This window comes from Actinoplanes sandaracinus (assembly GCF_030009775.1).
Classification (GTDB): Bacteria; Actinomycetota; Actinomycetes; order Mycobacteriales; family Micromonosporaceae; genus Actinoplanes; species Actinoplanes sandaracinus.
The window spans coordinates 236,061-293,731 of record NZ_JASCTH010000006.1; the positions used below are offsets into that span (position 1 = coordinate 236,061).

Sequence of the window (57,671 nt, forward strand, 5' to 3'; positions counted from 1 at the left end):
AGCGACCACCCTCACCTGGGGCAGGCCGGAGACGGCGAGTGGGTCGCTGGGCAGGACCGCGACCGGGATGCCGGGGCGCAGACCGAGAGTGATCAGCGGACGTGGGTCGTCGAAGTGCATCACCGTGTCGGTGGTGCTGAGCAGCGGCACGCGGCGGGCCGAGGTCCAGCCAAGGACGGCCGGCAGCGCCAGCCAGTAGGTGTAGGACTTCCAGGCGAGCGCGGCGGCCGCGTGCGGCTGGGCGCTCCAGCGGCGGTGCGCGGCGTCGAGGAGCGTGTCCAGGTGCACGTCGGCCAGGCGGGCCGTGGGGGTCCAGCCGGCCAGATCGGGAACCACCAGGTCAGGGGCCAGGCCGGGAACCTCGGTGCTGGTGCCGAACATGGTCCGCAGGGTCGCGGTGAGCGGAGCCAGGGGCCGCGGGCGGACCTGCGTGAGCTCCATGGTGATGCTGGTCACGGGCGGCCTGCCCGCGGCACTCGTCGCTGAGTCACCGCATTCTCCTTGCGGATGAACTTGCTGAAGTCATCGTCAGAGCGAGCCGGCTCTTGTGGAGCGGGAAGGGTTCGCAGGGACCCACCGTACTCGGTTAAGGGTAGCCTAACCACACTGGGCAAGGGGATGTTTCGGGCGAATGCCCTGCGTGATGATTACTTTACGTAGCGTGGCCACGCTGCCGGATTAGTCAAGGTATCTGTCGGCAAATCGCTACTAACTCAAACGGACACGGAGCGGCAGCGACACTGAACGTGCCGTCGCGAAGGGGACATCCGTGATGACCACCTCGCCCATTGAGAGGGCCGCAGATCAGTTCGTGACGGCCCTTGCGCAATGGCGGATCGAGCGCGGGATGACCAAGAAGCAATTGGCCGCGCGCATGGGTTTCGATCCCTCCTACGTCAGTCACGTCGAGGGCCGGCGGCACAAACCCACCGAGGACTTCGCACGGCGGGCCGAGGCCGTGCTGGGCGCCGGCGGCGCCATCTGGCAGCGTTTCCAGGAGTACGACGAACTCCGTCACGCCCGCAACTCGACCCTCCACCGTGACCCGCCCGTGCCGGTCCAGTGGCTGCCACCAGGCACCGGGTTGATCGTCGAGCGCGAGGTCGCCGAGCTCGCCTACACCGACGGCGCCTACCGCTGCCGGGTCCAGCGCTGGCTCTACAACGCCGGCGTCGAGCCGGTCACCCGCTACCTCGCCAAGATCTCCGTGGACCGGTACCCGCACGACCCGCCCGGCTCCAACCGCCATCACCGGGAGAACCCGCTCACCTTCGAGGAGATGGACGTGCGGGCGTTCGCCGGCGAGGGCAAGGCCGCCGAGCCCATGCAGTGGCGGGTCAAGCTCGACCGGGACGCGTCCAAGGAGATCTGGCTGATGTTCGCCAACGAGCGCGGCCAGTTCCCGCTCTACCCGGGCGAACGGACCACCATCGAGTACGCGTACACGGTCGGCGAGGAGAAGTGGGGCCAATGGTTCCAGCGCGCCGTCCGCCTGCCGACCCGGTCGCTGACCGTCCGGCTGAAACTCCCGGAGAGCTTCGAACCCCAGGTCTGGGGTGTGGAGGCGTCCCTCGCCGCCGAGGTGCCCGTCCGAACCCCGTTGGAACGCCGCACCGAGGGAGGTCGCGCCATCTTCGAGTGGTCTACCGACGCGCCCCTGCTCAACGCCCGGTACCGCCTGGAATGGCGGTACCGTGGGGCCGGCGCCCCGGTCTACGAGGAGACCGGGCCACCCGAGCCGACCCTGCCGAGGGCGTCGCACCGGATGCGTGGCATCGGCATCATCCAGCGCGGGTCCGACCTGCTCCGGCAGCGTGCCCGTCACTTCCAGCTGCCCCGCGAGGGAGGCGCCGCTCGCAACGCGGTCACCCGGCTGCTCACCTCGCTCAGCCGCCTGGAGGACCTGCACGAGTTCAGCAAGGGCGTGGGGCTCGCCGCGTCCCAGATCGGGATGCCGATCGCCGCCGCCGTCGTCCGCCCGCCGGAACTCGACGTCGACCCGGTGGTGCTGCTCAACCCGCGCGTCGTCGGTGAGTCCGCCGACTGCGACGAGCAGTACGAGGGGTGTCTGTCGTTCTTCGACTACCGGGGTCTGGTACCGCGGCCGTTGCGGATCGACGTGGAACACGCGCGGTTCGACGGGACCCGGGTGGTCACCACGTTCGAACGGGCGCTGGCCCGGCTGATCAGCCACGAGATCGACCATCTGGAAGGCCGGCTCTATGTGGACCGTATGGATCCCCACGCCAAGCTGGTGCCGGTCGCCCAGTACCACCAGACCGGCCGGCCCTGGGATTACTGACCTCGGTTCTGTCAGTCGGTAAAGCTGTCGTACTTTATCCGGACACTTGGCACCTGTAGCTCAGCGAGGCGCTTCAGGGTGGCCTTCACCATCCGGCCCGACCCGGAGACGAAGAAGTCGTGCTCCTTCCACGGGCCGTACTTCGCCACCACGTCCGAGATGTTGCCCTGCTCGCCGACGAAGGTCGGGTCCTCGCTGCACGCGGTCACCACCGACAGCCAGGGATAACGAGCCGCCAGCCGGTTCACGTCGGCCAGGTCGTACAGGTCGTCGCGGTTCCGCGCGCCCAGGAAGACGTGCACCCACCGGGTCCGGTTGTACCGGGTGAGCTCCTCCAGCAACGACTTGATCGGGGCGAGCCCGGTGCCGCCGGCCACGAAGACGGCGTCCCGGGTCGATCTTCGATCCAGTGTCATCGAGCCCATCGGCGCCGCCAGCTTGACCATGTCGCCGACCTGGAGACGCCGGACCAGCGCGCTCGACACCCACCCCGCGCCCACCGCCCGCACATGGAAGTCCAGCGTGTTGTCGCGCCGAGGCGCGTTCGCCGGGGAGTAGGTGCGCCACAGGCGCGGCTGATAACGCGGGCACTCGATGCTCAGGTACTGCCCGGCCCGGTAGTCCAGCGGCTGCAGCGGCAGCACCGTGAACACCGCGATGTCCCGCGACCGGCGCTCGTGCGCGATCACCTCGCCGTACCAGTACGGCGGATTCGGGTCAGCGTCCGCCCCGGCCAGCATCTTCGACGCGATCACCGCGTACGCGTCCGCCCATGCCTGGTCGTACTCGACACCCCATTCCTCGCCCGCGAACGCCCGCATCGCCTCGATCAACGCGCCGCCCACCACCTCGTAGTGGTCCGGTTCCACGTGGAACTTGCGGTGGTCCCGGCCCAGCGCCCGCAGGTAGTCGTCGAACTTCTCCGGATCCTCCAGCGTCTGCACCGCCTGCACGATCGCCCCGAGCAGGCGCGCCCGCTGCACATCCATCTGGACCGGGAACAGATCACGCAGATCCGGGTACGACAGGAAGATGCGCGCGTAGAAATAGCCGGCAACCTTGTCCTGATGTTCCTCGACGAGGCTCCAGCTCTCCTTGAGCAAGCGTGCGAGGTCTCCCATGCCATTCAGGGTGGTCAGCACAGTCGGGAACACGACGCACGAGCAGTGCGACTCGACACCCTCGCCGAAGGCGCACTTGGCGAATTAGGTGTGTTTGGGCGTCACCTAAAGTGGGCCGGTGACTCTCGAAGAGCAGCAGCAGTCAACCCGCCCGGCCTACCTCGCCGAGATCGCCGTCGTCCTGCTGCTGTCACTCGGGCAGTCCGCCGTTTACTCGATCGTGTCGCTGACGGCCAAACTCACCGCCGGGCCCTCTCTCGCCCAGCAGACGACCACTCTGAACCCGACCGTCTCGCCGCGGCCCTACCTCGACCTCACCTATCAGCTGCTCGGCATCTTCTTCGCGCTGATCCCGGTCGTCCTGGCCCTCTTCCTCCTGTGGCGGGACCACATCCGCCCACGCGATCTCGGCATCGACTTTCGCCGTCCCATCCGCGACCTCGGGTGGGGAGCCGGCCTCGCGGCCGGCATCGGACTTCCAGGGCTCCTTCTCGTGTACGCCGCACTGCAGCTCGGCATCAACGCGCAGATCCAGCCGTCCGGGCTCCAGTCCCACTGGTGGGCCGTGCCCGTACTGATCCTCGCCGCCGTCCAGAACGCCGTCCTCGAAGAGGTCATCGTCGTCGGATACCTGATGACCCGGCTCCGCTCCCTCGCATACTCGCCGGTCTGGATCATCGCCGCGTCCGCCGTACTCCGCGGCTCCTACCACCTCTACCAGGGCTTCGGCGGCTTCATCGGCAACGCGATCATGGGCGTCGTCTTCGCGCTGTTCTACCTGCGGACAAAGCGGGTGATGCCGCTCATCGTCGCGCACAGCCTGCTCGACATCGTCGCCTTCGTCGGTTACGAACTGCTGCCCGACTCCTGGCTCACCTGGCTCGAATACTCCGCGTAGAACCGGCGCGCTCGCACCGCGACCATCTCGGTCGTCACCCGGGCGCCCAGAAACGCGGTCAGCAGGCCCACACCCGGGAAACTCCGGCTGACCAGGCTCAACGCCACCCACGCCCCGGCCGGGCCCGGGCCCGGACTCGCCAGCTTCAACAGGTCGCCGGCACGCCGCGGATCCGCCGGGTCCAGGCCGTGAATCGCGGCGAGGTGCAACACCAGCTCCGCATGCGTGATCACGGTCGCTGTCGCCAGAGCGATCGAGGCGTACGGGCCGGCCAGCGCCCCGAACCCACCACGCACCCCCGCCGCGCGGACGAACCGCCGCACCGCGAGCCTGGCCAGCGCCTCGTCGGAAGCGGTCGGGTAGGTGGCGCGGGCGTCATCGGCCCAGGCCCGAGCCCGCGGGCCCAACGTCTGGACAGCCGCCTCGGCCAGGATTTCGGGCGAGTTGGCCGGGTTGGCCAGCAGCCGCTCCGTGAGTGACGGTGCGGGCGTCGCGATCTTCATTCTGGTCACGTGGGCTGCCGGGGCCTCTGGGGTTTCCGTGGCATCCGCGGCTTCCGGTACAGCTGCGGCTGGTGCCGCGAGCCGCTCCGCCGGCCCCGGCCGGCCCGCCTGTGCCGTCGGTCGTTCCGCGGGCGTTGCCTGTGCCGTCGGTCGTTCCGCGGGCGTCGCCTGTTCGGTCGGGACGGGCTGTTCCGCGGACGTGGGCCGTTCCGGTGGCGCCGGCTTCTCCGCCGGTGCCACCAGTACCGGGATCGTCAGAACCTCAGCGGGCGGCGGTGTGGCCGCAGGCTCGGTCGGCTCCGGAATGGCCTTCTTGGCGGGGGAGCGCTTGGCCGCGGCCTTCTTCGCTGGGGCGGCCTGCTTCGCGGGTGCCGTCTTCTTCGCTGGAGCGGCGGCCTTCTTCGCCGGGGTGCGCTTGGAGGGTCCGGACCCAGTGGGGGCGGTTTGCTGCCCGGAGCTGGTTGGGTCGATTTGCCGCGCGGCGGCCTTCTTGGCCGGGGTGCGCTCGGAGGGTGCGGATGCAGTGGGGGCGGTTTGCTGCCCGGAGCTGGTTGGGTCGGTTGGTTGCGCGGCGGCCTTCTTGGCCGGGGTGCGCTTGGAAGGTGCGGAACCAGTAGGGGCTGCTTGCTGCTCTGACGCGGAGGCGGCGGTTCGCTGTCCCGACGCCGGGGAAGCGGTTCGCTGCCCTGACGTGGATGGGGTGGTTCGCTGCTCCGAGTCGATGGGGGCGGGCTGCCGCGCAGGACCGGCGGGGGTGGTCTGTTGCCCGGAACCGGTGGGGACGGTTGGTGCCCGCTCAGGTGCGGCGTTCGCCGGAGGCGAGCTCGCAGGAGCCGGCTCCTGCGAGCGCATCGGCTGGGCTGGCACCGTGCTCGCGGGTGCGGTGCCAGCCGGCTCCGCCGGACGTGGCGCCGACCTGCGCGAACCCCGGCGCGGTGCTGTAGGCGGCTGATCTGAAGAGTGACCTTCCGCACCCTCACCGGAGCGAGGGGGCTGGAAGGTGACCGCAGGCGGTGTGCCACGCCGAGGAGGAGCCGCGGCTTCCTGCTCGGCGGAGGGCTTCTGCTCAGGCGTGCTGAAGGGGCTACGCGGATCCCGAGCCCGCGGAGCCTCCCGGCGCGTGTTCTCCTCCATCGCAGGCAGCCTAGTCGCTACCGCGACGTTTCGCCTGTTCGCGCCCGCTCGCGAAGATCCCTGGCGTGCCGGATGGCTACCTCTTTGTGCGGCGCTCCGAGGGTCCGGTATTGTGATGCCTCGGTGGCCTTCGGGGCACCGGGGAGACTTCGCCTAGTCCGGTCTATGGCGCCGCACTGCTAATGCGGTTGGGGTTTTACCGCCCCTCCCGGGTTCGAATCCCGGAGTCTCCGCGCGAAAGTCGGTGTTGTAGGCTGACTGAGCACGAAGCAAGCGCCCGTAGCTCAATGGATAGAGCATCTGACTACGGATCAGAAGGTTAGGGGTTCGAGTCCCTTCGGGCGCACCAGATCATAAGAGGCCTGGCCAGCGGAAACGCGGGTCGGGCCTTTTACTTTGACCGACCCTTTTGGACGATGGGTGTCACGTGGGTGTCGCTCGGGTGCGGCCACCGTGGGTGACGGAGCTGGCGAATTCTGACCCCTGAGCTGCCGTTCTGTGATGTCTTGCGATCCGGCCGCCGCGGGAGCACCTGTTTTGTTCGGCGGGCGATTCCGGCGTGCCTTGTTCTTGATCTTCTTGCGGGTCCGGCGCGCTGCGGCGAGTACCAGCTTGGCGGTCGCGTCGGCGCAGTGCTGCTGGGTCGCGGGCAGGACACTGGTGTAGGTGTCGGCGGTGACCAGGATGCTGGAGTGCCCGAGCAGATCCTGCAGCGTCTTGAGATCGGCGCCGGCCTCGTGCGCCAGAGACGCCGCGCCGTGCCGGAGGTCGTGCAGCCGAACCGGCGGAAGCCCGGACCGGTCGGCGAGCTTCCGGAACCGCGTGGTGGCGTAATTGGGATTGATCGGCAGGCCGTCCGGCCGGGTGAAGACGTAGCCCGAGTCGAACCAGGGTTTGCCCGCCGCTATCCGCCGGGCGCGCTGGTCGCGTTGGTGCTGGCGATGCTGCCGCAGCACCTTGACCGTGTGCCGGTCCAGCGCGACCGGACGCTGGCCGGCGGCCGTCTTCGGGTCGCCTTCGACGATCCGGTAGCCGGCGGTCGTGCGGTTGCGTTCGACGAACAGCACCTGCTGATCGAGGCCGACGGCTTCCCATCGCAGCCCGCAGAGCTCGCCGCGACGCAGCCCCCGCAGCCCGGCCAGCCACCACAGCGCGAACAGCGGATCATCGACGACACTGTCGAGGAACGTGCTCAGATGCCGAGCGGTCCAGAGTGCGACGGCGGGACGCTCGCCGGTCTGCTCCCACTGCTCGACGCGACCCTCCGTCCAGATCTTGGCGTACGGCCGCTGGTAGCCCCTGATCTCGATATGCCGGGTCGGGTTCGACTCGATCAAGCCCTCCCGGACGGCGAGGTTGAGCGCGGCCCGCAGCGTGTTGCGCACATGCTGCATCGCCGACGGGGATTGCGGCAGACCCTTCCGGTTCGGGACCTTGGCGATCTTCGTGAAGGCCGCCCGGAGCAGCGGCCCGTCCAGATCGGCCAGCCGGTACTTGCCGAGGTGCGGGATCAGGACCAGTTCCACGTCACGGGTGTAGTGCAGCCGGGTGGTCGGCCGAATCCGCAAGCGGGAGTCCAGCCAGTGCCGCAACCACCGCTCCACCGTCCACCCGTCGGCCGTGCGATCGGCAGCCGTGGCATCCAACCATGCATCCCGGGCACGCCGGGCAGCCGCCTGCGAGGGAAACCCGCCCCGGCGGACCCGTTCGGACCAGCCGAGGAAGTTGGTGGTGGAGCAGTGGAAGTACCACGTCCCGTGCCCGCGATCCTCCAGCCGCGGGCAGAACTTCTCCAACCGCCGGCCGTCCTGGCCACGACATCCACACCGCTTGAAGATCACACCTGGATCCGACATCGCACACCGCCCCTCGCCAGTCTTTCCTTCACCATGGGCGTCGCAGCGTGACATTGCAGCCACTCGTAGAGGTGACGATGGCTTGGTGGCCCAGCCGAGTTACAGAGGTCAGTCCGGCACGGACAGCTACCGGTACCGGAGTCCGCGCCGGAACCCGTCGTACTCGGGGCTGTCTCAGCGGTCCTCCACGATGAAGCAGGCGCGTTCGTAGAGTTCGTCGAACGTGATGATTTCGACGTCTTGGATAGATCGCCTGTATTGCTCGAAAGAAGCGATCCTTTCCGGGTTCGTCGAGCCGCGCTCGGAGAATTCGCTCAGGCGTCCGATCACCAGGACCTGTCGGGGGCGGATGGTGGAGATCTCGATGTCGGTCGGGGTGCCGTTGTCCTCGTAGAACCTGTGAAGCTCGCCGGTGACCAGGCGTAGGGCCTTGTGGGCGGTTTTTTGTACCTGCGCTACCGCGCCGACGACGTCCTTGGAGACCTGGTAGACGTCCGGTGGCCGGTACGGCGTACCGGCCAGCAAGGGCGTCAGGTGGGTCTTGATTTCGCATAGCAGGAGGCTGCTGATGAAACCCTTGGAGCGCATGACGGCGTCACTGCGCTTCCCCGCCCCGGTGAAGATGTTGGCACCAGCCGTGATGCGCTCCAGCTTGCCGTCGTTGAGCGGTTCGCACGCCACGAGGTTGAGTCCGTAACCGAAGATCCAGGGGTTCTCCTCGAAGAGCCTCTGCCAGACCGCCTCAGGCCCAGTGGCTAGTTGGCGTTCCTGCTCAAAGTATTCCGAATCAGTCAGGAGCTGTCGGAATCGATCGAGTTGCGCCTTGCGGTTGCTGAGCAGCCTGATGTCCTTCTCCGTGAGGGCGCCGCCGACCGCAGTCCTGACAGCTTCGAGGAGCATCGTGCGGTCTTGGCCGGCCAGGAGTCGAGCCAATTCGGCTTCGTCGCCGACGACCAACCGCGAGCCGCTATCCGGAAGGTCTGGTCCCACGCAGCTCTGGAGGAAGCTGATGACCTTCCAGAAGTTGTCGTGGACATCCCCGGTGTCGACGAGTGCCTTGACGATCTGAGGAACCTCAGTGCCAGGAATCGCTTCCATGGCCGCCATCCTCACAAATTTGGTCTTGTCCTTCTTCCACAGTTTGATCCGCGGCGAAAGGACCCCGTCCTTATTGATGAGGGTGACGTGAAGAAGGGTTGCCACCTGAGGACGGTCGTCGAGGCGGAACTCCGTGATGAGCCGGCCTCTGCGTGTGTCGTAGAAGTATGGAAGACCTTCACCGCGGATCTCGAGATCCGAGAAGTCCTGCGCGGTGACGTCGAACTCCTTGGCAGGGTTGCCGAGACCGAAGCGTTGCAGGATAGGGATACCGGCCTCCGCCGCCTGGTCCCTCCAGTCCGGTGAGACGGCTGGCAGCGGCTCAATGTCGCCCTCGATGGCAAGGGACTGGACGTCCTTACGCTCGAAACGAATGAGTACGGCTTCCAGCCGCTGCCAGATCGCTTCGGTAACCGCCTCCGTGTATGAGGGAAGGAGGACAGAAGGGACGGTTAGGACTGCCTCGTACGTGGCGTCGGTCCATCTGTCACCGGGTATGGGGTTGTAGAAGCCGCCGTCGCGACGCACCGTCAGTACAGCCGCGCGGAGGAGATCGCGGGCGAGTTTCTTGTCGTCGCGTTCGAGGAGGCTGTAGGTCTGTCCGAGGACGAGGTCAAGTTTGCCAACGTCTTGATCATCGAGCGGTACCGATACCATCGGGCCGGTCGACGGCGCAAAGGCCGGCGAGTAGATCGGCCGCCCCGACGTGAACTCGAAGGGGCGGAGCGCCCAGCCATCTGGCCCAAGGAGGCGATTCAGTTCGCCGACGCGGCGTGATGATTGATCGAGGTCAGGCTGTACCTCGGGATGCACGAACCGCGTCAGGAAGCCGAGAAGTATCTCGTCAGGGCCGTCGAGAAGGTTGAACCGGGGGTATTCGAAGACCCAGTGGTCGGGCCAGTCGTGAGGGTTGTTGATCCGGTGCTGGGTGATGTCTTCCCGTGCCGTCGTGAACCGGGGGTCCGTGGATGCCAGCGTGTCTAGGTCGTACAGCGGTCCTAGAAAGTCGATCTCGTCGAGCCTTCCCCACCAGGGACCGCCCTCACCGCAGACATAGTCGACGATGTCGCGTCGCGTTAGCGTCGTGATTCTCTGCTCGCTCCGAGGCTTCGAGGAAGCGGCAAACTCCATCATGTACCCAAGGATGGACGTTCTTCGGCTCAACCGGAACCTGTGGGCGGTCGGTAGGGCGTCGGAAGTCGCTCTTGATCGAGTCCTCGATGATCGTTTCGCGACAACGGTGGTGGGGTCACCAGGGCTCGGGTTTGGCTTCAGGCGGGCGTGGCGGTCGAAGGCCCATCGGTTTGCCGTGCCACCGGGCCCTGATGCCGGTCAGGTCGAACGAGTCGAAGATCAGTTTGCTGCGCGCCGGCGCTGCGCCTTCTCGGCGCGGCAGGGGAGGGTCAGTTTTCTTGCCGCGCGCCGCTCGGATGCCCTCGGCAGGTGGTCCAAGGCAATAATCATCCGGGTGGTTGTCTGTCGTGGTGGTAGTCGTTTCGGTAGTCGTGTCTCGTGAGACACGGAGGGATCTGGAGGGTTACGGAGGGTGGTATGACCAGATGGAGTGGCTTCGGGAGTCCACCAGATACCCGGGAAACTCTCTTCAAGATCACCTACGGATCAGAAGGTTAGGGGTTCGAGTCCCTTCGGGCGCACAAACGATCAAGGCCGTGACCTGCGGAAACAAGGTCACGGCCTTTTTGTTTCCCATTTCCGGTCCCAAAAATCCACCCTGTGGGAGCGTGATGATCGGATGGTGATCGCGTGTCGCTAGCGTGTCGCGTCCACAGTGGATTCCATGGTCGAGCTGGACCTTCGCCAAGCAAACCGTAGCCCGATCCGCAGCCCGCCCCGGTTACTGTGCGTGATGCGACGCCTGGGGTGTTGTCGTCCCGGTCGGGTAAATCTTCGGCTATGCGCGCCTGGCGGCTGGGGTGGCTTGCGGGAGGTCCCGGCGCCGGACGTGTTTCTGGCCGGGGAGGTGCCGCACGAGGTGGTGTTCCCGCGGGTGGCGGTGATCGTGCATCACGGGGGTGCCGGTACGACGGCGGCGGCGGTTCGGGCGGGCCGTCCGCAGGTGGTGTGCCCGTTCGTGGGGGATCAGCCGTTCTGGGGCCGGCGCATGCACCAGTTGGCGGTGGCGCCGGAGCCGATCGATCAACGGCGGCTGACTGCGCCACGGCTGGCGGCCGCGATCCGCGAGGCGATCGACGATGCGGCCATGACCGGTGGTGCTCGCCGGCTGGGCGATCGGGTCCGGGCGGAGAATGGGGTCGCTGCGGCGGTCGACGTGTTGGAGCAGGTCGCCGCCGGCCGCCGATGACCGCGCCGGGGCATCGGCGGTGAGGTGAATCGCTGCCGGGTCCTGCCGTGCAGGGTAGGTTGCCGGGTAAGTGTGCCGGGAAGCCTGGTCGGCGATGTCTTCGTCGTGCCCTGCTGAAGGAGTCCCGTGACCGCCACACCACCGACCCGTCACCTGTTCGGCCGGGGTAGCTGGCCGGAGGTCAGCCGGATCGGCGACATTCTGCGTACCGAGACCGTGGGTGGTGCGCTGTTGCTCGGTGCCGCGGTGCTGGCGCTGGTGTGGGCGAACTCGCCGTGGTCGGGCGGCTATCAGGATCTGGTCGCGTGGAAGGTCGGGCCGCATGCGCTGCATCTGGATCTGACTCTCGCCCAATGGGCGGGCGACGGGCTGTTGGCGATCTTCTTCTTCGTCGCCGGTCTGGAGCTGAAACGGGAGTTCGTGGCCGGTGATCTGCGGGATCCGCGGCGGGCGGTGATGCCGGTCGCCGCCGCGGTCGGGGGGATGGCGGCACCTGCTCTGATCTATGTGGCGATCAACGCGAGCACCGAGGGTGGGGCGTTGTCCGGGTGGGCGGTGCCGACCGCCACGGACATCGCGTTCGCTTTGGCGGTGCTCGCGGTGATCTCCACCCATCTCCCGGTGGCGTTGCGGACGTTCCTGCTGACTCTTGCGGTGGTCGATGACCTCCTCGCCATTTTGATCATCGCGGTGTTCTACACCAGCTCGCTGTCCCTGCTGCCGTTGGCCGCCGCGCTGGTGCCGTTGGGGTTGTTCGCGGTGCTGGTGCAGCGGCGGGTCCGTTCGTGGTGGCTGTTGCTGCCGTTGGCCGCGGCGACATGGGCGCTGGTGCACGCCTCCGGCGTGCACGCCACGGTGGCCGGCGTGCTGCTCGGGTTCGTGGTCCCGGTGATCCGCCGCAGCGGCGGGGACGGTCCGGGGCTGGCGGAGCATTTCGAGCATCGGTGGCGGCCGTTGTCGGCCGGGTTCGCGGTGCCGGTCTTCGCGTTCTTCGCCGCTGGGGTGTCGGTCTCCGGCGCCGGTGGTCTCGGGGAGACGTTGCGGGACCCGGTGACGATCGGCATCGTCGCCGGTCTGGTGGTCGGCAAATGTGTCGGGGGGCTCGGGTCGACGTGGCTGGTGCAGCGGTTCACCCGCGCCACCCTCGGCGACGGCGTGAGCTGGTGGGATGTGCTCGGTCTGGCGCTGCTGGCCGGGATCGGGTTCACCGTGTCGCTGCTGATCGGCGAGCTCGCGTTCGGGGTGGGCAGTGCGAAGGACCAGCATGCCCGGATCGGGATTCCGGCCGGGTCGGTGATCTCGGCGTTGCTCGCGACGGTGGTGCTGCGGGCCCGTAACCGCCACTACCGACAGCTGCGCGCGGCAGATGAACGCGACACCGACGCCGACGGCATCCCCGACTTCTGGGACGACGACACCGCACGACGCTGACCGGTGCCGTGCCTTCCCGGCGGATGCGGGATGGGCGAACGGTGAGCGGAAGGTGTGCGGGAAGTCTGGTCGGCGGTCATATCCACGCAACCGCGAAGGGCTTCCCATGACCAGCGATCTTGCGCCGCGCACTGCCGGCCTGACCAAACGGTACGGGCGCCTCACCGCCCTCGACGATCTCACCCTCGACGTGCCCGCCGGTGAGGTGTTCGGGTTCCTCGGCCCGAACGGCGCCGGCAAGTCCACCACCATCCGCCTGCTGCTCGGCCTCGCCCGCCCCACCGCCGGGCACGCCTGGGTGTTCGGCGTCGACGCAGGAACCCGACTCGGTTTGTCCTGGTTACCGGGTTGCTCGCGGCCGCAGTGGGCGCGTACTTCGATATTCCGGCGCATCGGTGGGGAGTGGTGGGGATCCTACGCTTCCCAATGCCGCTGGTGATCTGTGCGGTCTGGACGCTGTACACCCGGTGGGAGTGGCTGGCCCGGCCCAGGATGGCGGGCTATGGCGGTATAGCCGTCGTCGTGTTCTTCGCGTTACATGTAGGGGTTTTCGCCATTGCGGGCTTCGCCGGTATGGCGTTGCGAGATGCGGGCATACCGGTTCCCTTCGCCATTGCTGGACTGATCTATGCCGTGCTGATGATTTCGACCGTGAGCTTCGCCGGTCGTCGTCTTGCGGCCCGCTACGCCGATCGGTTGAGTCGGGAGCCTCGATGACCCCCGACTCAGAAGAACTGAATCCGATTATTAACACCACTACTCGGCTCGCCATCATGGCCGTACTGGCTGCGGTTGAGGAGATGGAATTTGCCCTCGCTCGAGATGCGGCCGGCATGCATCGACACCAAGACCGTCGAACTGCAGAACTCGATCAACGACAAGCTGGCGTACGTGCCGCCGCCGGCCCAGGGAAAGGTACGTCAGGGCTGGGACGACTTCTGCGCGTTCATGCGCCGTATCTGGGACAACCTGGCGACGATCTTGTCGAACATGGGCTCGCTGTCGGCGTTGTCGACGACCGCGCAAGCCTGGAGTGACCGGGTCGGTGTCCCGGTCAGCGGGCAGGTCCAGGCCGCCGACGCCGGGCTGCTCACCGTCGACGACAACTGGGACGGCGACGCCGCCGACGCGTACCGGCAGATGCTGCCGTTGCAGAAGGCCGCGCTGGAGAAGGTCAAGATAACACTCACCGACGGGCTGGCGACGGCACTGGGCCAGGTACACCTCGGCATTCTCGTGTTCTGGTCCGGGCTGGCTACGGCGCTGGTCTCGCTGGCGGTCGGCATCTTCGGCGCGCTCGCGTCCAGCGCCACGATCTTCGGCGTACCGGCGGCGCCGTTCATCGCGGCCGGTGCGGCGGTGACGGCCTCGATAGCGTTGATCGCCGGCTGCGAGACCCTGAAGGCATGCTGCACATCGGCCAACACCACGCTGCGGCAGAAGTTCGACGACACGAGCTTCTTCCGGGGCCACTGGCCGCCGGCAGGCACAGCATGACCGCCGCGCCGACCGAACGCAGCGGCAACACGCTGCTCGCCGTCGTGGGTATCGTGGCCGCGTTCGCCGATGGGGTGGTCGCCTGGCTCGGCGCCACGGCATGGCAGTCGTACCGCGACGGTGGCCTGACCATCGAACAGGCCGCGCCGTTCCTCGTCATGGCAGTGTCCGCCGCAGTCGGCGCACTCCTTGCGGTTCTCGCGATGATCGCCCTGCTGCGCCGTGGCCGTGGCTTGGCGCGGGGCACGCTCAACCTGACCTGGCTACGGCTGGGTGCGGTCTTCGTAGCGCTAATGATCATCGCGCTCACTGTCGGTGTTTCCGCGGTCGGGACGGTTGGCATGGCATTGGCCGTCGGTGACGCGTTCGCGGGCTTCGTCGTCACCGGTGTGGCCACACGCCGGACCCGCGATGGATGAACCGATCGCCGTCGCGGGAGGACCTGTGCTGCTCGGCGGAGGTTGTGTTCGTCACGGTCGGCATGGTGGCTCAACGCCGCCGTGACCACCGGGAGCAGGAATGATGGTGCGAGTGGGCCCTACCGGCATGGGCAGACCTTCACCAGTAGACCCTCGATCGCCCGCGGCCGACGGGTTCCCGGCGAGGCGAGCTTCTCTGTGTCCAGGATCGTGCAGGCCGACGGGTCACGGTGGCAGACTGCGCGGGAACCAACGCCGACACGAGCTCCACCCCGAGTTGGCCATAACGACTGTCCGCCCCGTCGTGGTCGAGTGGAGTGGCCTACGAGAAGAGTCGCCCGATGCCGTCACCGATGATCCGGGCGGCATCGTCTGCCATGAAGGCGGAGATGGGTCCGTCCGCCACCTCGACCAGAAGGTAGCGCAATGCCCGCAACTGGATCTCCATGCCTGCTTGGTCGACTGGCGAGGCGGTGGCGGCCTGTTCGGCGAGGGCTACATGCTCGCGAAGCTCAGCTTCCTCCGAGCTGTTCAACCCAAGCATGTCTGTCGCGTCGCGCAGTGCCCGGCAGAGGCTCAGCACGTCACCGGCTGTCCCGGCGATGGGGGAAGGCGCCATTAGTTCAGCAAACCGGACCTCGGCACATGATGCAAACGGATCCGCCCGACCGGTCGAGGTAGGCATGGCCGGTATGACCGGGCCCATCTCGACCGGGGAGGGGTGCGGGCGACGACGAGATCGACCCGTGAGCTCTCGCAGGTATGGTCCGGCGCGGCGGCTGTCGCGTCCGGATGGCGCGCTGGCGGGCTTCGCCGGGAACGGAGAGTTACTCCTCCGACGAGGTAAATTACGGTCAGTTCCGTTGACCATCCCACCCGACGCTCTGCTGGCTGGCGACCAGTTGCAGTCAGGTCTCACTGGGAGCTCGATCCTCTGATGAGCTGGTAGGAATCCAGCTAACTGCCTTGCTGAACAGGCTTCTGGGCGGGTGCACGATGATGGGGCCCGACGGCGTCTACAGGGTGATCTGTAGATCGAGCCGGCGGGTCTATGTACGTGGGCGGGAACCGCCGGCTATCGTTCACTCATGCCTAGCCCGTACCGTGTTGTCGATCTTTTCGCCGGGTGCGGTGGCATCACCGAGGGTTTTCGTCTCACTGGACGGTATGTGAACGTCGCCGCTGTCGAGCTAGAAGTCGACGCCGCGTCGACGTACGCCGAGAACTTCGGTGAGGACCACATCTACCAGGGCAGCATCGTGGATTGGCTGAGAGACGGGACGGACGTGCCGGAGGCGGACGTCGTCGTTGGCGGGCCACCGTGTCAGGGCTTCTCGAACCTCGGCGCCAGACTTGAGGACGATCCGCGGAACGAACTGTGGCGTGAGTACGTGCGGGTGCTGGCTCTGATCCGCCCGAAGGCGTTTCTGATCGAAAACGTGCCCGGATTTTTGCAGAGCCGCCAGTTCACCGATCTGGAAGCCGAGACCGAAGAGGGCGGATCGCTAGCCGACTATGTCCTGGAGAAGGACGTGCTCGTCGCGGCTGACTTCGGGTCAGCTCAGGTCAGGCGTCGCGCCATTGTCATCGGAACGCGTCGTGATCTCCTCAAGGCGATCGAAATCCCGAGCGGGTCGGTGGCTCCCGAGAACAGGAAGACCGTCCGTCAGGCCCTTCGCCACGTACGCAGACATGTCCCGGAAGACCGCCGGGACCTGCCGAAGAGGGCGGCTCGGCATTTCGGGACGACTCTTCCCGGGCCGTTCAAGGGCCGAGACCTGCATGTCACGCGCTTCTACGAGGATCGTTCGCTGGAGCGCTTCGCCGCGATCCCTCCGGGCGGCAACCGCTTCGACCTTCCGGAACACCTGAAGGCACCGTGCTGGATCAAGCACACGTCCGGGTCTGGGGACGTCATGGGAAGGTTGTGGTGGGACCGGCCATCAGTGACCATCCGCACTGAATTCCACAAGCCTGAGAAAGGCCGCTACCTGCATCCCACCGAAGACCGCGCCATCACTCACCTCGAGGCGGCTCGACTGCAGGGATTCGGGCCGCACTTCAAGTGGTGTGGAACGAAAGATCAGATTGCTCGCCAAATCGGCAACGCCGTCCCGGTCGAGCTTGCCCAGGCGCTGGGCAAGCACATCGCCGAAGCACTCGACGACCGCGCCTGACCACCCCATATTGTCGTAGGGCTCGGATAGGGTTACCGACCGTGGACGAGGCACTCTTCGAGATGTTCCTGGACGTGGCGTATCGACGCAGCCGCGACGTCGCCGTCGAAACCTTCCGCAAGCACCATCCCGACGTGGTGGACGCGGTGGTCGCCGAATTCGACCGGAGAACCGCCAAAGTCAAGAATGGGTATCCCCCGAAGATCCTCGCGGCCCCAGGCAAGCGCGACGGCGGCTGGTATGCAGGCCCGCAACCGAACGACGTCTTCTGGCCGCCGTTCAAAAAATTCCTGCTCGACGAGAAGAACTGGCCGGAGGACCGCGTCGACGTGCTGGACGAGGTGTCGTCGAAGATCATCGGTTTCGCCGACGACCCCGCCGAGTTGAAGTTCCAGACCAAGGGCCTCGTCGTCGGTCATGTCCAGAGCGGGAAGACCACCAACTTCACCGCCGTGGTCGGCAAGGCTGCCGACGTCACCTACCGCGTCGTCATCATCCTTTCCGGTATCCACAACGGGCTGCGGATGCAGACTCAACAGCGGCTCAAGGAGCAGCTCTTCGACCTGAACGCGGGCGGTTGGATCGAAATGACCGACGTCGAGCGCGACTTCCGGAGGCCGACGCAAAGCGCGGTCTCACTGTTGCAGCCCAACGGCCAGAAAGTGGCCGTGTTCGTGGTCAAGAAGTGGCACACCGTGCTGGCGAAGCTGATCCTGTGGCTGAAGACTGCCCGTCCGACGCTGGCAAACATCCCCGCTCTGATCATCGATGACGAGGCCGACCAAGCCAGCGTGGATACGAAGCAGATCAATCCCAAGATCCGTGAACTCCTCGCGCTGTTCCCGCGAGCGACGTACCTGGGTTACACGGCGACGCCGTTCGCGAACGTGCTCATCGATCCGAACGCCGACGACCTCTATCCGGAGTCGTTCATCGTCAGCCTGCCGAAGCCGGACGGCTACTTCGGAGCGGAGACGATCTTCGGGCGTGACGCCGTCGAAGGAGAAGCGCGGGGAGCGGATCTAGACGGTCACGACATGGTCCGCATCATCGGTGATGATGAGGTGCCATCGTTGCGGCCGGCCAGTCGGGCTGCGACCGCAGGGTTCACACCGGACCTGACCGACTCGCTTCGTGAAGCCGTTCAATACTTCTGGCTGGCCACCGCGGTTCGTCGTTCCCGCGGCGATGCAGGCCACTCCACCATGCTCGTGCATACGAGCATGACGACTGCAATCCACGAGGCTTTCCGCCCGGTTCTCCAAGCCTTCCGAAAGCGAGTTCTGGACGGGCTCGAAGCCCAGGATCCAGTAGTGCTGGAGTCGGTGCGGTCGCAATGGCAGGACGAAGCCGGTCGTGTGAGGCTGGGCGAGTACCCGCCGATCGACTTCGACGCCTTGCAGCCCTTTTTGCAGCAGGTCGTGCATGACACCAAGATCGTGCTGGATAACTGCCGCAGCAAGGACCGGCTGGACTACACGGGCGCCCCCGTAACGGCGATCGCCGTCGGGGGAAACACCCTCTCCCGGGGCCTGACGCTTGAAGGACTAGTCACCAGCTTCTTCGTCCGCTCTGCATCGACCTACGACACCCTGCTGCAGATGGGCCGATGGTTCGGTTTCCGATCCGGTTACGAGGACCTTCCGCGGATCTGGATGACTGAACGGCTGCGATCGTGGTTCCGGCACCTAGCCGCCGTGGAACATGAGATCCGGCTGGACATCGAACGTTACGAGGAACAGGATCTCAGTCCCCGCGACGTCGGCGTGCGGATTCGGACTCACCCGGTTCTCAACGTGACGGCGAAGATGGGCGCCCACAGAATCGCCTACGCCTCCTATGGAGGACGCCGCGTCCAGACCAGGTACTTCCCTGAAGACGATAAGACCTGGCTGGAGAAGAACCTCGTCGCAGGACAGAAGCTGGTGGAGGCGGCTGTCGGCGACGGTGTCATCGTAGAAGATGCCGACGGTGTGCTGTTGCTGCGTGAGGTCGACGTCGCGCACGTCATCGAATTCCTGGCGAAGTATCAGGTCCATGGGGACTCAGCCGACCTCAGAACTGACCTGATCACCAAGTACATCCGCAAGGAGAACAAGCAGAGCGACTCATCACTACTGACCTGGACCGTCGCAGTAGTCGGTTCTCCCCCGGAGGGGGCAGACGACGATCACAGGATCACATTCACTGACGGGTTCACCGTCGGAACGGTCAACCGATCGAAGCTCAAGGAAAGCGGCGGATCGAAAGCCGACATCAAGACGCTGATGAGCAAGGAGCACCGCGTCATCGACCTTGACATCGCACCGGCGGCCGCCAGGCGGATGCCCGAGGCCGACCTGATCGACAGCCGCGATCGGGACCCGGGCCATCGTCGACAAGGGCTGTTGCTGCTGTATCCGATCGCCAAGGACTCGCCGCCTGATCCGGGCAACGAACTAACCCGCGCGCCGTTACAGGCCGCCGCTCACGTACTGGGCATGGCTCTGGTTTTTCCCGGTACCGCCGACGACTGGGTACCGAACGTCAGCTATATCCAGGTCGATCTCCGGGATCAGGCCATCGACGCAACCGACATGGAGGAGGAGCGTGCCGCACTGTCCGAGGACGATTCGTGACGGACGGCATGCAGGCGACCGTGCGTACGGGCTGGCGTCTCGCGGCCTCGCGGCGAGCCGAGGGTGCGGTGGCCACTCTCGATCTGCCGGTGTCCACCTACGTGGGGCCGGCCGCACTCGGCCTCGACGGCCGTGGCGATCACCATCTGCTGCTGCCGGTTGACGACGATCACGCTGTAGTCGAGGACGGCAGGTCGGCGCACGTACGCGTCGACACCCGTCTGCTTGTGGTCGACGGCCGCCGTCGCCGCTTCGTCGACGTCGTATGTCACCGTCCCGATCTCTTCGAAGTTTTCGACGAGATGGTCGTGGCGCTCCTTCAGGGCATCGGCGAGACACCAAGCGGGGTGGGCGAGGTAGTCGAACGGGTGCTTCAGCAATGGCGGGAACTGCTGCGCCCCAGCGCCGGCATCCTCGGCGAGCGTGAGCTGCGGGGACTGATCGGGGAGCTCCTCGTCCTGGAACTACTCGCCGACGCAGGCCTGGTAGGCGCCGTCGAACGGGTCTGGACCGGTCCGGACAGAGCACCGCACGACTTCACTCTTGGCCGGCGCCGAAGGGTTGAGGTCAAAACCGTCGGCGTACGCGGTTCCATGGTGAAAATCCACGGTCTCGACCAGCTGCACCCGAGTCGCGACCGTGACCTCGTCCTGGCTCTGGTGCGACTCGAGCCTGCAGCGGACGGCCGTTCGCTGCCGGATGTCGTCGATACGCTGCAGACCTTGGTAGGAGACAGGGTGGGTCTGCGTCGTCAGCTCGCCAAGGCCGGGTATGCGGAGACGGACGCCGACCGGTACCGCGACCGCAGATACGTCCAGTCGAACCTGTACGCCTGGTCCGTGGGAGTCGACTTCCCCCGACTGGACGTCGACTCGTTCAAGACCGTGGTCCCGGACGAGGTGGCTGGCGTCGAGTATGAGCTCGACCTCGCAGGTCTGACGCCGTACGCGGCGACGGACCGAGCCGCCGGGCAGCTGATCTGTACGGGATCGGTACAGTGACGACGCGCTGGTGGTCACAGCGGTTCCCCCCGGAGGGCTCTGCAGCTTCGGAAGGAATCCGCAGACAACTCGGGACCCCGCGTCTGGATCCGCTCGCCGTTCTGGTGCGTGAGGCCGCCCAGAACAGCTCCGACGCGCGTAGCGGTGATCATCCGGTCGACTTCAGCATCTTCCTTCGACGTCTCGACCCCGACGCCCGCAGGCGCTGGAGTGACGCCCTTCTACCCGAGCCTGCCGACGGAGGCTCGCTGGGGCTGGCCGCGTGTCTGGCCGACGAGTCGTCGGTCATGTTGACAGTGTCCGACCGCAACACGACCGGGCTGGGCGGGCCGCTGCGAGCGGATGAAGTCGGCGACGATCCGGACTTCGTCAACCTCGTCCGCAACATCGGTGAACCCCGCGACAAGGAGTTCGGCGGGGGAACCTACGGATTCGGCAAGGGCATCCTATTCACCACCAGCACGGCGGGCGTCATCCTCGTCCGCTCACGCTGTCTGTGGCAGGGCCGAATCCAGACCCGTCTCATCGGCGTCGCCCTCGGCCACAGCTTTCAAGCCGAGGGCGTCCCGTACACCGGACGCCACTGGTGGGGGACCACAGGCGGTGACGGCGTCGTCGACCCCCTTCTCGATGACGAAGCGGACCAAGCAGCTCATGTACTCGGCCTTCCTCCCTTCGAAGGACCAGAGTTCCGTGGGACCGACATAGTCATTCTCGGCGCTAACCTCGGCCGACGTCTCGGCGAAGCAGACGAGGAGCACCCTCGTAGCGTCGAGGAAGCAGCCGAGTACATAGCCTCGGCGATGTTATGGAACCTTTGGCCGCTGCTGTCCGCGGCCGACGGCGCTCGACCGGCAATGACATGCCGTGTCGTCACGGACACCCGAACCCTGGAGATTCCCGACCCGGTCACGGTGCCACGGCTTTGGCCCTTCGTGACCGCTTTAAGGGCCATCGACGCCGGCGACGCCAAGAACATCGTACGGCGCCAGCCGACACAGCTCACGACAGGTTCCTTCTTCGCCGTGACCAGTGTGTCTCCGAATAGACGCGACTGGCGAGACACTGCAGCACCGTTTATCGGCCCAGCTCGTCACTGCGCGCTCATGAGGCAGGCTGGCCTCGTCGTGACCTATCTCGAAGGTCCCGCCCTGCCCGACGACGACCAGCACTACGGTGCAGTCTTCCGCAGCAGCCGCGACGCCGATGAGTCGTTCGCCTCCGCCGAACCACCCACCCACGACGCCTGGGTGACCGACGGCCTCCCCGAACTAGACCGCCGCACCGTCGAGACGGCCGTCCGCGGGATCCGTTCACGGCTCGCCGACATCGCCGCCGTTGCAACCGAGGGAACGAACACGGTCGCGACACAACCACCGCTCGGTCACCTCGCTCAGCGACTGGGCCATCTCGTCGCCCCCACAGCTGTCTCTCAGCCCGACGGCACGAACCCCTCCAAGAGCGGCAGGGCGGGGCGCGGACGTCGACCCGCGGCCTCGTTTATCCAGCCGCCTCTGCTGACGCTCCTCGACGGCGAACCACTTGTTGTCGCCATGGTCGAGGTCGCCGACAGCGCCGAAACGTTGTGGCTGACGGCTGAAGCCGTCGTAGCCCTCGACGTGGGCAACGAAGCAGAACCGCCCACCGGCGCCGCCAGCCCGCATGTCGTCGAAATGCAATCCGACGACGTCCGTGTTCCCGGCGGACGCGTCCGTATACGTCCGTCGGATCCGCGCCGGTGGACGATCCTCGTCAAACCCGTCACCGACGCCGCCACGCAGGTCTCGGTTCACGTCAGCCCTGTCGGAGACAACGCTTGACAACATCCGTCTATCCCTATTTGCGGCCGAAGGCCGATTGTCTGACCATGAGCCCCTGGCAGTCGGCCGCCTCCGACGGCGCACCGGTCGCTCTTCCTCCCACGGTTGTCGCCTGGGACTACCAAACGGACCTACAGCTGAGCAGGGAGGTCCAAGTAGACCCCGACGCCCTGCGCCAGCAGGCCGGACTTCCCGCAGACGTGCCACTGTTGTGCGTATGCGAATGGACGGCGTCGAGCTCGTTGCTATCCGGCATCCTCGACCGCGTCGCGATTCGCTCCCAAGCAGTCCACATCCTGCAAGGTCGTATCGCCGGGACTGACCTGGGCGGCTCGCTGACACTGCGTACCGCTGTGGTCGTCGCGGCGGACACGACGGACCCTCGACCCTTCATCGCGGCCCGTGCTGGCGAAGTACTACTTGATGACGTCGTCACCACCCGCCTCGACGGCGACGACGCTATGTTCCCCGTCAGCGTCTGCGACTTCGCGGCAGCAGGCATCGACTCGCATGCCCGCTGGTACTTACAGACTCCGGCCGACCCGTACACCCCCGTCATGGGTGGACTACGGCTTTATCTCAACGCCGACGACAGAGAGTTGGTCAACGCCGCGGTTCGGGCTGCCGCTCCATCCCCAGCCCAACAGCGACTCATCGACGACATGCGCCACGACGTGACGAGACAGCTCGTCGATCTGGTCCTGCTGCGACAGGATTGGATCGAGGCTCTCCCGTCCTGCACGGTCGAACCCGAGAGCTTCGGCGCGAGCCTCGCGATAGTCCTGGAAACGCTGTTCCCCGGTGAACCCCACCAGACACTTGCCGCGCAGCGCGTGGAACGTCCCGGAGACTTCGCCGCCAGACTCCAAGGCGCACTTCGCCGAGCCACGGCCGACGGTGCACTATGACCCTTCTGCTCTATCCCAGGCTCACACCCCTGGCTGCTCGCGCTGTGCTAGCCGAGCACACCGGCAAGACTCTCGAGGCATTACGACGCGGTGCCGAACTTCGGCATCCCGATATGTACTACGCGGCGACGGGCGGTGAGCCCGCCGGCGTTGAGCACCTCACCGTGCTTGCCGACAAGCTGAGAGGATCGGTGGTCGATCACGGCTATCCCAACGCGGTAACCGATGCCGCCCATATTTCCGCAGATCGTGCGCTTGCCGCCGCGATGATCGACACCATGCGGCTGCGCCCGTCAGAGGCCGCCGCAAAGGACTTGTGGACGTTTCTCGCCGTTGGTCTTTTGCCCGACGTCGTCGCCTGGAGGTGGCAGAGCCCGACCAGCGAGCAGCGGTGGATCTGCTCTGACATAACCCGCCACGCTCTCGGCCGGCTCTGGTGGCAGGCATACACCCTCGGAACCAGGACGGCTGTCGGCACCACCGACACCGCCCTGCTGCAACGCCTCAGCGAATCCGACCTCAACCAAATCTTCGAACGCCGTGCCATCGGCGGGCGCCCCGCGCTCGCACGGGCCATTGCCCGTGCTGTAACCGACCCCGACCTCGCACCACCGCACATCGCACGGCGCCGCATAATCCGCGACGTCACCAAACGAGTACGACGTCTGCTGCCCTTCACTCTCTTCCTCACGCTGCCTGACGAACGTCTTCAGACCAGGATCGACGACCTAGTACGGGAGTCCGTCAAGGCGCTCGAACAGACGCCCAGGAGGACATAGCGATGAACAGCGGGCCAAGATCCTCCTGGGCGTCCAGCCCCGGGACTCGGGCCAGCATGCAGGCCAACAAATCCCGTGATACCAAGCCGGAACTCGCCCTTCGACGCGCTGTCCACGCCCTCGGCATGCGCTACCGAGTCGGTATCCGACCAGTAGCAAGCCTGCGCCGTACCGCCGACCTCGTCTTCACCAAAGCGCGCATAGCCGTATTCCTCGACGGGTGCTTCTGGCACGGCTGCCCACAGCACCACAGTGTCGCAAAGACCAACGCCACATTCTGGGCCAATAAGGTCCGCCAAAACCGCGAACGCGACGCCGAAACCGACCGGCTCCTCAACGAACTCGGCTGGACCGTGGTGCGAATCTGGGAACACGACGAACCCGGCGCAGCAGCAACGAGGATCCACAACCTGCTGACCGAGCGCTCACCGAGGCCGAAGGACAGCCATGAGCGTTTGGAACGTCACGAAACCGTCGAGTAAGCGTAAGAAGTTGGCGGTCCTGCAGACCGCACCCGGCCACCGTGGTCCCATGAAAGGCCTCACGAGTCACCTCTCATCGGCTAGGTAGTCCCGATCTTGGTTTCCAAGACCAACGCTCCTTTCAGTGGGCCCCCTGTAGGCGCCAGACGTCAGCACATTGCGGGTTCGGGCGATCTCACTGGCCTTTCTCCCGAAGCCTGAGTCGTCCACATCGCCCTCCAGGACTGCTCGATAATGCTCGTAGAATGACTTAGCCCTGGCATGGATTTCTGCCCAGGTGAGCAACTCGATGTCGTCACGATCCTGCCAACCCTTCCGCGCCGTGCCCGACAACGTGTAACCGCTCCCGGTGATGACGGCCATCGAGACCTCGCCCGTCTCCGCTTGACGAAGTTTCTCCGCATACCGATCTATCTGGTGGAGATCGTCGATGGACACCGAATGCCCTGAGCGCTTGATCTCTATAACGACCAACCGGCCCTCGCCGCGAAGAGCGAGGAAGTCATACCGTGTTCGATCATCGGGGTCGGCATCTGCGAAACCCCATTCGCGCAATTGGCTTGTGATGCGCTTCTCTTCGGCCAGGACCTGCCATTCAGGGTTGATCAACCAAGGGAAGTCGGCAATAAGATCGTGCATGTTATCGCGCCCAACGCGGGGAGCGGTCTCCGGCGCATCGTCGACGATCATCGAATGGAACTTGTCCACGATGTCAAGTCGCCCCTTGACAACCTCCAATACGGCGCGGCTCTCGAGTACCCGCCATCCGCGCAGCAGATCAATCGTCTGCTCGAACTTCTCAGGATCTTCGATCACCAAGTCCAGTTGCTCGATATAGTCGTGGAACTGCCGATATTCATAGGCTCGAAGGATCGTGTCAGCAAGTGCCTCCAATCGCTCCGGATCTGTGTTCGATGCGCCGAGAGCGCCGATGAATCGCCTGGCCTGTTCCTTGGACTTCCTGTCGAGAGCGTCGAGTCTTTTGGCGAGATTAGGGTTGTCCTGAACCCGCTTTTTGGCCTGGTCGCCTTTGCGTGAACTGTGTTCACGCAGCAGCCTGCGGACGACTGTTTCCCCCCATTGTCGAAGCGCTGAAACCGACTCGTCAGACCAGTCGACTTCCTGCCGGTCGGTGGAAATGTGGTCGCTGTCGTCGTCGGCGCCGTCATCGAGGAAGTCGGCTTCAATGACACCGGTTAGGTACTTGGTGCCGTGCTGGCCGGAGGCCCTACTCTCTACACCGAAGAAGAAAGGGGGAGCCTGAGCTGTCTTGCCACGCACGATGACAACGAAGCCCTGCATTTCAGTGGAAAGAGTCTTATCGCTGAAGCCGGCCCACCACGTTATGCGATTACCGTCCGGTAGTTCTTCCTCTATTTCTCCCTGTTCGGGCTCCCGGTGAGACAAATTCACTGGCGCATCGTTGATCGCCACGCCGTTAACTAGGATCAACATCCGGCCGCGTACGGAGCGGCTGAAGCGGCGTGCCAGGTTGTGTCGGAGGAGTTCGGGATCGAGAGCTGATGCATGCTTTAAGTTACTGAGTGTGATACACGTTCCGTGATCATCTGCGTTAGGGATCGTTCGCACCGATCCGGGAAGCGTCAGAGTCCGGACATCGCCAGCTGGAGTCTTGAGTAAGTCGACATCCAGCGTGACCGTCGTGTTCGAACCATCGCGCCACGTATCGACCTTCATTCGCTGAGCAAGACCGAAGCCAGCCAGCTTCCCAATGCCTTTGCGGCCCATCGGCTTTCGGCCGCCTATCTCCGCTTGGCCGGCCGCTCGGCGGTTGCGACCGATCACGAGATAGTCGGACTGGAGACTCTCGTCAGTCATTCCGGCGCCGTCGTCACGAACTATGATCTCGTCCTGCTCGCGGTTGTATGTCCTGGGGTCCGGAAGAGTGATCACGACTTCTGTAGCCCCGGCGTCCCATGCGTTCGCCACCAGCTCCGCGAGCGCTGCGTCGCGCCGCTTATACATCTGCACGCCTAGATGTTCAAGTGTCCGGCCCATGACCGCGATACTGAAGTCTTTCTCGACCGGAGCAGCACTCGACGTCATGCCATGAGACTACTGGGCTCGGACCATGTTCGGGGTGGTCGGAGGCCCTCAATCGGCGCACTCTTGGCGCCATATCTCGGCCCGAGACATCGATGCCGGGTTCTGACACACTCAGGGGATGTGAGACGAGGCCCTCGGAGATCTACATTGCTCTCGTCGCGCCCGCGTCCCTATTGAGGAGGCGATCATGATTCCAGTGGCTCGCGTGAAGATGGACGCCAACATTCCTCCCCATGCCACGTTCTGGATACCAAGCCTGGAAGACATCGGCGAGGAGGGATTCGGATTCTTCCACGATACGTGGGCAATCACGGATGTCACACTCGACGAGGCCAGGGGCATCCTCGAAGAAGAGGAAAGAATCATCGCGTTCGTCGATGATGTCGCGACCTCTCCGGACATCTTCGAGAAAATCTTGAAGATCATCGAATCCGGCGAAATGACGGAGATGCCGCCGGATCTCCTATCTGCCGAACAGTGTTCAAACCTCGAAGAGATACTCATTGGAGAGGACTCACCGATCCGGCAACTAGATCTCGGTGTGGTGAGTTCTGTGTACTCGTTCTCGGCGGCCGGCTGTTTCCCTGCAGCGAGCTGCCGGGGACACGGCTCGGGGTACTCGTGGGCGTCCAATCCGGTCGTGTACATCGCCGCAGATCGACCACATGCCGAGGCGATACAACCACTGGTAGCGGAGTCAGGATGTGGCCTCGCATTGGATGAGGTGCGCCCAGACTTGATTGTTGTCCAGGCCCCGTCGATTCGGGAGATGCTCACGCTCTCCAGTATGTTGATCCATCGGATTGATGATGGGCTGCCGACCATGCAGCCGACACAGCTTTAATTGAACGACGGCAGATGTTCGCGGCGAAGGCGTTGGCTGCTAGCGGAACAAACTATGGAAACTGTAGTTTCGGTTACTGAACCGATCTCATGGGCCGCCGTGACCGCTGGCCTCGAAGACTCGGGAATCTGGCATCGCCCTATCGGTACGCAACGATGCCGATATGAACGGCAGCCTCCAACGCAAGTACCAGCGCATCGGGGAACGATGCGGCATCGAGGTCCGATACGTCGTACGCCCGCTGCGACCACGGCCGTGGGACGGGCTGGGGTCAGCCAGCCGCCAGCTCCGTCGGGGCATTAGTGATCGAACAGCGACTGTTGCCCGTCAACCTCGATGTGGTCGTCTGCCGTTTGTTCCTCATCCGAGGGCGACCCCCAGCGCAGAGGCGGCGGCGGATCGTGTGCGGCCTTAGCAAGGATCGCTTCGGCCAAGTCCATCATCTCGGTGATCGATTGCGCGTGGATCGTCAGGAATTCCGGACGGTTGTAGTCGACGTCGAATCCGCAGAGGGTGCTTTCTACCAGCGGCTGCAACCAGTCCGCGTGCTCCCGGTCGATGGCGGCCACAACAACTGGCCGCTCGGCCCAGGAACGCTCCGCATGGCTGCGGCAACTGGCGGCTGGTACGCGCCCGATTGCGGCTAACGCATACGTCAGCCCGGCGACCCCCAGTTCAAGGCCGCACAAACTGACCGACCGACGTCACCGTGTTCAGAGAGTGCGGCCATGCCGACTTCGTCCTCTGGATCGTCGGACGGGAAGTCAGGATTGTGCCACTCGATCAGTTAGCAAAGTACTCAAACGCCTCAGGGTCGGCGGCCGTCGCGTCGACTGCGATTGCCGCCGTCCGCTCGTCGGCTACCACGTCGGCCGCCTCCGCTAACGGCACGTCAAAGATAGCCCAGACACCTTGGAAGAATCCGATTCCCTCGTCGTGGATCTCGCCTTCTGCCGGCATCCAGAACGCAGCATGCCGAGGCGGAACCGGGTAAAGATCAATATCTACGCGGGGGATCAACCGCGCCTCCCCTCAAGGCGCCTCTCGACAGTAAATCACGTCCCGCATCCCCAGCAAGTGTGTCGATGCATCCAATTGAATCTTCCGGGGTTCGGATGGCCATGGTGAAAGTCGCCTCACGAAAGCCCGGTTCGAGGGAGAATCGGCGCGACGATAGTGACACCTGGGGTGCTTTGCCGTTATTGGCCCGCGGCATCGATGACCGATCATGGGGCGGGGAACCGACCAGTCCCGTGAACGTGACGTCCGACCGTGTTAGCTATCTCGAACTTGCATGCTAGAAATGTCGAGCGCCCCCGTCTATCGCTGGATACCTACCATTCGGCGTTCGCGATCATTGCCCGCTTCTTCGCAACCCCAGTCGAGCCTTTGCCCTGGGATTCGTCCAATATCTCCGGAGTTGTTAGGAATAGATGGCTGCTTGATGACGGCTGTCAGTCCTATTCCTTCATGGGGTGGTGCGGACTCCATCCGTTCAAGTGAGGGCGCAGATCTTCCGGGCCTGGCTCGAAGGTGAAATCAACAGTTGCGAGCGTTGGTGCGCCGACGGTGGGGTCGATCTTGTCGGCGTGGGCGCGTGCCCAGGTCAGCCAATCGGCGAGTTCGCTGTCACCGGGCGCCCGGCCAGGTTGACGCCGACGCGGCATTTCGGATCACGCCGGCGCCGTTGATCGCCCGAAGCACAGCGAGGACCCGGGGGATCGATTCCGGCGAGACCCGCAGGTTGGTCGGGTCCTGTTCGAGGACGCTGTAGTCGGCGACCGCGGTGACGCGATTGTCGCTCTGGTCGAGGCGTAGCCGGTTCCAGTCGGTGTCATAGGGCTGCGCCGCCGAGTACAGGCGGATGACGAGGTCACCGGTGTTGCGGCCGGTGTGCCGCAGGTCGTAGCCGTCCGGCACGAGTTTGTGCTGCTTGGCGGCGTGGATAGCGCGCCGATAGCTCGCGCGGGTCTCGGTATCCGGATCCGACACCGTCACGGTGCCGCCGCTGGTCTGGAGCCGCTCGATCAGCGTGGTCGCTTCCTGGATCATCGCGGTCCGCGCCGTCGGCTGCTGGCCCACTCCGCCCGAGACTGCTGGCGTGGACGAGTTCTTCGAAGGGGCACCGCTCGCCGTGTCGGTCAGCTCTGGGTGCCGGCCGTGGTCGAGGTAGTAGCGGCCGCGTTGAGTCAAGGCAGCGGACCAGCGGCCGTCTCGACGTGACACCGTGACCAGGCGGCGGCCCTGCAAGGCTCGCGCGGTGTGTTTCGCGCCTTCGCCGGGCATCTCCGCTTCGGGGCATCCGGCCTCCACCCAGCGCAGCACCTCGACTTGGTGCGGCTTCAACGGGGCAGCGATGTCGACCATCGGCCAGTTATACCGAGCCGTTCCCTCCCTGAGATAGACCCTCATCATCCGGCTATTCCGGTCGATCCCCGGCGCCCATGCGGTCGAAGCCGCGCTGCACATGCGACAGCGCCAGCAGCAGCCCGGAACTGGTCAGTTCGACGCCACCGCGGGCCGCCCGGACCGGCATCCGGCCCGGGGCGGACCAGGCCAGCCGGCCCCGCTCGTCGATGAAGCCCCGGGACTCGCCCCGGTTGTCGGCGTGCAGGCAGTACGGCACGTCCAGGTATCCCTTGGCGAACGCCCGGCACAACGCCGTACCGATGTCGTCGTCGAGCTCCAGGACCGCTTCGATCAACGCGCGCGCCTCCGCGTAGACACCGGTGTCGCCGGGCGGGCCGTCCGCGGGACCCTCGGCGGCGGCGACCCTCGACGCGTACTCCAGGGCGGTGACGTTTTCGGCGATGGTCGGGATCCGGTGCGCCTCGGCCGGGGTCTTCACCAGCAGCCGGCACGCGCCGCCGTGTTTCGCCAGCCGGGCCGACGCGCCCAGCAGCTCCAGCGCACCCGCCCGGGTCCGGGGATAGACCCCCATGTAGGTGTAGAGAACGATGTGGGTGTCGAGGCCGGGCAGCCACTCGCCGATCAACCGGTGCAGGGCGGCGAGCGCCTCCACGTCCTGGTCGTGGTCGACCTGCTGGGCGTAACTCAGCGACACGCTGCGCAGGCCGTGCTGGGCGAAGAACATCCCCTCCAGCAGGGTCACCGCGACCAGCAGACCGGGCGGGCAGAGCTGGCCCAGCAGGCAGCCGCCGAAACTCTCCAGATGCGGTTCCACCCCGGCCTCGCGCAGCCCGGCGTAGGCCGCGCAGCACCGCTTCCAGCTGTCCACCGCCTCGCGCAGTGGAACCCGGCTGTAGGGCAGGCAATAGGACACCGGGCCGCCCTCGGTGGCGTCCACCCCGTTGGCCAGCAACGCGGCGAAGATGTCCTCCGGCCGGGCCGAGCCGTGCCGGACCTGAACCGGCATCCCGCCGGCGCGGGCCTCCGCAAGCACCTCACGGGTGATGCCGGTGCCGTGCGCGACGATGGGGAACCCGTTCAGCGGCGCCCCGTCGACCAGGGCGCGCCGGGCGGCCTCGTGCGCGCCGACCCGGGTGTAGCTGTCCAGAGTGATCGTGCCGACGGTGCAGGCCCGGGACCGGGCAACCGTGGCCAGGCCGTAGCGCATCACAGCCGGGTCGCCAAACCCCATCCGGGGCTGCACCACCACCTCGCCCCGCCGGTGCGCGGCCGCCACCGCGGCCGCGAACGGGCCCGGCGTCACGGTGCTCACCCCGCCTCCACCAGCACCGGCCGGCGGACGAAGTCGAGGAACTGCCGGGGGTCGGAACCGTCGGCGAAGACCGCGTCGAAACCCGCGGCCAGCAGGTCGGCGGTCTGGGTCTCGTCGAGCGGCCCGGCGGTGCCGAGCTTGCCGCCGATCACCATCGGCACCCCGTCCAGGGCGGGATCGGTGCGCAGCAGCTCGGCCAGCGCCCATCCCTCGGTGTAACCGTGCCCGTTGACCGAGCTGACCACGACCAGATCCGGGCGGTGCTGCCGGCACTGCTCTAGGAAGAACCCGGCCGGCACACACACGCCGAGGTTGACCACCCGGTACCCCATCTCGCCCAGCAGCAGCTGCAGAAACATCAGGTTCCACATGTGCGAGTCCGATGCCACAGTGCCCAGCACCGCCGTACACCGGGTGTCTTTCATGCCCGGACCTTCGCCTTCTCGGCGGCGGCGTCGAGCGCGTCGATGAATCCCGGCAACCGCTCCAGACCCCAGAACCGGTGCCGGCCGGCCAGGAAATAGGGGACCCCGAAGATGTCGTCCTGATAGGCCCAGTCGAGGGCCTCGACGGCGGCGGCTCGCAGCGACTCGTCGCCCGCGGCGCCGGCGACTTGATCGGGGTCGAGGCCAGCCTGCGCCGCGACGTCGCGCAGCACCGCGGGATCGCAGAGGTTCTCACCGCGCTCCCACCGGGCCCGGACCGCCGCCTGGTAGAACTGGGGCCCCAGCCCTACCGCGTCGGCGTGCAGCCAGAGCAGATGCGGGACCTCCCAGTCCTGCCCGAGGTCCGCCGGCCAGGTCATCCGGTAGCCGAACTTCTGGACCAGGCGCTCGGTGTCGGCCAGCAGGTAGAGGTGTTTGGCCAGGGTGATCGGGGTCTGCAGGACGCCCGAGCCGCGGGCGTCGAGCGCGTCGCGCAGCCAGGGCTTCGGATCCCAGTTCGGTACCAGCCGCACGGTGGCGGCCAGATCCGGGCGGGTCTCCTCGAATCGGCGCAGCGCGAGCCAACTTCGCGGGCTACGGAACGAGAAATACATTCGGGGTGGCTTGCGCATGGTTGCTCCTGTCCGGCCGCGTCATGCGGTGGGCACTCGTACGGTGTCGAGAAAGGCCCGGATCTCGGCGCCGACCCGGTCGCTGTCCTGCACGTGAATAAAATGCCCGGCACCGGGCCGGGTGTGGATGGTGGCGGCCGGCATCGCGGCCCGCAGTGCCGTGGTGCGAGGGCCGGCCAGGGCCGGGTCAGCCGAACCGGTGATCACCAGGGTGGGTACCCGGACGTCACCCAGCGGGAGCCGCGAGCAGACCAGGAACTGGTGCAGCAGGGCTTGGACACCGCCCGGCCCGATGCGGTCCAGCGTCTTGCCGATCATCGTCTCGACGAGCCCGGGATCCAGCGTCGTGGCCCGGGGGCCGAGACGCAGCCGGACCCCCTCGGCGATCACCCCGGCGAACCGGGCCGACTCCCGGGCTACGAGCTCGGGACCGTCCTCGTCACCGGGTGGCCGGTAGTGCGGCGCGACGAGCACCGCGGCCGTCGGGGTGAAGCCGAACGCGAGGAGCTCCAGCACCGCGCCCGCCCCGTACGAGTGGCCGGCCAGCACGGTGACCGGCTGGGGAACCAGGGCGACGGCGGCGGCGAGCAGGGCGGCCGGGCCGGGATCGGCCCGCCAGGCGTAGTCGCCGCCGGGGCGCCACGGCAGGTCCAGCGCATAGGGCGTGAACCTGCCGTGCAACCCGGCGATCAGTGGCTCCCAGCTGAGCCAGGAATCCTCCATGCCGTGCGCGAGGACCAGCGCCGGGCCGGTGCCGGGACCCCGGTGGACGGTGATCCGTTCACCACCGTGGACGGAGTCGGCAACCCGATGCCAGTCCACCGTCTCAGTCCTGCCAGCCGGCGTAGCGCGACACGATCCGATATACCGCGCCGAGGTTCTCCATCTCCGGCAGCTCGGTCTGCGGGATCTCGATCTTGTACATCTTCTCCACCCGGGCCAGGATCTCGATGGCCCGCAGCGAGTCGGCGTCGTGCTCCTCCACGAAATGGCTGGTCTCGGTGATCTTCTCGGGCTCTACCTCGAGGACCTCGGCTACTACCTCGCGCAGCTCTTCCATCCGGTGGTTGAGTACCTGGGTCATGGTGATAGTCCTTTCAACGGGATTCACGGGTTAACGGAACCGGCCACGGCGGCCTCGGGCCGGGCGATGGCCAGCATCGACGCGACGACGGCGATGAGCCGTCCATCGACTCGCGTCTCGCCGCGCATGACGGCGCTGTTCTCTTTCAGTGACTCCACGACGACCTCGTGGCGCAGGACGTCGCCGGGGTAGGCGGAGCCGTGGAACTCGAAACCCCGGGCCGCCCCGAACATCAGGGTGCCGTCGAGGACGGTGCCGCCGTCGCGGGCGGAGAGCACCCAGAGTGCGGCACCGGCCTGGCCGAGCGATTCGACGAGCAACGACGACGGGTAGGCGAACGACGAATGCGGCAGCCCGTCAGCGAGACCGGCGAAACAGGGTTCGGTGCCGGTCACCGCCTTGACGGCCACGATCCGCTGGTTGGGCGTGTACTCCAGGACCCGGTCCACCTGAAGGATTGGGTGGCGGTGCGGCAACACCCGGGTCAGGTAGGCGTACTCAAGCATGGTCCCCGGCCTCGTGGACCCGAAGGTCCAGGGTGACCTTCGCGACCGTCGCGCCGTCCTTGCGGCGGCACTCGGCGACGACCAGGACCCTGGATATGTCGTCCGGGTCGTCGCGCAGTTCGCACTCGGCGGTCAGCTCGTCCCCGGGCCGTAGCGGTGCTTTGAAACGCACCGAGCGGACCTCGGCCAGGGTGACCCGGGTGCCCGGCTCCCGCCGGCTCTCGACGAGCCCGCGGCTGGCCTGATAGACCGTCTCCACGGTGAAGACGCCGGGGTAGATGGGAAATCCCGGGTAGTGGCCCTCGATGTACGGGTCGTCGGCCACGATCCGCTTGGTCACCGTCGCGCCGGCCGTGGTGAGCTCGACCCGGTCCACCGCGTCGAGCGGTACGGCGTAGTTTCGTGTCACTTTCCCTCCCCATCGTTCGGCTGTGTGCTGTCAGTTCAGTCGAACGGCCTCGAGAAACACTTGCGAGCGGCTCGCGGGAGCTACAGCACGATTCCGCCGTCGACCTGCAGCACCTGGCCGGTCAGGTAGGCGGCCCGGTCGGAGGCGAGATAGGACACCAGGTTCGCCACATCGGCGACCTGGCCGAGGCGGCGCAACGGGATCATCCCGATCGCCTTCTTACGGGCCTTCTCGGGCAGCTCGGCGGTCATGTCGGTCTCGATGAAACCCGGCGCGACCGCGTTCACCCGGATGCCGTACGGGCCCAGCTCCTTGGCCAGTGACCGGCTCAGCGCGTTGATCCCGCCCTTGGTCGCCGCGTAGTTCGCCTGGGTGGCGTTGCCGTAGACCCCGGCGACCGACGACACGTTCACGATCGTGCCCGCGTGCCGCTTCATGAAGCCGAACGTCACGGCGTGGCAGAAGTTGTAAGTGCCGGTCAGGTTGGTTTGCAGAACCGAATCCCACGCCTCGTACTCCATCAGGACCATGGGGGCGTCCCGGACGATGCCGGCGCTGTTGACGAGCACGTCGATCGGGCCCAGCTCCTCCTCGGCGCCGCGGACGAAGGCGTCCACGGCGGCCGGGTCGGCGACGTCACAGGGTGCGTGGTGCACGCGTACGCCGTGCTGTTTGATCTCGTCGGCGGTGATCGCAGCCGCCTCGCCGCCGGTGCGGTAGCAGAACGCGACGTCGTAGCCGTCCGCGGCGAGTTGGACCGCGACGGCCCGGCCGATGCCCCGGGACCCGCCGGTGACCAGAACGGTGCGCTTCTCCACGGCGATCAGCTCCCGTCCGCGGCCATGGCGGCGACCAGGCTCCGCGGCCGCATGTCGGTCCAGCTGTGCTCGATGTGGTCCAGGCACTCCTGCCGGGACGCCTCGCCGTAGGTCGTGACCCAGCCGGCCGGTACGGCCACGAAGGACGGCCACAGTGAGTGCTGCCCCTCGTCGTTGACCAGCACCAGGAACTGACCTTCGTCGTTGTCGAACGGGTTGGTGCTCATGGTGTTCCTCCTCAGATGAGCCGGGCGGCCATCGCCCGGCCGATGGTGGACAGCGGTTGCGGTTGGGTCATGTCGTTGTGGTGGCAGTCGACGTCGACGACCTCGACCGCACCACCGACGTGCGGTGCCCAGCGGGCCGTCCGGTCCTCCCCGTCGGCCCGGTCCCGGGCGGCGACGAAGAGCAGGACATCACCGTCGACGCGACCGGGGACGAACTGCCGAGCCAGCCGGGAGTTGTTGGCGAACACGTCGTAGAGCGCGGCCCGGTGGTCCGCCGACAGGGTGTCCAGGGCGCCCTCGGAGAGCCGGCCCAGCGCGGTGTCGAACTCGTCGCGGTCCAGTACCCCCTCGGCGCGTTCGGCGTCGGACTTGGGGAACGAGTCGAGCATCGCCAACAGCGCCACCTTCTCGCCGTCGGCCTGCAGCAGCGCCGCCATCGCATGGGCGACCAGGCCACCGAACGACCAGCCGGCCAGGTGGTAGGGACCGGCCGGTTGCACGGCACGAAGCTCACGGACGTAGTCTTCGGCGATCTGCTCGACGTCGGCTGGAAGCGGACTCGAGGAGCCCGCGGCAAGCCCGCGCGACTGCAACGCGTAGACCGGCCGGTCCGGGCCCAGGTGGCGCAGGAGCCCGGCGTAGGACCAGCCGAACCCGCTCGCCGGGTGGACACAGAAGACCGGTGCCTCGTCACCGGTCGTGCGCAACGGCAACAGCACGTCGAACCCGTCCCGCCCGTCGTCGCCGGTGCGGAGCCCGGCGGCGAGCGCCGCCACCGTGGGCGCCTCGAACAGTGCCCGGATGGCCAGGTCGACGCCGAGCGTGGCGCGGACCCGGCTGATCAGCCGGGTGGCCAGCAGGGAATGACCGCCGAGGTCGAAGAAGCTGTCGTCGATGCCGACCGCCTCCAGGCCGAGCAGATCGGCGAACAACTCGGCGAGCACCGTCTCGTCGTGGGTCCGGGGCCGGCGCCGGTCGGTCGGCCGGACCTCCGGCGCGGGCAGCACGGCCCGGTCCAGCTTGCCGTTCGGGGTCAGCGGCAGGCGGTCGAGGACCACGAAGGCGCCCGGCACCATGTATCCGGGCACCCGCCGCGCCAGAGCCGCCCGCAGTTGGGCCGGCTCCGGCACCAGGCCCGGCTCGGGCACCAGATAGGCCACCAGCCGCTGGTCACCCGGGCGGTCCTCGCGGACGATCACCGCGCATCGGGCCACCTCGTCACGGGCCGACAGCACCGCCTCGATCTCGCCGAGTTCCACCCGGAAGCCGCGCAGTTTGACCTGGTCGTCCACCCGGCGCAGGAACACCAGTTCGCCGTCGCCGGTCCACCGGACGACGTCGCCGGTGCGGTACATCCGGGTGCCCGGATCGCCGAATGGGTTCGCGAGGAACTTGCCCGCGGTCTGTTGCGGCCGGTCCAGATAGCCGCGGGCCAGACCCGCGCCGGCGACGTAGAGCTCACCGGGCACGCCCGGCGGCACCGGCTGGAGCCGCTCGTCGAGCACGTAGAGCTGGGTGTTCGCCATCGGGCCGCCGATCGGCAACGGGCCGGGGCCGATCCGCCGCTGCGGGGAGATCCGATGTTCGGTGCAGTTGACCGTGGTTTCGGTGGGCCCGTACATGTTGTAGACGTCGACGCCCGGGTGGTCCCGTCGCCACTCGTCGACCATCTTGCCCACCAGCATCTCGCCGCCGAGCAGCAGCTCGGCACCGGGTGCGTAGGCGTCCGGCAGGGCCGACAGCAGTGGCAGGTGGCTCGGGGTGGCCTTGAGGAAGGTGCACGGGTGCTTCTCGAGCAGCCGGGCGGTGGCCGGGTCGTCGTTGAGCGGCGCCACCAGCACCGTGCCACCGACGGTCAGCGGCACCCACATGCCGGTCACGCTCAGGTCGAACGACACCGACGAGTGCAGCAGCGCCGCACCTCGCATCCCGGCGTACTGCCCGCCGGCGTAGGCGAGGTAGTCGGTCAGCGAGTGGTGCTCGATCACCACGCCCTTCGGCCGGCCCGTGGACCCGGACGTGTAGATCACGTACGCCGGGTTGCCGGGCCGTGGCCCGGCCGGGACGGCCGTGGTGGCGTCGCCGGTCGGCATCCGGTCGTCGATCAGCCGCTCGCCCGGCCCGGAGGGCAGCCGTTCGGCGGTGGCAGCGTCGGTCACCAGCAGCGCCGGTGCGGTGTCGGCGAGCATGTAGGAGATGCGCTCGGCCGGGTAGTCCGGGTCGATCGGCACATAGGCGCCGCCCGCCTTGAGGATCGCCAGCAGCCAGGTGACCAGCCGGGACGAGCGGGGCAGCGCCACCGCGACGAAGGTTTCCGGCCCGACCCCGCGCCCGGCCAGCAACGCGGCCAGCCGGTCGGTACGCCGGTCGAGCTCGCCGTAGGTCAGCTCGGTACCGCCGTCGGCGAGGGCCACCGCCTCCGGGGTGCGGGCCGCCTGCTCGCGGAACCGCTCCAACAGGGTCAGCGCCGGCACCGGCACTCCGGTGTCGTTCCAGTCGATGAGCACCTGCCGGCGTTCGTCCGCGGTGAGCAGGTCGACCGCGCCGATCGGCTGGGCCGGTGCCGCGGCGAGCGCGGCGAGCACGGCCAGCAACCGGTCGGCGATCCGTTTGACGGTCGACTCGTCGAACATGTCGGCGCGGTAGTCCAGCCGGCCGGTGAGCCCGGCCGGTTCGCCCGCGTCGCCGAGTCGTTCGCCGAGGGTCACCGACAGGTCGAACTTGGCCGAGCCGGTGCCGGCGGACATCCCCTGCACGGTGAGGCCGGGCAGGTCGACCTGCAGCCGGGCGTCGTTGTGCAGGGCCAGCACCACCTGGAACAGCGGGTGCCGCGACGCCGACCGGGTCGGGTTGACCACCTCGACCAGACGCTCGAACGGCACGTCGGCGTTGGCGTAAGCGGCCAGCGCGGTACCGCGGACCCGGCCGAGCAGCTCGGTGAAGGTGGGGTCGCCGCTCGTGTCGGTGCGCAGCACCAGGGTGTTGACGAAGTAACCGATCAGCGGGTCGGCGGCCTCGTCGGCCCGGCCCGCGATCGGGGTGCCCACCGGGATGTCGGTGCCGGCGCCGAGCCGGGTCAGCAAGGCCGACAGCGCGGTCTGTGCCACCATGAACAGGCTCGCCTGGTGCTCGCGGGCGACCGCCGCCAACCGGGCGTGCAGACCGGCCGGGACGTCGAAGCTCACGCTGCCGCCGGGCCGCTCGCCCCCCGCCGGCCGGGAGCGGTCGGTGGGCAGGTCGAGCTCGTCGGGCAACCCGGCCAGGACGTCCGACCAATGCCGCAGCTGGGCGCTGAGCAGGCTGTCCGGGTCGTCCTCGGCGCCCAGGGTCTGCTGCTGCCAGAGGGTGTAGTCGATGTACTGCACGGGCAGCGGCGCGAAGTCCGGTGCTCTCCCGGCGCACCGGGCGGTGTAGGCCCCGGCCAGGTCGGTGGCGAGCGGCCCGGCCGACTGGCCGTCGCTGACAATGTGGTGCATGAGCAGCAGGAGCACGTGCTCGTCCGGGCCGAGACGGAACAGGGCGGCCCCCAGGGGCGCCTCACCGGCCAGGTCGAACCGGTGCCCGGCGGCGCGGCGCAGGGCGATCTGCAGCTCGTCGGCCCGCACCTCGTGCACGGCCAGCTCGGGTGTCTCTGCCGGCCGGACGAGCTGACACGGCTCGCCGTCGTACTCGTAGAACACCGTACGCAGAGTCTCGTGCCGGGCCACCACGTCGCCGATCGCCGCCCGCAGGGCCGACCGGTCGAGCGCGCCGGTGAGCCGCAGGATCAGCGGCACGTTGTAGCTGACGTCGGAGGAATCGAACCGGTTCAGGAACCAGAGCCGCCGTTGCGCGAAGGACGCCGGGATCCGGTCCGGCCGTGCGACCGGCCGCAGCGGGGTCCGGGCCGTCCCCCCGCCGGTCAGGCGCTGGGCGAGCCCGGCCACGGTGGGCGACTCGAACACCGCCCGGACTCCCAGTTCGACGCCGAAGACCGCCCGGATCCGGTTGACGATGCGGGTGGCGAGCAAGGAGTGCCCGCCGAGGGCGAAGAAGTCGTCGTCGGCGCCGACCCGGTCCACGCCGAGCACTTCGGCGAAGACTCCGCAGAGCACCTCCTCCTGCGGGGTCCGCGGGGCCCGGCCGGCGCCGGCCGGACTGAAGTCGACCGGGGGCAGGGCCTTGCGGTCCACCTTCCCGTTGGCAGACAGGGGCAGGACGTCGAGACGGACCACCACCGACGGCACCATGGCGTCGGGAAGCCGGGCCGCCGTGTGCTGCCGCGCCAGCTCGGGATCCGCCGCGCCGACGATGTAGCCGACCAGCCGGTTGGTTCCGGCCGGGTCGGTGTCGACCGCGACGGCGGCGTCGAGCACGCCGTCGGCGCCGCGCAGCACCGACTCCACTTCGCCGAGCTCGATGCGCTGGCCGCGGATCTTCACCTGGTCGTCGACCCGGCCGAGGAAGTCGAGCCGGCCGTCGGCGAGATAACGGACCCGGTCGCCGGTGCGGTAGAGCCGCGAACCGGGCCGGGTGGCGAACGGGTCGGCGACGAACGTGCCGGCCGTGCGGTGGGGGTCGTTCAGGTAGCCGTGGCCCACGCCGACGCCGCCGACGCAGAGTTCGCCGGCCACCCCGACACCGACAGGCTGCAGGTGGTCGTCGAGCACATAGAGCTGGGTGTTGCGTACGGCGCGGCCGATCGGCACCCGGGGACCGGCGGCGTCACCGGGTTGCGCCACGACGGCGTGCGTGACGTCGTCCGAGCACTCGGTCGGGCCGTACGCGTTGAGCATCGGGATTCCGGGGTGGCGGGCCAGCCAGCGGTGGCACAGGTCGGGCGGCAGCGCCTCACCGGTGACCAGCAGCCAGCGCAGAGCGCTCAGCCGGGACGCGCCGCCGCCGTCCCAGGCGTCTAGGGCGGTGCGCAGCAACGACGGGACGACCTCCAGGATCACCGGGGCGGTGCCCGGCACACAGCCGAACAGGGCGGCCGGGTCCAGTGCGGTCTCGTCGTCGACGACGTGGGTGGTGCCGCCGACCAGCAGCGCCGAGAGCATCTGCCATACCGACACGTCGAAGGTGAGCGGCGCGTTCTGCACCACCGTGTCCCGCTCGGTCAGGGCCAGGTCCTCCACCTTGGTGAGCAGGTGGTTCACCATTCCCCGGCGGTGGACCATGGCACCCTTCGGTCGCCCGGTCGAGCCGGACGTGAAGATCACGTAAGCGAGGTCGTCACCGGTGACCACCGGCAGCCCGGTCACGTCGGCCGGGGCGTCCGTGGTGACCGCCAGCGCGGCCGGCCCGGCCAGGCCGGCCGCCACCTCCGCGTGCCGGGTGTCATGGACGACCAGAGCCGCACCGCTGTCGGCCAGCAGGTCCGAGTTGCGGGCCAGCGGGGACCGCGGGTCCAGCGGAAGGTAGGCGGCGCCGGCGGCGAGCGTGCCGAGCACGGCCACGACGGCGTCGATACCGCGGTCGGTCAGCAGGGCGACCAGCGCCCCCCGGCCCGCCCCGGCGGCGCGCAACCGCGCCGCCAGGTGGTCCGCGCGGGCCATCAGGTTCTGATAGGTCAGCGAGCCGGTGCGGTCGGTGACCGCGACCGACAGCGGATGGGCGGCGGCGACCCGGCGGATCACTGTCACCGGGTCCTCGTCGGGCAGCGGCCGGGCGGTGTCGTTCCAGCCGGTCAGCATGAGCCGGCGCTGGTCCGCGCCGATGATGTCGGCGGCCGAGGTCGCCACGTCCGGGTCGGCCGCGGCGGCCTCCAGCATCGCCAGGAACCCGTCGATGATGCGGGCGGCGGTGTCGTCGTCGAACAGGTCCCGGCTGTAGTCCAGCCGCCCGTCGATGCGCCCGTCGGGGCGCTCGGTCAGGTCGATCGACAGATCGAACTGGGCGTGCGCACCGACCTGGTCGATCGTCACGGTCAGCCCCGGCACGTCCAACTCGACCTCGTTGTTGTTCTGCAGCACCAGCATGACCTGGAACAGCGGGTTGCGGGCCATCGAACGGGGCGGGTTGAGCACCTCGACCAGCTGCTCGAACGGGGTGTCCTGGTGCGAGTAGGCCGCCAGGTCGACGTCGCGGACCCGGTCCAACAGCTCCCGGAAGGTGGGGTCGCCCGCAGTGTTGGCCCGCAGCACCAGCGTGTTGACAAACATCCCGACCAGTTCGTCGACGGCGTCGTCGGTGCGCCCGGCGATCGGGCTGCCGATCGGGATGTCGGTGCCGGCGCCCAGCCGGGTCAGCAGCGCGGCCAGCGCGGCGTGTAGCACCATGAACAGGCTCGCGCCCTCCGTGGCGGCCAGGTCGGTCAGCCCGCGGTGCAGGCCGTCGTCGACGGTGAAAGTGAGCATGCCGCCGTCGTGGCTGGCCAAGGCGGGCCGGGGCCGGTCCGCGGGCAGGGTCAGCTCGTCCGGCAGGCCGGCCAGGGCGTCGCGCCAGAACCGCAGCTGCCGGGAGATCTCACTCGCCGGGTCGGTCTCGTGGCCGAGCACCTCGCGCTGCCAGATGGCGTAGTCGGCGTACTGCACGTCGAGATCGGTGAAACCGGGCGACCGGCCGGCCAGCCGGGCGGTGTAGGCCTGGGAGAAGTCGCGGCCCAGCGGCGCCATCGACCAGCCGTCCCCGGCGATGTGGTGCAGCAGCAGCAGAAGCAGATGGTCGTCGCCAGCCAGCCGGAACAGCCGGACCCGCAGCGGCGGCTCGGTCGCCAGGTCGAAACCGCGACCGGTCTCGGCCAGCAGCTCGGCGCGGGCCCCGGCCTCGTCGGCAGGCTCGGCGGTGAACGACGGCAGCGCGTCGGCCGGGTCCAGGACCACCTGGTACGGGACACCGTCCAGGTCGGGGTAGATCGTACGCAGGCTCTCGTGCCGGCCGATCAGGTCACCCAGGGCGCCGCGCAGCGCTGTCTCGTCGAGCCGGCCGCGCATCCGCAGCGCGATTGGGATCTTGTAGGGCGAGGCGTCCCCGTCCAGCCGGTTGAGGAACCAGAGCCGGTGCTGGGCGTGCGACAGCGGGATGCGCTCGGGCCGGGGCATCGCGGTCAGTGCGAGCCGGGCCGGCCGGGCCCCGGCCAGGTGCGCGGCCAGGCCCTCCACGGTGGGCGACTCGAACAGGGTACGGACCGCCAGCTCGGCGTCGAACGTGCTGCGGATCCGGCCGACCAGCCGGGTGGCGAGCAGCGAGTGCCCGCCCAGGGCGAAGAAGTTGTCGTCGATCCCCACGTGCGGCAGGTTCAGCACGTCGGCGAACAACCGGCACAGGACATGCTCGTCCTCGGTGCGGCCGGCCCGGCCGGACGACGCGGCGCCGTAGTCCGGTACGGGCAGGGCTCGGCGGTCGACCTTGCCGTTACCGGTCAGCGGCAGTACGTCCAGCAGTACGATCGCGGCCGGAACCATGTACTCGGGCAGCGACGCGGCGGCCCGCTCACGCAGTTTCTCCGGAGCCGGGTCGGTGCCCCGGACCGGTACCGCATAGGCGACCAGGCGCTTGTCGCCCGGCTGGTCCTCGCGGACCAGCACGGTGACCTGGGCCAGCTCGGGCTCGCGGGCCAGAGTGGCCTCGATCTCGCCCAGCTCGATCCGGAAGCCGCGGATCTTGACCTGTTCGTCGGCCCGGCCGATGAACTCGAGCGTGCCGTCCGGGCGCCAGCGGACCACGTCGCCGCTGCGGTACATCCGGCCGCCGGTCGCGCCGGCCGAGGCGAACGGGTCCGCCAGGAACCGTTCGGCGGTCAGCCGGGGCCGGTTCAGATAACCCTGTGCCACCCCGGCGCCGGCGATGTAGAGCTCACCGGCCACCCCGGGCGGGGTGGGCCGGAGGCTGTCGTCGAGCACGTAGAGCCGCATGTTGTCGAGCGGGCGGCCGATCGGCACCGCCGCCGGAACCTGCTCGGCGTCGGTCATCAGGTAGTGCGAGGCGAACGTGGTGGTCTCGGTCGGGCCGTACCCGTCCCCGACGACCAGGCCGGGGCAGGCCCGCAGCACCCGCCGGACCATGGCCGCGGGAACCACGTCGCCGCCGGTCCAGACCTCGCGGACGCCGGCGAACGCCGTCGGGTCCTCCTCGGCCAGCAACCGGAACAGACCGGCGGTCAACCAGCATGCTGTCACGTCCCGGCTGGTCAGCGCGGTGCGCAGGTCGTCCAGGTCCAGCTCGCCGGCCGGTGCCACGACGACCGCGTCGCCGGACAGCAGCGGTACCCACAGCTCGTAGGTGGAGGCGTCGAACGCCAGCGGCGAGTGCAGCAGCACCCGCTGCTGGCGCCCGCTGCGCCAGCAGCGGTCCCCGGCTAGGCTGATCACGTCGTGGTGGGCCACCGCGACACCCTTGGGCGCCCCGGTGGAACCCGACGTGTACATGACGTAGGCGAGGTCGCGCGGGTGCGCGGCAGCCGGCAGTTCGGCGCCGGCCGTGGCGATCGCCGCGCGAGTGGCCGGGTCGTCGACCACGACGACGAGCGCGCTGTGGTCGAACTCGTGCCCGGCCCGGCGCTGGTCGGTGAGCAGCACCGTGCTCGCCGTGTCGGTCATGATGTGCGCCAGGCGATCGGCCGGGTAGCGCGGGTCGAGCGGCACGTACGCCGCACCGGCCCGCAGCACGGCCAGCACCGAGACCACCTGGTAGACCGAGCGTTCCTGCAGCAGCGCCACCCGGGCCCCCCGGCGTACGCCCAGCGTGACCAGATGGGCCGCCAGCCGGTCGGCGCGTGCGCCCAGCTCCCGGTAGGTCAGCTCGGTGCCGTCCGCCCCGGACACGGCGATCGCGTCCGGGGTCCGGGCTGCCTGGTCCGCGAACCGGCCGGCGATGCCGCCGGTGGTTACCGGCGGCGTGGTCCGGGTCTCGTTGAAGTCGCGCAGGACCAGCTCGCGCTCGCCGGCCTCCAGCGCGTCGAGCCGGGCCACCGGTGCCAGCGGGTCGGCGATGATCGCGGTGAGGATCCGGACCAGCCGGTCGGCGAGCTGCCCTGCCCGCGCCGCGGGGAGCAGGTCGGGGCGGTGGTCGAGCTGCAGTCGCAGTCGGGGGCCGGGAACGGCGGTGACGGTCACCGGGTAGTGGGTGGCGTCGTGCCCGGCCACCCCGGTGAGGCGCAGACCGGAACCCGGCAGGGTGAGCAGCGCCGGGTCGAGCGGGTAGTTCTCGAAGACGACCAGGGTGTCGAACAGTTCCGCGAAGCCGGTGCCGCTCTGGATCTGCGGCAGCGGCAGGTACTGGTGGTCGATCAGCGCCGACTGCTGGTCCTGCACCCGCCGCAGCAGCTCGTGGACCGGTTCCGCCGGGTCGAGCCGGACCCGCACGGGCAGGGTGTTGATGAACAGCCCGACCATGCTCTCGATGCCCGGCACCTCCGGCGGGCGACCGGAGACCGTGCCGCCGAAAACGACGTCGCTCCGGCCGGTCAGCGCGGCCAGCAGGACACCCCAGGCGCCCTGCAGCACGGTGTTGACGGTGACACCCCCGGCCCGGGCCGCGGCGGTCAGCGCCGTGGTCAGCTCGGTGGACAAGTCCACCACCAGCCGCTGCGGGCGCGGGGCGGCACCGTCCGGCGCGGCCCCCAGCAGCAGGGTGGGCTCGGACAGGCCGGCCAGCGCCGCGTGCCACGACGCGGTGGCGGCGGCCTGGTCCTGGTCGCCCAGCCAGGCCAGATAGTCCCGGTAGGGGGTGACCCGGGGCAGTTCGGCGCCGTCGGTGGCGTAGAGCGTGAACAGCTCGCGCATCAGGGTCGGCACCGACCAGCCGTCGAGCAGGATGTGGTGGTTGGTCAGCACCAGCGTCCAGGTGTCGGCGCCGGTGCGCAGCAGCGTGAACCGCAGCAGCGGCGCGGCGGTCAGGTCGAAACCGGTGGCCCGGTCGGCGGCGAGGATCGCTTCCGGCGCGGCCGGGTCACCGGTCACATCGTGCTCGCTCCACGACACGCGCACCCCGTCCACGACGACCTGCACCGGTTCGCCGTTCAGCAGCTGCCGGAAGGTGGTACGCAGGTTGGCGTGCCGGTTCAGCAGGTCGTCCGCGGCGGTGCGCAGGCGGGCCGGGTCGAGCGCCCCGGCCAGGTCGAAGCGGAGCTGAACGGTGTAGACGTCGTGGTCTCGCCCTTCGTACTGGGCGTGGAAGAGCAGGCCCTCCTGCAGCGACGACAGCGGCAGCAGATCGACCGTGCCCGGCTGGGCCGCCTCGAGCGCCTCGATCTGCTCCTGCGGCAGGGCCACCAGCAGATCCGACGGGGTGAGCCCGCCGGCGCCCGGGGTGCGGGCCTGCCCGGCCAGCGACTCCAGCGCGTGCGCCCAGTCGGTGAGCAGCCCGTCCACGTCGCTCTCGGTGAGCAGCTCGCGGGGCCAGGACAGGGTGATCGAGAGCTGGGGCCCGTCGGCGTGCTCGCGGGTCACCGCGGACGCCTCGAGAGCGTGCGGCACCGGCAGGGCCGGGTCCGCACCGCCGCCGAGTGCCGCCGCGTCGGCGGCCACCGTCCAGGGCCGGTCGGCGGCCGGGTCGGTGACCGGGAACCGCCCGAGGTAGTTGAACCCGATCTGGGCCGGCGCCGCCTCGTCGAAGCGGGCCGCCGTCTCGGGGTTAAGGTAGCGCAGCAGGCCGTACCCGATGCCGTTGCCCGGCACCGCCCGCAGCTGCTCCTTGATGCGTTTGAGCGCCTGGCCGGGCCGCTGATCCGGGCCCGGGTCCAGCCGCACCGGGTACATCGTGGTGAACCAGCCGACCGTGCGGGACAGGTCGGTGTCGCCGGTCAGTTCCTCCCGGCCGTGGCCCTCCAGATCGACGACCAGGCCGGTGCCGGTCCGACCGCGGCGGGCGCGGTGGCGGGCCACCGCCAGGGTCAGCGCGGTGAGCAGCACATCGTTGATCCGGGCGTGGAACGCGGCCGGGACCTCGGTCAGCAGAGCCGTGGTCAGCTCGGTGGTCAGGGTACGGCTCACCTGACGTCCACTCGCGACGGTGTCGACCCGCGGATCGAGCGGCCGGTCGGCCAGCGGTGCCTCGTCGCCGTCGGCGGCGGCCAGCCAGAACGGCAGCTCGGCCAGTCGCCGGCCGGTGGCCGCCTCGGCCACTGACAACTCGGCGAAACGGCGTAGCGAGGTGGGCACCGGCTCCAGGGCCGGCGCATCCCCCGCGAGCACGGCCTCGGCCGCGGCGGCCAGGTCGGGCAGCAGGATCCGCCAGGACACCCCGTCGACCACGAGGTGGTGCACGGCCAGCAGCAACCGGCCGGCCGCGCCGGGACCGGCGTCGAACCACACCGCCTGCACTAGCACGCCACGCTCGGGATCGAGCCTATTCTGTGCGGCCTGGGCGATCAGCGCGGCCCGGCTGTCGTCCGGGCAGCCGATGACATCGACCCGGGTGAGCAGCCCGGCGGCGGAGACGCTGCCGGCTGGGCCGATGAGCTGGGACCAGCCCGACGCGTCGCGGCGCAGGGTCATCCGTAGCGCGTCGTGGCGGTCCAGCACCGCCTGCACCGCGGTGGTCAGCTGGTCGGCGCGCAGACCGGCCGGCGTGGTCAGCACCATCGACTGGTGGAACCCGTCGATCGGGCCGCCCCGCTCCCGCAGCCAGTGCACGATCGGGGTGAGCGCGACCTCACCGGTGCCGTCGTCGGCGGGCGCCGAGCGCACGTCCCGGTCGTCGGCCGCAGCAGCGAGAGCGGCCACGGTACGGTGCACAAAGACGTCCCGCGGGCTGAACCACAGACCGGCCTTGCGGGCCCGGCTGACCAGCTGGATCGAGACGATGCTGTCGCCGCCCAGATCGAAGAAGCTCTCGTCGACGCCCACCCGGGGTACGCCCAGCACCTCGGCGTAGAGCCCGGCGAGCAGTTCCTCGCGGGCGGTGGCCGGCGTCCGGCCGGTGCCGGTGCCGTACTCGGGTGCGGGCAGCGCCCGGCGATCCAGCTTGCCGGCCGGGGTCAGCGGCATCTCGGCCAGCGCGACCACGGCGGCCGGCACCATGTAGTCGGGCAGGGTGGCCGCGACGTGTTCCCGCAGCGCGGCGCCGTCCACCATCGACCCGGCCACGCCGACCACATAGCCGACCAGCCGCTTCACGCCGGGCTGGTCCTCGCGGGCGAGCACGGCGGCCTGCGCGACGGCGGGGTGCCGGGCCAGCGCCGCCTCGATCTCGCCCGGCTCCACCCGGAACCCGCGGATCTTGACTTGGCTGTCAGCCCGGCCGACGAACTCCAGCGCGCTGTCCGCTCGCCAGCGGACCACGTCGCCGGTGCGGTACATCCGGTCGCCCGGCGCACCGAACGGGTCGGCCACGAAACGTTCCGCGGTCAGCGCCCGCCGGTCCAGGTACCCCCGGGCCAGGCCGCGGCCGGCCACGTACAGTTCGCCGGGCACGCCCGGCGGGACCGGGCGCAGGTACCGGTCCAGCACGTACACGCGGGCGCCGTCGACCGGCCGGCCGATCGGCGGGGTTTCGCCGGCGCCGTCCAGCGGCGCGGACAGGGTCGCGGCGACGGTGATCTCGGTCGGCCCGTAGGCGTTGACCATGCGGCGGCCGGGGGCGAACCGCGCCACCAGGCCGGGATCGCAGGCGTCGCCGCCCACCACCAGGGTGCTCAGCACCGGCGGGCTGACCGGGGGCAGTGCGGCCAGCGCGGCGGGCGGGATCAGGGCGTGGGTGACGCCGTAACGGGTGAGCACCTCGGTGAGGTCGTCGCCGACCAGCGGGCCCGGTGCGGGCACCACCAGCGCCGCCCCGGCGCCGAACGCCGCACACAGCTCCAGCACCGAGGCATCGAAGCTGGGCGAGGAGAACTGCAGTACCCGGTGGCCGGCCCGGACGTCGAAACCGGCCACGATCGCGGCGGTGAACGCGGGCAGGCCGGCGTGGGTGACCAGGACACCCTTAGGCCGGCCGGTGGAGCCGGAGGTGTAGATCACGTAGGCGGGCTGGTCCGGGTGGATCTGGGCCGGAGCGGACACTGCGGTGGCGCTCAGGTCGACGGTGTCCAGCAGCAGGTGGGGCACCGGGGTCTCGGGGAGATCCGTATCGGACGTGGTGAGCAGCAGCATCGGAGCGGCATCGGCCAGTATGAAGCCGATCCGCTCGTTCGGGTAATTCGGGTCGACCGGCAGCCAGGCGCCGCCGACCCGGCTGACCGCGAGGACCGCGGTCACCAGTTGCGGGCCACGCGGCAGGGCCAAAGCCACGACGGACTCCGCGCCCACCCCGTACGACCGCAGTAGCGTGCCGAGCCTGCCGGCGGCCTCGTCGAGCTCGGCGTAGGAGGTCGATCCGTCCGGCCCGAGCAGGGCCGGCGCATCCGATTGCGCCGCCACCTGCGCGGCGAAGATCTCCGGGAAGGTCCGCTGGTCACCGGTCGCGCCGGTGGCCGATCCGGCCCAGCCGGTCACCAGGTCGCGTTCCGCCCCGGTCAGCCGGTCGACGGCCGTCACCGGGGTCGCCGGGGCATCGGCGATGGTGTCGAGCAGTGTCACCAGGCGGTCGGCGAGGGTGCGGGCGGCCGCGTCGTCGACCAGGTCGGCGCGGTGGTCCAGGCGCAGCACCAGCGGGTCGCCGGGCAGCGCCACCAGGGTCAGCGGGTAATGGGTGGCGTCGTGGCCGGTCACCCCGGTGACCCGTAGGCCGGTGCCGGGCAGGTCGAGCGCGGCCGGATCGAGCGGGTAGTTCTCGAAGACGGTGAGGGTGTCGAAGAGTTCGCCGTCGGTCCCGGCGAGCCGCCGGATGTCGGCCAGGCCGAGGTACTGGTGGGCCATTAACGCGGCCTGCTCGTCCTGGACCCGGGTCAGCAGCCCGGCCAGCGGCTCGGCGGGGCTGAACCGGATCCGCACCGGCACGGTGTTGATGAACAGACCGAGCATCGTGTCGACACCGGGCAGCTCCGGCGGGCGCCCGGCGACGGTGGCGCCGAACACCACGTCGTCCTCGCCGGTCAGCGAGCCGAGCAGCAGGGCCCAGGCGGTCTGGACAGCGGTGTTGAGGGTGACGCCGAGGGTGCGGGCGGTGGCGGTCAGCCGAGCGGTCAGATCGCCCGGCAGCGGCACCCGGAGCTGGTGCGGGGTGGCCGGCGCCCGCTCGGGGTCGGCCGGGGCGAACAGTGTCGGCCCGGACAGCCCGTCCAGGGCGCCGGACCAGGCCAGCTCGGCCTCGCCGCGGTCCTGCCGGTCCAGCCACATCAGATAGTCCCGGTACGGCGCGGTGGTCGGCAGCGCCCGGTCCTCGCCACCCGCCGCGTAGTGCGCGAACAGTTCCTTGGCCAGCAGCGGCATCGACCAGCCGTCGAGCAGCAGGTGATGGTTGGTCAGCACCAGGTGCGACGCGTCGTCGCCGGTGCGGATAAGCATGCCGCGCAGCAGTGGCGGGCCGGCCAGCTCGAAGCCGCGCCGGCGGTCGGCCCGCACGAGGTCGTCGGCGGCGCCGGCCCGGTTCGCCTCGGGCCGGTTCCGCAGATCGTGCTCCTGGAAGTCCGGGGCCACCTCACGGCTGACGACCGCCACGGTCTCACCGGTCTTGCGCTGTCGGAAACCGGCACGCATGTTGGGGTGTCGGCGCAGCACCGTCGCCATCGCCGCGGTCATAGCGGCAGCATCGACGGGACCGGTCAGGTCCACCACGAACTGCACGGTGTAGAGGTCTGACGTGGTCCCGTCGTACAGCGCGTGGAACAGCAGTCCCTGCTGCAACGGTGACAACGGCAGGACGTCCTCGATGCGAGACTGCTTGCTCACTTCTTCTCCCTACAGATTGTCGGCTTCCAGCTCGTCTTCGAACTCGTCGATCTCGTCCTGGGACAGCGCGGAGACGGTCAGGTCCGACGGCGTGTGGCCGCCGGTGCCGCCGTCCGTGGCGTAGGTGGCGATCCCGGCCAGCGCGGTCGTCCAGTCCTCGGCCAGGTCGCGCACCGCGGCCTCGTCCAGCACTTCGCCCGGCCAGCGCACCACCGCGCCGAGCCGCGGTCCGTCCGGCCCGTCGATCGCCCAGACGGTGAAGTCCACCGGGTAGGCGACCGGCTGGCCGGCGTCGGCGCCGCCGCCCATCCGACCGGTCGCGCCGGTGCCCAGGCGACCCAGATAGTTAAAGAGAATCTGCGGTTTCGCCAGGGCGGCCAGGTGCTCCGCTGTCCCACTGTTCAGATATCGCAGCAGGCCGTAGCCGAGGCCGTCATCGGGTGCCGACCGAAGCTGTTCCTTCACCTGCTTGAGGGCCGATTCGACGGCTGGGCCGCCGATCCGGGTCTGGTTCCACTCCACCGCACCGGCATCGAGCCGCACTGGAGCCAGACTCGTGAACCAGCCGACGGTCCGGGACAGCTCGGCGCCGTCGCCGGCCCGGCCGTGCCGCTCGATGTCCACCAGCACCGGCGCCGGCCGGTTGCGCCAGTTCGCCACGGCCAGCGCCAGGGCGGTCAGCAGCGCGTCGTCGGTACGGCAGTGGAACATCGCCGGCACGGTGGCCAGCAACGGCCCGGTGACCGCCGCGCTCACCTCGATCCGCACCTCCCGCAGGGTGTCCACGGTGTCCCTGGCGGGATCGAGCGGCCGCTTGCCGAGCAGCGCCTCCCGTTCGCCGAGTGTTCTGGTCCAGTGGGCCAGTTCAGCCTGCCGGGACGGGCCGGACGCGTCGGCGCTGAGTTGCGTGGCCCACTGCCGGAACGAGGTGCCCACCGGTGGCAGCGGCGCCCGGGGGTCGAACAGCAGAGTCCGCAGGTCGGACAGCAGGATCGGCCAGGAGACGCCGTCCACGACGAGGTGGTGGGCCGACACCGTCAGCGTGGCGCCGGACCAGCGGAACCACAGGTTGTGCCCGAGTCTCGGGTCCAGCGCCGTCCCGTCGGCGCCGGTGATCAGATCGGCCGCCGCCACGCTGCCGCGCGGGCCGACGGCCAGCCGCCAGGACCCGGCGGTTCCGGACAGCCGCATCCGGAGCACGTCGTGGTGGTCCAGCAACCGCTGCACCGCGTCGGTGAGCGTCCGCGCGGTCAGCCCCGGCGGCGCGTCGACGGTCATCGACTGGTGGAACCCGGTCACCGGGCCACCCGTGTCCAGCCACCACCGCATGATCGGGGTGAGCGGGACATCGCCGATCCCGGCGTCGGGGTCGGCCGGCTCGTCAGCACCGGTGGTCCGGGCGGCCAGGGCCAGCGCCGCCACCGTCTTGTGGGTGAAGACATCACGCGGGGTAAGCTCCAAGCCGGCCTGCCGGGCCCGGCCGACCAGGTTGATCGAGACGATGCTGTCCCCGCCGAGGTCGAAGAAGGAGTCGTCGACCGTCACCGCGGGCAGGCCCAGCACGTCGGCGAAGAGCCCGGCCAGGACCTGTTCTGCGGGCGTGCGGGGGGCACGCCCGTCGCTGGCCGGCCCGCCGCGTTCCGGGGCAGGGAGGGCGTCACGGTCGAGTTTGCCGTTCGCGGTCACCGGAAGCCGGTCGAGCAGCACGAAAGCGGCCGGGACCATGTATTCCGGCAGCCGTTCGGCCAGGGCGCCGCGCAGGCCGGTGAGATCGACCGTCTGCCCGGCCGCCGGTACGACGTACCCGACGAGCCGTTTGCTGCCGGGGGCGTCCTCGCGGACCAGCACCACAGTCTGGGCGACGGTGTCCTGCGCGGCGATCGCGGCCTCGATCTCACCCAGCTCGATCCGCAGCCCACGGATCTTCACCTGGTGGTCGGTACGGCCCTCGAACTCGAGGGCGCCGTCGAGCCGGCGCCGCACGACGTCGCCGGTCCGGTAGAGGCGGTCACCCGGCCCGGCGAACGGGTCGGCGACGAACCGGCCCGCGGTCAGCGCCGGCCGTCCCCGGTAGCCGCGGGCCAGCTGCACCCCGGCCAGATACAGCTCGCCGGGAACTTCCGGCGGCACCGGGCGCAGGAACTCGTCGAGCACGAGGAGGCGGGTGTTCCACACCGGCCACCCGATCGGCACGGTCTTCTCGCCGGGGGTGCAGGCCCAGTAGGACACATCGACCGACGCCTCGGTCGGGCCGTAGAGGTTGTGCAGCCCGGCGTGGCCGAGCACCCGGTGGAACCGGTCGGCCAGGTCCGGCGCCAGCGCCTCGCCCGAGCAGATCACCGTACGCAACCCCGAACAGCCCGCCGCCGTGGGTTCGGCGAGGAAGGCCGCCAGCATCGGCGGTACGAAGTGGACAACGGTGACCGCCTCGCGCTGGATCAGCCCGGCCAGGTAGGCGGGATCGCTGTGCCCGTCGGGTTTCGCCACGACCAGTGCGGCCCCCTCGATCGAGGCCCAGAAGAACTCCCACACCGACACGTCGAACCCGGAAGGGGTTTTCTGCAGCACCCGGTCGTGCGCGGTGAGCCGGTACTCGTGCTGCATCCAGGCGAGCCGGTTGACGATGCCCCGGTGCGGCACGACGACGCCCTTGGGGTTTCCGGTCGACCCGGAGGTGTAGATCATGTAGGCCGGGTGGGTGTCGTGCAGCACGCCGGTGCGCTCGTCGGGCCCGATCGGGCCGGACGGCAGCGCCCCCACCGCGTCGCGGACCGGTGCCGCGTCGATCCGCAGGCCGGGGCCGAGCCCGCTGGTCGACTCGACGGTCAGCATCAGGGCCGGCGCCGAGTCGGCCAGCAGGTAATCGATCCGGGCGGCCGGATAGCCGGGGTCGATCGGCAGGTATCCGGCGCCGGCCTTGACCACCGCGTGCAGCGCGACGATCAGCTCGAAGGACCGGGGGATCGCCACTGCCACGAAGCTCTCCGGGCCGACCCCTTCGGCGATCAAGCGGCGGGCGAGACGGTTGCTCGCCTCATCGAGCTGCCGGTAGGTCCAGGTGACCCCGTCGAAGATGACGGCGGGGGCGTCCGGGGTACGGGCCGCCTGTCGGTCGAGCAGGTCGGCCAGGGTGACCGGCTCGACCCGGTGGGCGGTGGCGCCGCTCAGGACCAGTTCCCGTTCGGCCGCGGTGATCGGCTCGAGCCGGGCCAGCGGGATCCCGGGATCGCCGGCCACGGTGGCGAGCACCGCGCGGAGCCGGTCCAGCACGGCCTCGGCCAACCGGGCGGGCACCGCGTCGGGCCGGTACTCCAGTCGCAGCCCCAGCTTGTCGCCGGGCACCAGCACCAGGGCCATCGGGTAGTGGGTGGCGTCGTGCCCGCTCACCGCCTCGATCCGCATGCCGGTGTCGCTGGTGTCGAGCACCGCCGGATCGACCGGATAGTTCTCGAAGACCACCAGGGTGTCGAACAGTTCACCGCCGAACCCGGTCGTCCTGCGGATCTCGGTGAGGCTGAGGTGCTGGTGCGGTTGCAGTGCCGAAGTCTGGTCCTGCAACGCGGCCAGCGTCGCGGCGAACGACCGGGCCGGGTCGAGGGTCACCCGGACCGGCACGGTGTTGATGAACAGGCCGACCATGGTCTCCACCCCGGCCAGCTCGGCGGGCCGGCCGGCGACCGTCGCGCCGAACAGCACGTCCCGGCGGCCGGTCAGCGAGCCGATCAGCGTGCCCCAGGCGCCTTGGACCAGGGTGTTGAGGGTGACCCCGGCGCCCCGGGCCGCCTGCTGCAGCGCCCGGGTCAGCTCGGCCGGCACCCGGTGCTGGAGCTTGGCCGGTGGTGCCGGGGCGAGCCCGGCCGCGGCCGGTGCGACAAGTGTCGGTGCGGTGATGCCGGACAGCGCGTCACGCCAGGCGTCGCGGGCGGCCTCCCCGTCCTGGGCCGCGAGCCACGCCGCGTAGGCGCGTGGCGCGGCGACGGCGGGCAGACCGCTCGGGTCGCCGCCGGTCCGGTAGAGGTGGAACAGGTCACCGGCCAGCACCGGTATGGACCATCCGTCGAGCAGGATGTGGTGGTTGGTCAGGATCAGCCGGTGCCGGCCACCGGGCCGGCCGACGAGGGTGAACCGCAGCAGCGGGGGCCGGGCCAGGTCGAAACGCTCAGCCCGGTCCGCCGCGAGCAGGCGGTCCAGCTCGGCGTCGTCGTCCACCCGGGTGTCGCGCCAGTCGACCGCCACGTTCTCGCAGACCACCTGCACCGGTGGTGTCCGGCCGTCGTGGACGAACGCGGTGCGCAGACCCGCGTGCCGGTCGAGCAGCGACTGCGCGGCGTGGCGCAGCCGGTCCCGGTCCACCGGCCCGGTCAGGTCGAAGACGAACTGCACGGTGTAGACGTCCGGCCCCTGCGCGTCGTAGGCCGCCAGGAACATCAGACCGTCCTGCAGGGGAGCCAGCGGCAACACGTCCACCAGCGTCGGATGTGATTGTTCCAGCCGCTCCACCGCTGCCTGGTCGAGGCCGGCCAGGGGCAGGTCGGACGGGGTGCGCCCGCCACCGCCGGGCCGGGCCGCCCGCTCGCAGACGGCGGCCACCGCACGCTGGAAGTCGCGGGCCAGGGCCTCCACACGCCGGCGGTCGATGACCCCGTCGGGCCAGGACCAGGCCGTCGACAGCGCCGGGCCGTCCGGCCCATCCACCACCACCGCGTTGACCTCCAGGCTGTGCGCGACCGGCAGGGCACTGGTGGTGCCCACGGCGATCTCGCCGCCGACCGTCACCATCGACCAGTCGGACCCGTCATCGGCGGCGATCCGGCCCAGATAGTTGAAGCCGGCCTCCGGCGCCTGCGAGGCTCGGACGGCGGGCGCGCGCAACTGCTCCTTGACCCGCTTCACCACCTGGATGGACAGGTCCGAGCCGGCCAGGGCCGCGGCGGCGTCCGCGCCGTCGAGTTCCAGGACCCGGGTGGTGATCCGGGTGAACCAGCCGACCGCGTGCGCGAGATCGTCCGGTCGGCCGTGCTCCTCCACGTCCACCAGCAGCGGCTCGTCCCGCTCGGCTCCGGCGCGGACCGCCACCGCGAACGCGGCCAGCAGGATGTCGTCCACACCCGCGTGCAGGGCCGGCGCGGCGACCCGCAGCAGCGCCTCGGTCTCGGCCACCCCGAGGGTGACCACGTGCCGCAGCGCGGTGACCTCGGTGTCGGCGGGTGTGACGGGCCGGCGTGCCTCGAGGACGGAGCCGCCGGGCACGGGCGCCTCGACGGCGGGCGCGGGATCCGGAGCCCGGTGGGCCCACGTGCGGTAGGACACCGGCACCAGGTCGAGCCGGCCCCCGGCGACCACGGTCGCCAGGTCGTCGATCAGAATGCGCCAGGAGACGCCGTCCACCGCGAGGTGGTGGACGGCCAGGACCAGCCAGCCCGGGGTGGCCGGGCCAGGGTCGCACCACACGGCGCGCACCATGGCCCCTGCCGTGGGCCGCAGCTCGGCCAGCGCGGCGGCCCGCTCCTGCTCGAGCCGCTCGTCGCCGGGATCCGGTGTGCCGGTGACGACGTGACGCAGGCACCCGGCGGCGTCGACACTGCCGGGCGGGGTGACGGTGAGCCGCCAGTCGGCGCCGTCGCGGCGCAGGGTCAGCCGCAGCGCGTCGTGGTGGTCCAGCAGCACCTGCAGCGCGGCCCGCAGCCGGTCGTCTGTCAGGCCCGCGGGTGTGCGCAGAACCACCGACTGGGCCACGCCGTCGATCGGGTGCGTGGTGCCGGCGCGATCGCGCAACCACCGCACGACTGGGGGCAGCGGCACGTCGCCGACACCCGCCCCGGCAAGCTCGGCCGGGGCGTCGACCGGGACGGCCAGGGCGGCCAGCGCGGCGACGGTGCGATGCGTGAACACCTCGCGCGGCGTGACCCGCAGACCCGCCTGCCGCAGCCGGCTGACCAGCTGGATCGAGACGATGCTGTCCCCGCCGAGCTGGAAGAAGCTGTCCTCGGCGCCGACCCGCGGCAACCCGAGCACCTCGGCGAAGATGCCGGCCAGCAGCTCCTCGCGGTGGCCGCGCGGGTCCCGGCTGGAACCCGCGACGGCGAAGTCCGGTGCCGGCAGGGCGGCCCGGTCCAGCTTGCCGTTCGGGTTCAACGGCAACGCGTCGAGCAGCACGTAGCCGGCCGGGGCCATGTATTCCGGCAGGGTGGCGCCCAGATGTGCCCGCACCGAGTCCAGGTCCAGCTCGGTGCCGGCCGGGACCAGGTAGGCGACGAGCTGGGCGCCGACCGGACCGTCGGTCCGGGCCAGCACTGCGGCCTGGGCGACGGCGGGATGGCTTTGCAGCACCGATTCCACTTCACCGGGTTCGATCCGGTATCCGCGTACCTTCACCTGCTGGTCGGCGCGCCCGAGATAGTCGAGTTGGCCGTCGGCGTGCCACCGCGCCCGGTCACCGGTGCGGTACATCCGGGAGCCGGACGGCCCGTACGGGTCGGCGACGAAACGTTCCGCGGTCAGCGGCGGCCGGTCGAGATAGCCGCGGGCAAGTCCGGTGCCGGCCAGGTACAGCTCCCCGGTGACGCCCGGTGGTACCGGGCGCAACGCCGCGTTCAGGACGTACGTCTGAGTGTTGGTCCTCGGCGCGCCGATCGGTGGTGGCGCCTGGCCCGGGTCGTCCGCGGTTCCGCCGTACCAGGCGGTGGCGTAGACGGTGGCCTCGGTGGGTCCGTAGATGTTCGCCACCGCTGCGTCCGGCATCGCCTTGCGAATGTCCCGGACCGCCTGGGCGGACAGCGCCTCACCGGCCAGGACCACCTGCTGGGCGGTCGCCTCGACGGCCCCGCCCGCGAGCAGCTGGGCGAACGCCGACGGCACCGCGCTGATCAGGCTGCCGCTCCAGCCGCCGGGCCGGTCGCCCAGGGCGAGGATGTCGTCGACCACCTCGATCTGCCCGCCGCACGACCACGGGCCGAACATCTCGAAGACCGACACGTCGAAGTTGAGCGACGTGCTGGCCAGCACCTTGGACAGCGCCGGGGCGCCGATCTCGGTGCGGGCCCAGCAGGCCAGGTCGACGGCGTTGTCGTGGCTGACGACGACGCCCTTGGGCCGGCCGGTGGAACCGGAGGTGTAGATGACGTAGGCCGGGTTGGCCCCGCGCAGCGGCCGGACCCGGTTGGCGTCGGTGACGTCGACGCCGACCTGGGCGGCGATCGCGGTGGTCACCGGGTCGTCGTCGAGCCGCAGGATCTCTCCGGCGTGGGCGGGGTCCAAGCCGACCGTGCCGACGGTGACGGTCAGTGCCGGCGCCGCGTCGGCGAGCATGAAGTCGATCCGGTCGGGGGGATACCGCACATCGACCGGCAGGTAGCCCGCGCCGGACTTGAGGACGGCATAGACGGCCACCATGAGTTCGGCCGACCGGGGCATCGCCAGCGCCACCAGTCGTTCCGGGCCGGCCCCGCGGGCGATCAAGACCCGGGCCAGCCGGTTTGCAGCCGCGTTGAACTCGGCGTAGGTCAGGGTGATCGGCCCGCAGGTGACCGCGATCGCGTCGGGCGTACGCGCGACCTGCTCCTCGATCAGCTCGGGCAGGCGGAGCTCGGGCACCGGCGCCGAGGTCTGGTTCCAGTCGTGCAGTACGGTGCGGCGTTCGGTGGTATCGGCCAGCTCCACCAGACCCAGAGGCTGGTCGACCGGCATCCGGGCGACCTGGTCGAGCAGCGCGGCGAAGCGCCGGGCGTGCCTCTCCGCCTCGGTCTCGGAATACAGCCCGGGGTTGGCGTCCAGCTCGATCCGGGCGACGGTGTCGCCGTCCCGGGCGTCCAGCACGAAGGCCAGGTCGTCCACCGGCCCGCCGGCGAGGTTGAAGGTCCGGCCGGTCAGGCCGGCGAAGGTGAGCGCGCCGCCCCCCGGCCCGGCGTCCAGCAACAGGTT

The 57,671-nt window shown here is 69.1% G+C and carries 37 protein-coding genes and 2 tRNA genes (2 of these 39 cut by a window edge); 18 read left to right on the forward strand and 21 right to left on the reverse strand.

The window, feature by feature from the left end; translation table 11 throughout:
- Positions 1 to 441 carry the 5' portion of a hypothetical protein gene (locus tag QLQ12_RS11485; protein WP_282759402.1) on the reverse strand. It extends 342 nt beyond the left edge of the window, so 441 of the gene's 783 nt are visible here — the first part of the coding sequence; it begins with the start codon at positions 439 to 441; the stop codon falls past the left edge of the window.
- A 331-nt stretch (positions 442 to 772) separates the two neighbouring features.
- Here QLQ12_RS11485 and QLQ12_RS11490 point away from each other — a divergent pair, with 331 nt between their 5' ends.
- Positions 773 to 2,302, forward strand: a complete 1,530-nt coding sequence (locus tag QLQ12_RS11490; protein WP_282759403.1) for a peptide deformylase — start codon at positions 773 to 775, stop codon at positions 2,300 to 2,302.
- Between the two features lie 11 nt (positions 2,303 to 2,313).
- Here the strand turns inward: QLQ12_RS11490 and QLQ12_RS11495 are convergent, their stop codons facing one another.
- Positions 2,314 to 3,423, reverse strand: coding sequence for a globin domain-containing protein (locus QLQ12_RS11495; protein WP_282759275.1), 1,110 nt, complete (start codon positions 3,421 to 3,423; stop codon positions 2,314 to 2,316).
- 118 nt (positions 3,424 to 3,541) lie between these two features.
- Between QLQ12_RS11495 and QLQ12_RS11500 the strand changes: the two genes are divergently transcribed.
- Entirely contained in the window at positions 3,542 to 4,321 is a 780-nt protein-coding gene (locus QLQ12_RS11500; protein ID WP_282759276.1) for a CPBP family intramembrane glutamic endopeptidase, read from the forward strand.
- Here the strand turns inward: QLQ12_RS11500 and QLQ12_RS11505 are convergent.
- Positions 4,270 to 4,824: a hypothetical protein gene (locus tag QLQ12_RS11505; protein WP_282759277.1), complete on the reverse strand. Its 555-nt coding sequence runs from the start codon at positions 4,822 to 4,824 to the stop codon at positions 4,270 to 4,272. The two genes, QLQ12_RS11500 and QLQ12_RS11505, sit on opposite strands and share 52 nt — an antisense overlap.
- A gap of 1,276 nt (positions 4,825 to 6,100) precedes the next feature.
- Between QLQ12_RS11505 and QLQ12_RS11510 the strand changes: the two genes are divergently transcribed.
- Positions 6,101 to 6,191, forward strand: a tRNA-Ser gene (locus QLQ12_RS11510).
- Positions 6,192 to 6,231: 40 nt separating this feature from the next.
- Positions 6,232 to 6,307, forward strand: a tRNA-Arg gene (locus QLQ12_RS11515).
- Here the strand turns inward: QLQ12_RS11515 and QLQ12_RS11520 are convergent.
- On the reverse strand, positions 6,270 to 7,868 hold the full coding sequence (locus QLQ12_RS11520; RefSeq protein WP_328518274.1) for a tyrosine-type recombinase/integrase: 1,599 nt from the start codon (positions 7,866 to 7,868) through the stop codon (positions 6,270 to 6,272). The genes QLQ12_RS11515 and QLQ12_RS11520 overlap by 38 nt on opposite strands.
- Positions 7,869 to 7,988: 120 nt before the next feature.
- Positions 7,989 to 10,046 carry a Shedu anti-phage system protein SduA domain-containing protein gene (locus QLQ12_RS11525; protein ID WP_282759279.1) on the reverse strand — a complete coding sequence of 686 codons (2,058 nt, stop codon included), beginning with the start codon at positions 10,044 to 10,046 and terminating at the stop codon, positions 7,989 to 7,991.
- A 664-nt stretch (positions 10,047 to 10,710) separates the two neighbouring features.
- Here QLQ12_RS11525 and QLQ12_RS11530 point away from each other — a divergent pair.
- From QLQ12_RS11530 to QLQ12_RS11555, 6 genes are all read left to right on the forward strand, one after another.
- Entirely contained in the window at positions 10,711 to 11,235 is a 525-nt protein-coding gene (locus QLQ12_RS11530) for a glycosyltransferase (protein ID WP_282759281.1), read from the forward strand.
- Between the two features lie 126 nt (positions 11,236 to 11,361).
- Positions 11,362 to 12,666: a Na+/H+ antiporter NhaA gene (nhaA, locus tag QLQ12_RS11535; protein ID WP_282759282.1), complete on the forward strand. Its 1,305-nt coding sequence runs from the start codon at positions 11,362 to 11,364 to the stop codon at positions 12,664 to 12,666.
- Positions 12,667 to 12,772: 106 nt separating this feature from the next.
- Positions 12,773 to 13,105 carry an ATP-binding cassette domain-containing protein gene (locus QLQ12_RS47060; RefSeq protein WP_407651460.1) on the forward strand — a complete coding sequence of 111 codons (333 nt, stop codon included), beginning with the start codon at positions 12,773 to 12,775 and terminating at the stop codon, positions 13,103 to 13,105.
- On the forward strand, positions 13,093 to 13,383 hold the full coding sequence (locus tag QLQ12_RS11545; protein WP_282759283.1) for a hypothetical protein: 291 nt from the start codon (positions 13,093 to 13,095) through the stop codon (positions 13,381 to 13,383). Before QLQ12_RS47060 ends, QLQ12_RS11545 begins: the two co-directional genes overlap by 13 nt.
- A 90-nt stretch (positions 13,384 to 13,473) precedes the next feature.
- Entirely contained in the window at positions 13,474 to 14,163 is a 690-nt protein-coding gene (locus QLQ12_RS11550) for a hypothetical protein (RefSeq protein WP_282759285.1), read from the forward strand.
- A complete protein-coding gene (locus QLQ12_RS11555) occupies positions 14,160 to 14,582 on the forward strand; it encodes a hypothetical protein (RefSeq protein WP_282759286.1) in 423 nt (140 codons plus the stop codon). Before QLQ12_RS11550 ends, QLQ12_RS11555 begins: the two co-directional genes overlap by 4 nt.
- A gap of 322 nt (positions 14,583 to 14,904) precedes the next feature.
- Here QLQ12_RS11555 and QLQ12_RS11560 read toward each other — a convergent pair whose 3' ends face one another.
- Positions 14,905 to 15,201, reverse strand: coding sequence for a hypothetical protein (locus QLQ12_RS11560; protein ID WP_282759288.1), 297 nt, complete (start codon positions 15,199 to 15,201; stop codon positions 14,905 to 14,907).
- A gap of 469 nt (positions 15,202 to 15,670) precedes the next feature.
- On the opposite strand from QLQ12_RS11560, the gene QLQ12_RS11565 reads away from it, so the two are divergent.
- The 7 genes from QLQ12_RS11565 to QLQ12_RS11595 are packed head-to-tail and all read left to right on the forward strand — an operon-like array spanning position 15,671 to position 24,367.
- The gene (locus QLQ12_RS11565; RefSeq protein WP_282759290.1) at positions 15,671 to 16,759 is read left to right on the forward strand and encodes a DNA cytosine methyltransferase; all 1,089 of its coding nucleotides are present in this window, start codon (positions 15,671 to 15,673) and stop codon (positions 16,757 to 16,759) included.
- A 41-nt stretch (positions 16,760 to 16,800) separates the two neighbouring features.
- Positions 16,801 to 19,377: a Z1 domain-containing protein gene (locus QLQ12_RS11570; RefSeq protein WP_282759292.1), complete on the forward strand. Its 2,577-nt coding sequence runs from the start codon at positions 16,801 to 16,803 to the stop codon at positions 19,375 to 19,377.
- Positions 19,374 to 20,378 carry a PD-(D/E)XK motif protein gene (locus tag QLQ12_RS11575; protein WP_282759294.1) on the forward strand — a complete coding sequence of 335 codons (1,005 nt, stop codon included), beginning with the start codon at positions 19,374 to 19,376 and terminating at the stop codon, positions 20,376 to 20,378. The genes QLQ12_RS11570 and QLQ12_RS11575 overlap by 4 nt, the downstream gene beginning before the upstream one ends.
- Positions 20,375 to 22,198, forward strand: a complete 1,824-nt coding sequence (locus QLQ12_RS11580; protein WP_282759295.1) for a hypothetical protein — start codon at positions 20,375 to 20,377, stop codon at positions 22,196 to 22,198. Before QLQ12_RS11575 ends, QLQ12_RS11580 begins: the two co-directional genes overlap by 4 nt.
- Entirely contained in the window at positions 22,195 to 23,106 is a 912-nt protein-coding gene (locus QLQ12_RS11585; RefSeq protein WP_282759296.1) for a hypothetical protein, read from the forward strand. The genes QLQ12_RS11580 and QLQ12_RS11585 overlap by 4 nt, the downstream gene beginning before the upstream one ends.
- Positions 23,103 to 23,885 carry a DUF6339 family protein gene (locus tag QLQ12_RS11590; RefSeq protein ID WP_282759297.1) on the forward strand — a complete coding sequence of 261 codons (783 nt, stop codon included), beginning with the start codon at positions 23,103 to 23,105 and terminating at the stop codon, positions 23,883 to 23,885. The genes QLQ12_RS11585 and QLQ12_RS11590 overlap by 4 nt, the downstream gene beginning before the upstream one ends.
- Positions 23,886 to 23,941: 56 nt before the next feature.
- Complete coding sequence (locus tag QLQ12_RS11595) at positions 23,942 to 24,367, forward strand: very short patch repair endonuclease (RefSeq protein ID WP_282759299.1); 426 nt, start codon at positions 23,942 to 23,944, stop codon at positions 24,365 to 24,367.
- Between the two features lie 66 nt (positions 24,368 to 24,433).
- On the opposite strand, the gene QLQ12_RS11600 is transcribed toward QLQ12_RS11595, so the two are convergent.
- Positions 24,434 to 26,434 (reverse strand): ATP-binding protein, encoded by a 2,001-nt coding sequence (locus QLQ12_RS11600; protein ID WP_282759301.1) that lies wholly within the window; start codon positions 26,432 to 26,434, stop codon positions 24,434 to 24,436.
- 187 nt (positions 26,435 to 26,621) lie between these two features.
- Here QLQ12_RS11600 and QLQ12_RS11605 point away from each other — a divergent pair, with 187 nt between their 5' ends.
- Positions 26,622 to 27,278, forward strand: coding sequence for a hypothetical protein (locus QLQ12_RS11605; RefSeq protein WP_282759302.1), 657 nt, complete (start codon positions 26,622 to 26,624; stop codon positions 27,276 to 27,278).
- A gap of 299 nt (positions 27,279 to 27,577) precedes the next feature.
- On the opposite strand, the gene QLQ12_RS11610 is transcribed toward QLQ12_RS11605, so the two are convergent.
- The 14 genes from QLQ12_RS11610 to QLQ12_RS11675 all read right to left on the reverse strand — a co-directional run.
- On the reverse strand, positions 27,578 to 27,847 hold the full coding sequence (locus QLQ12_RS11610; RefSeq protein ID WP_282759303.1) for a hypothetical protein: 270 nt from the start codon (positions 27,845 to 27,847) through the stop codon (positions 27,578 to 27,580).
- 214 nt (positions 27,848 to 28,061) lie between these two features.
- Positions 28,062 to 28,298 carry a hypothetical protein gene (locus QLQ12_RS11615; protein ID WP_282759304.1) on the reverse strand — a complete coding sequence of 79 codons (237 nt, stop codon included), beginning with the start codon at positions 28,296 to 28,298 and terminating at the stop codon, positions 28,062 to 28,064.
- A 609-nt stretch (positions 28,299 to 28,907) separates the two neighbouring features.
- A complete protein-coding gene (locus QLQ12_RS11620) occupies positions 28,908 to 29,690 on the reverse strand; it encodes a hypothetical protein (RefSeq protein WP_282759306.1) in 783 nt (260 codons plus the stop codon).
- 7 nt (positions 29,691 to 29,697) lie between these two features.
- Positions 29,698 to 30,951 carry a methylaspartate mutase gene (locus QLQ12_RS11625; protein ID WP_407651467.1) on the reverse strand — a complete coding sequence of 418 codons (1,254 nt, stop codon included), beginning with the start codon at positions 30,949 to 30,951 and terminating at the stop codon, positions 29,698 to 29,700.
- A gap of 5 nt (positions 30,952 to 30,956) precedes the next feature.
- Positions 30,957 to 31,385 carry a cobalamin B12-binding domain-containing protein gene (locus tag QLQ12_RS11630; RefSeq protein WP_282759309.1) on the reverse strand — a complete coding sequence of 143 codons (429 nt, stop codon included), beginning with the start codon at positions 31,383 to 31,385 and terminating at the stop codon, positions 30,957 to 30,959.
- Entirely contained in the window at positions 31,382 to 32,017 is a 636-nt protein-coding gene (locus tag QLQ12_RS11635; protein WP_282759310.1) for a 2-hydroxychromene-2-carboxylate isomerase, read from the reverse strand. The genes QLQ12_RS11630 and QLQ12_RS11635 overlap by 4 nt, the downstream gene beginning before the upstream one ends.
- Positions 32,018 to 32,038: 21 nt before the next feature.
- The gene (locus QLQ12_RS11640; protein ID WP_282759311.1) at positions 32,039 to 32,839 is read right to left on the reverse strand and encodes an alpha/beta fold hydrolase; all 801 of its coding nucleotides are present in this window, start codon (positions 32,837 to 32,839) and stop codon (positions 32,039 to 32,041) included.
- A gap of 4 nt (positions 32,840 to 32,843) precedes the next feature.
- On the reverse strand, positions 32,844 to 33,101 hold the full coding sequence (locus QLQ12_RS11645; protein ID WP_282759312.1) for an acyl carrier protein: 258 nt from the start codon (positions 33,099 to 33,101) through the stop codon (positions 32,844 to 32,846).
- 23 nt (positions 33,102 to 33,124) lie between these two features.
- On the reverse strand, positions 33,125 to 33,607 hold the full coding sequence (locus QLQ12_RS11650) for a 3-hydroxyacyl-ACP dehydratase FabZ family protein (RefSeq protein ID WP_282759313.1): 483 nt from the start codon (positions 33,605 to 33,607) through the stop codon (positions 33,125 to 33,127).
- A complete protein-coding gene (locus QLQ12_RS11655) occupies positions 33,600 to 34,016 on the reverse strand; it encodes a hotdog family protein (protein ID WP_282759314.1) in 417 nt (138 codons plus the stop codon). Before QLQ12_RS11655 ends, QLQ12_RS11650 begins: the two co-directional genes overlap by 8 nt.
- Positions 34,017 to 34,096: 80 nt before the next feature.
- Positions 34,097 to 34,834 carry a 3-oxoacyl-[acyl-carrier-protein] reductase gene (gene fabG / locus QLQ12_RS11660; protein WP_407651461.1) on the reverse strand — a complete coding sequence of 246 codons (738 nt, stop codon included), beginning with the start codon at positions 34,832 to 34,834 and terminating at the stop codon, positions 34,097 to 34,099.
- Positions 34,835 to 34,839: 5 nt separating this feature from the next.
- Positions 34,840 to 35,061 (reverse strand): MbtH family protein, encoded by a 222-nt coding sequence (locus QLQ12_RS11665; protein WP_282759316.1) that lies wholly within the window; start codon positions 35,059 to 35,061, stop codon positions 34,840 to 34,842.
- A gap of 11 nt (positions 35,062 to 35,072) precedes the next feature.
- Positions 35,073 to 49,751, reverse strand: coding sequence for a non-ribosomal peptide synthetase (locus tag QLQ12_RS11670; protein ID WP_282759317.1), 14,679 nt, complete (start codon positions 49,749 to 49,751; stop codon positions 35,073 to 35,075).
- Positions 49,752 to 49,760: 9 nt separating this feature from the next.
- On the reverse strand, positions 49,761 to 57,671 hold the 3' portion of the coding sequence (locus QLQ12_RS11675; RefSeq protein ID WP_282759319.1) for a non-ribosomal peptide synthetase. 1,032 nt of this gene lie beyond the right edge of the window; 7,911 of the gene's 8,943 nt are visible here — the last part of the coding sequence; its start codon lies beyond the right edge, outside the window — the gene reads right to left on this strand; it ends in the stop codon at positions 49,761 to 49,763.

Excerpts from the sequence above, each read along its gene's own strand:
- QLQ12_RS11505 (WP_282759277.1), bottom strand. The coding sequence starts at position 4,824 with ATGAAGATCGCGACGCCCGCACCGTCACTCACGGAGCGGCTGCTGGCC.
- QLQ12_RS11665 (WP_282759316.1), bottom strand. The coding sequence starts at position 35,061 with ATGAGCACCAACCCGTTCGACAACGACGAAGGTCAGTTCCTGGTGCTG.
- QLQ12_RS11555 (WP_282759286.1), top strand. The coding sequence starts at position 14,160 with ATGACCGCCGCGCCGACCGAACGCAGCGGCAACACGCTGCTCGCCGTC.
- QLQ12_RS11565 (WP_282759290.1), top strand. The coding sequence starts at position 15,671 with ATGCCTAGCCCGTACCGTGTTGTCGATCTTTTCGCCGGGTGCGGTGGC.
- QLQ12_RS11635 (WP_282759310.1), bottom strand. The coding sequence starts at position 32,017 with ATGCGCAAGCCACCCCGAATGTATTTCTCGTTCCGTAGCCCGCGAAGT.
- QLQ12_RS11645 (WP_282759312.1), bottom strand. The coding sequence starts at position 33,101 with ATGACCCAGGTACTCAACCACCGGATGGAAGAGCTGCGCGAGGTAGTA.
- QLQ12_RS11495 (WP_282759275.1), bottom strand. The coding sequence starts at position 3,423 with ATGGGAGACCTCGCACGCTTGCTCAAGGAGAGCTGGAGCCTCGTCGAG.
- QLQ12_RS11630 (WP_282759309.1), bottom strand. The coding sequence starts at position 31,385 with ATGAAAGACACCCGGTGTACGGCGGTGCTGGGCACTGTGGCATCGGAC.
- QLQ12_RS11595 (WP_282759299.1), top strand. The coding sequence starts at position 23,942 with ATGCAGGCCAACAAATCCCGTGATACCAAGCCGGAACTCGCCCTTCGA.
- QLQ12_RS11525 (WP_282759279.1), bottom strand. The coding sequence starts at position 10,046 with ATGATGGAGTTTGCCGCTTCCTCGAAGCCTCGGAGCGAGCAGAGAATC.
- QLQ12_RS11650 (WP_282759313.1), bottom strand. The coding sequence starts at position 33,607 with ATGCTTGAGTACGCCTACCTGACCCGGGTGTTGCCGCACCGCCACCCA.
- QLQ12_RS11600 (WP_282759301.1), bottom strand. The coding sequence starts at position 26,434 with ATGACGTCGAGTGCTGCTCCGGTCGAGAAAGACTTCAGTATCGCGGTC.
- QLQ12_RS47060 (WP_407651460.1), top strand. The coding sequence starts at position 12,773 with ATGACCAGCGATCTTGCGCCGCGCACTGCCGGCCTGACCAAACGGTAC.
- QLQ12_RS11620 (WP_282759306.1), bottom strand. The coding sequence starts at position 29,690 with ATGAGGGTCTATCTCAGGGAGGGAACGGCTCGGTATAACTGGCCGATG.
- QLQ12_RS11560 (WP_282759288.1), bottom strand. The coding sequence starts at position 15,201 with ATGGCGCCTTCCCCCATCGCCGGGACAGCCGGTGACGTGCTGAGCCTC.
- QLQ12_RS11530 (WP_282759281.1), top strand. The coding sequence starts at position 10,711 with ATGGTCGAGCTGGACCTTCGCCAAGCAAACCGTAGCCCGATCCGCAGC.
- QLQ12_RS11605 (WP_282759302.1), top strand. The coding sequence starts at position 26,622 with ATGATTCCAGTGGCTCGCGTGAAGATGGACGCCAACATTCCTCCCCAT.
- QLQ12_RS11490 (WP_282759403.1), top strand. The coding sequence starts at position 773 with ATGACCACCTCGCCCATTGAGAGGGCCGCAGATCAGTTCGTGACGGCC.
- QLQ12_RS11520 (WP_328518274.1), bottom strand. The coding sequence starts at position 7,868 with ATGTCACGCTGCGACGCCCATGGTGAAGGAAAGACTGGCGAGGGGCGG.
- QLQ12_RS11545 (WP_282759283.1), top strand. The coding sequence starts at position 13,093 with ATGCCGCTGGTGATCTGTGCGGTCTGGACGCTGTACACCCGGTGGGAG.
- QLQ12_RS11590 (WP_282759297.1), top strand. The coding sequence starts at position 23,103 with ATGACCCTTCTGCTCTATCCCAGGCTCACACCCCTGGCTGCTCGCGCT.